Origin of the sequence: Kitasatospora sp. NPDC127035 (assembly GCF_042726075.1) — a bacterium.
In the GTDB taxonomy this organism is placed as follows: Bacteria; Actinomycetota; Actinomycetes; order Streptomycetales; family Streptomycetaceae; genus Kitasatospora.
Genome location: NZ_JBHXDN010000077.1, coordinates 1 through 43,832 on the forward strand (window position 1 = coordinate 1; position 43,832 = coordinate 43,832).

At 75.5% G+C, this 43,832-nt stretch carries 28 protein-coding genes; 16 read left to right on the top strand and 12 right to left on the bottom strand.

Translation table 11 applies throughout. From position 1 onward, the window contains the following. Nucleotides 1–26: 26 nt before the first annotated feature. Complete coding sequence (locus ACFWIC_RS34855; RefSeq protein WP_380520942.1) at nucleotides 27–803, bottom strand: SDR family NAD(P)-dependent oxidoreductase; 777 nt, start codon at nucleotides 801–803, stop codon at nucleotides 27–29. Between the two features lie 105 nt (nucleotides 804–908). On the opposite strand from ACFWIC_RS34855, the gene ACFWIC_RS34860 reads away from it, so the two are divergent. The 5 genes from ACFWIC_RS34860 to ACFWIC_RS34880 all read left to right on the top strand — a co-directional run bounded on the left by ACFWIC_RS34860 (nucleotide 909) and on the right by ACFWIC_RS34880 (nucleotide 5,166). After that, complete coding sequence (locus tag ACFWIC_RS34860; protein ID WP_329951364.1) at nucleotides 909–1,559, top strand: aldolase; 651 nt, start codon at nucleotides 909–911, stop codon at nucleotides 1,557–1,559. Nucleotides 1,560–1,573: 14 nt separating this feature from the next. Then, nucleotides 1,574–2,482 (top strand): sugar kinase, encoded by a 909-nt coding sequence (locus ACFWIC_RS34865; protein ID WP_380520965.1) that lies wholly within the window; start codon nucleotides 1,574–1,576, stop codon nucleotides 2,480–2,482. Beyond that, nucleotides 2,479–3,387: an SMP-30/gluconolactonase/LRE family protein gene (locus ACFWIC_RS34870; protein ID WP_380520944.1), complete on the top strand. Its 909-nt coding sequence runs from the start codon at nucleotides 2,479–2,481 to the stop codon at nucleotides 3,385–3,387. The genes ACFWIC_RS34865 and ACFWIC_RS34870 overlap by 4 nt, the downstream gene beginning before the upstream one ends. Before the next feature lie 161 nt (nucleotides 3,388–3,548). After that, a complete protein-coding gene (locus ACFWIC_RS34875; protein ID WP_380520946.1) occupies nucleotides 3,549–3,932 on the top strand; it encodes a hypothetical protein in 384 nt (127 codons plus the stop codon). 58 nt (nucleotides 3,933–3,990) lie between these two features. Then, nucleotides 3,991–5,166, top strand: a complete 1,176-nt coding sequence (locus ACFWIC_RS34880; RefSeq protein WP_380520948.1) for a mandelate racemase/muconate lactonizing enzyme family protein — start codon at nucleotides 3,991–3,993, stop codon at nucleotides 5,164–5,166. Between the two features lie 726 nt (nucleotides 5,167–5,892). Here ACFWIC_RS34880 and ACFWIC_RS34885 read toward each other — a convergent pair. From ACFWIC_RS34885 to ACFWIC_RS34905, 5 genes are all read right to left on the bottom strand, one after another. Then, entirely contained in the window at nucleotides 5,893–6,714 is an 822-nt protein-coding gene (locus tag ACFWIC_RS34885; RefSeq protein ID WP_355406704.1) for a carbohydrate ABC transporter permease, read from the bottom strand. Next, a complete protein-coding gene (locus tag ACFWIC_RS34890; RefSeq protein WP_355406702.1) occupies nucleotides 6,711–7,664 on the bottom strand; it encodes a sugar ABC transporter permease in 954 nt (317 codons plus the stop codon). The genes ACFWIC_RS34885 and ACFWIC_RS34890 overlap by 4 nt, the downstream gene beginning before the upstream one ends. Before the next feature lie 10 nt (nucleotides 7,665–7,674). Beyond that, nucleotides 7,675–8,985 (bottom strand): ABC transporter substrate-binding protein, encoded by a 1,311-nt coding sequence (locus ACFWIC_RS34895; RefSeq protein WP_380520949.1) that lies wholly within the window; start codon nucleotides 8,983–8,985, stop codon nucleotides 7,675–7,677. A gap of 410 nt (nucleotides 8,986–9,395) precedes the next feature. Beyond that, on the bottom strand, nucleotides 9,396–12,242 hold the full coding sequence (locus tag ACFWIC_RS34900; protein ID WP_380520951.1) for an AAA family ATPase: 2,847 nt from the start codon (nucleotides 12,240–12,242) through the stop codon (nucleotides 9,396–9,398). Between the two features lie 151 nt (nucleotides 12,243–12,393). Beyond that, complete coding sequence (locus ACFWIC_RS34905; protein WP_380520953.1) at nucleotides 12,394–13,092, bottom strand: FadR/GntR family transcriptional regulator; 699 nt, start codon at nucleotides 13,090–13,092, stop codon at nucleotides 12,394–12,396. Between the two features lie 818 nt (nucleotides 13,093–13,910). Between ACFWIC_RS34905 and ACFWIC_RS34910 the strand changes: the two genes are divergently transcribed. After that, nucleotides 13,911–14,678, top strand: coding sequence for a sugar phosphate isomerase/epimerase family protein (locus ACFWIC_RS34910; protein ID WP_380520954.1), 768 nt, complete (start codon nucleotides 13,911–13,913; stop codon nucleotides 14,676–14,678). Between the two features lie 144 nt (nucleotides 14,679–14,822). Here the strand turns inward: ACFWIC_RS34910 and ACFWIC_RS34915 are convergent, their stop codons facing one another. Then, nucleotides 14,823–15,893: a LacI family DNA-binding transcriptional regulator gene (locus ACFWIC_RS34915; RefSeq protein ID WP_329880765.1), complete on the bottom strand. Its 1,071-nt coding sequence runs from the start codon at nucleotides 15,891–15,893 to the stop codon at nucleotides 14,823–14,825. A 79-nt stretch (nucleotides 15,894–15,972) separates the two neighbouring features. Here ACFWIC_RS34915 and ACFWIC_RS34920 point away from each other — a divergent pair, with 79 nt between their 5' ends. The 4 genes from ACFWIC_RS34920 to ACFWIC_RS34935 all read left to right on the top strand — a co-directional run bounded on the left by ACFWIC_RS34920 (nucleotide 15,973) and on the right by ACFWIC_RS34935 (nucleotide 20,400). After that, complete coding sequence (locus ACFWIC_RS34920) at nucleotides 15,973–17,124, top strand: Gfo/Idh/MocA family protein (RefSeq protein WP_380520956.1); 1,152 nt, start codon at nucleotides 15,973–15,975, stop codon at nucleotides 17,122–17,124. Further along, nucleotides 17,124–18,275, top strand: coding sequence for a dihydrodipicolinate synthase family protein (locus ACFWIC_RS34925; RefSeq protein ID WP_380361274.1), 1,152 nt, complete (start codon nucleotides 17,124–17,126; stop codon nucleotides 18,273–18,275). Before ACFWIC_RS34920 ends, ACFWIC_RS34925 begins: the two co-directional genes overlap by 1 nt. A gap of 158 nt (nucleotides 18,276–18,433) precedes the next feature. Beyond that, nucleotides 18,434–19,315, top strand: coding sequence for a sugar phosphate isomerase/epimerase family protein (locus ACFWIC_RS34930; protein WP_329952329.1), 882 nt, complete (start codon nucleotides 18,434–18,436; stop codon nucleotides 19,313–19,315). Next, a complete protein-coding gene (locus ACFWIC_RS34935) occupies nucleotides 19,312–20,400 on the top strand; it encodes a glycerate kinase (protein WP_380520958.1) in 1,089 nt (362 codons plus the stop codon). Before ACFWIC_RS34930 ends, ACFWIC_RS34935 begins: the two co-directional genes overlap by 4 nt. A gap of 524 nt (nucleotides 20,401–20,924) precedes the next feature. On the opposite strand, the gene ACFWIC_RS34940 is transcribed toward ACFWIC_RS34935, so the two are convergent. Then, on the bottom strand, nucleotides 20,925–21,233 hold the full coding sequence (locus tag ACFWIC_RS34940; RefSeq protein ID WP_329880772.1) for a DUF4193 domain-containing protein: 309 nt from the start codon (nucleotides 21,231–21,233) through the stop codon (nucleotides 20,925–20,927). A gap of 457 nt (nucleotides 21,234–21,690) precedes the next feature. Between ACFWIC_RS34940 and ACFWIC_RS34945 the strand changes: the two genes are divergently transcribed. Together ACFWIC_RS34945 and ACFWIC_RS34950 are read left to right on the top strand one after the other, a co-directional pair. Continuing rightward, nucleotides 21,691–22,764: a phosphotriesterase gene (locus ACFWIC_RS34945; RefSeq protein ID WP_380361276.1), complete on the top strand. Its 1,074-nt coding sequence runs from the start codon at nucleotides 21,691–21,693 to the stop codon at nucleotides 22,762–22,764. Beyond that, entirely contained in the window at nucleotides 22,761–23,831 is a 1,071-nt protein-coding gene (locus tag ACFWIC_RS34950) for an aryldialkylphosphatase (RefSeq protein ID WP_329952326.1), read from the top strand. Before ACFWIC_RS34945 ends, ACFWIC_RS34950 begins: the two co-directional genes overlap by 4 nt. A 99-nt stretch (nucleotides 23,832–23,930) precedes the next feature. On the opposite strand, the gene ACFWIC_RS34955 is transcribed toward ACFWIC_RS34950, so the two are convergent. The 4 genes from ACFWIC_RS34955 to ACFWIC_RS34970 form a co-directional block, all read right to left on the bottom strand. Next, nucleotides 23,931–24,722 (bottom strand): shikimate dehydrogenase family protein, encoded by a 792-nt coding sequence (locus tag ACFWIC_RS34955; protein WP_380520960.1) that lies wholly within the window; start codon nucleotides 24,720–24,722, stop codon nucleotides 23,931–23,933. A gap of 1 nt (nucleotide 24,723) precedes the next feature. Next, nucleotides 24,724–25,740 carry a 3-dehydroquinate synthase family protein gene (locus ACFWIC_RS34960; protein WP_380520966.1) on the bottom strand — a complete coding sequence of 339 codons (1,017 nt, stop codon included), beginning with the start codon at nucleotides 25,738–25,740 and terminating at the stop codon, nucleotides 24,724–24,726. Between the two features lie 140 nt (nucleotides 25,741–25,880). After that, on the bottom strand, nucleotides 25,881–26,816 hold the full coding sequence (locus tag ACFWIC_RS34965; RefSeq protein WP_329952324.1) for an ROK family protein: 936 nt from the start codon (nucleotides 26,814–26,816) through the stop codon (nucleotides 25,881–25,883). Beyond that, the gene (locus ACFWIC_RS34970; RefSeq protein ID WP_355407192.1) at nucleotides 26,816–27,253 is read right to left on the bottom strand and encodes a type II 3-dehydroquinate dehydratase; all 438 of its coding nucleotides are present in this window, start codon (nucleotides 27,251–27,253) and stop codon (nucleotides 26,816–26,818) included. Before ACFWIC_RS34970 ends, ACFWIC_RS34965 begins: the two co-directional genes overlap by 1 nt. A gap of 164 nt (nucleotides 27,254–27,417) precedes the next feature. Between ACFWIC_RS34970 and ACFWIC_RS34975 the strand changes: the two genes are divergently transcribed. The 4 genes from ACFWIC_RS34975 to ACFWIC_RS34990 form a co-directional block, all read left to right on the top strand. Next, entirely contained in the window at nucleotides 27,418–28,584 is a 1,167-nt protein-coding gene (locus tag ACFWIC_RS34975; protein WP_329880784.1) for a DegT/DnrJ/EryC1/StrS family aminotransferase, read from the top strand. Between the two features lie 29 nt (nucleotides 28,585–28,613). Next, entirely contained in the window at nucleotides 28,614–29,687 is a 1,074-nt protein-coding gene (locus tag ACFWIC_RS34980; RefSeq protein ID WP_329952323.1) for a Gfo/Idh/MocA family oxidoreductase, read from the top strand. Between the two features lie 199 nt (nucleotides 29,688–29,886). Then, on the top strand, nucleotides 29,887–30,591 hold the full coding sequence (locus ACFWIC_RS34985; RefSeq protein WP_329880788.1) for an HAD-IA family hydrolase: 705 nt from the start codon (nucleotides 29,887–29,889) through the stop codon (nucleotides 30,589–30,591). A gap of 746 nt (nucleotides 30,592–31,337) precedes the next feature. Further along, nucleotides 31,338–43,832: SDR family NAD(P)-dependent oxidoreductase (locus ACFWIC_RS34990; RefSeq protein WP_380520963.1), on the top strand; the 12,495-nt coding region annotated here is incomplete at its 3' end.

Below are 43,832 nucleotides of genomic sequence, written 5' to 3' on the forward strand. Positions count from 1 at the left end.
GAACCGCCAGTCACTCGAGCACCCGGTCAGTTGTTTACGATCGGCGGCAGCCCCATCCGCTCGCGGTGGGAGTCGCGCAGGAGGCTGGCCGGGCTGACCACCGAGGCGCCCGCGTCCAGCACCAGCTCGGAGCCGGTGATCATCCCGGCGGCCGGGGACGAGGCGAAGGCCACCGCCTCGGCGATGTCTCCGGCGTCCACCAGCGTGCGCATCGGATTGCTCTCCCGTAGCCGCACCAGGTCCTCCTCGCCGGGCGCCAGGCGGGCCTCGGTCGCCGGGGTGCGCACCCAGCCCGGCGCGAGGGTGACGAAGCTGATGCCGAACCGTCCGTAGTCCACCGCGAGTTGGCGTGTGAGCGCGGCGATCGCGCCCTTCGCGGCGGCGTACGCGGGCAGACCGGGCGCGCCGGTGCGGTGCAGCACCGATCCCACGGTGACCACGGCTCCGGACCCGGCCGCCATCATCGTGGGCAGCACCTCGCGGACGCACAGGAACACCGAGCCGAGGTTGGCCGACAGGACGCGCTGCCACTCCTCGTCGGTGGTCAGGTGCAGGGGGCCGCCCTCGGTGATGCCGGCGCAGGTCACCAGCACGTCGATGCCGCCGAGTTCCTCGACGGCCCGTCCGACCGCGGCGGCGACCTGCGCCGGATCGGTGACGTCGGCCCGGTGGAACGTGACGCCGGGCAGCCGGGGGTCGGTGAGGTCGAGGCCGGCCACGCGCAGGCCGTCGGCCACCAGACGGGCGGCGACGGCGCGGCCGATGCCGCCGGCCGCGCCGGTGATCAGGGCGGTACGGGTCATCGAGGGGCGCCTTTCGTCGGGGGCGGAACTTGTGGACGGTGCACGGGGCTCCGACTGGAAAGTATACGATATCCTAAAGTCCTCACCTGAGCTCCGGAGGCATCCGTGCAACCAGACGACCTTCTCTCCGCCCTGCGCGACCGCAGGATCCTGGCCATCGTCCGGGGCAACGACCCCGACGCCGCCCTGGATGCGGTCCTCGCGCTGTTCCGTGCCGGCGTCGACCTGGTCGAGGTCTCGCTGACCACCACGGGCGCGCTCGCGGTCCTGGAGCGCGCCCGCGCGGTCCTCGGCCCGTACGCGGCGCTCGGCGCCGGCACCCTGCTCACCGCCGCCGACGCCAGGGCCGCCGCGCGGGCCGGCGCCGCCTTCGCGGTGACCCCCGGACTGACCGAGGCCGTCGGCGAGGCGCAGTCCCTCGGCATGCCGGTCCTCGCCGGCGCGGTCACCCCGACCGAGGTCGCCCTCGCCCGGGCCGAGGGCGCGACCGCGATCAAGCTCTTCCCGGGCAGCCTCGGTGGCCCCGGCTACCTGCGGGCCCTGCGCGACCCCTTCCCCGACGTGCCCTTCGTGCCCGTCGGCGGGGTGGACGCCGAGGCCGCCCGGGGCTTCCTGGCCGCCGGCGCCCTGGCCGTCGGCGTCGGGGGACCGCTGGTCGGCACCGCCGCCCGCGCCGGCGGTGACGTCGCCGGCCTCCCCGCCCGCATCGCCGCCTTCCGCACACTCGCCGAGGAGTTCCCGTGCCCGACGTCCTGACGCTCGGCGAGGCCATGGCGGCCCTGCGCGCCGACCGTCCGCTGCACCTCGGCGGGACCCTCGCCCTCTCGGTGGCCGGCGCCGAGGCCAACGTCTCCATCGGCCTGGCCCGGCTCGGCCACACGGCGCGCTGGGTCGGGGTCAACGGCGACGACGAGTTCGGCCGACTGGTGCTGCGCACCCTGCGGGCCGAGGGCGTGGACGTCTCGCAGGCCGCCGTCGACGCCACCGCGCCGACCGGCCTGGTGGTCTTCGAGCCGCGGGCGGCCGACCTGACCCGGGTCTCCTACTACCGTGACGGCTCGGCCGGCTCCCGGCTCACCCCCGCCCACGTCACCGCCGCCCTCGCCGAGGGGGCCCGGATCGTCCACCTCACCGGCGTCACCGCGGCCCTCGGCCCCGGCCCCCGGGCCGCCGTCGAGGCCGCCGCCCGCTCCGCGTCGGGCGCCGTGTGCCTGGACGTCAACTACCGGGCGAAGCTCTGGTCCAGGGAGGAGGCCGCCGCCGCGCTGCGGCCCCTGGTCCCGCTGCTGGACATCCTGGTGGCCTCCGACGACGAGCTCGCCCTGGTCGCGCCGCCCGGTGTGGAGCACGAGGTCGAGTGCGTCGAGGCGCTGCTCGCCCAGGGGGTCGGCGAGGTGGTGGTCAAGCGCGGCGCCGCCGGTGCCGAGGTCTTCACCGAGGACGGGTCCGTCGCCAGGCCCGCCGTCCGGGTCCCCGTCCGGGACACCGTCGGGGCCGGGGACGCCTTCGTCGCCGGCTACCTCTCGGGGCTGCTCGACGGCCTGCCGGTGGACGGCCGGCTCGACCGCGCGGTGACCACCGGGGCGTTCGCGGTGGCCGCGGCGGGAGACTGGGAGGGCCTGCCCTTCCGGGACGAACTGACCCTGCTGGACGCCGCGCCCGGTACCGCCCTGCGATGACGGCCTCCGGAGGAGAGGAGGTGGTGCGGATGTCCGCCGACGCCTGGCGGCCGTGTTCCGCCGAGCGCTACCGGCTGGGCGAGGGGGCGCGCTGGCACGAGGGTCGGCTGTACTTCGTCGACCTCCTCGGGGGCACCCTGTACAGCTGCGACCCCGGCGGCCCCGGCGACGACGTGCGGCGCGAGGCCGCCCTCGGGATGCCGCTCGGCGCGGTCGCCCCGGTGGCCGGGAGGCCGGGGGAGTGGATCGCCGCCGCCGGACCGGGCGTCGCCCTGCTGCGCCCGGCCCGCGAACCGCACTGGATCGCGCGGCCGGAGGCGGACGCGCCGCGGCCGATGCGGATGAACGACGCCGCGTGCGACCCGGCCGGCCGGTTCTGGGCCACCAGCATGGCCACGGAGGCGACCGAGGGCGCCGGCTCGCTCCACCGGGTCGACCCGGACGGCTCGGCGCACCGCGTGCTGACCGGTCTGACCGTCCCCAACGGGCCGGTCTTCGACGGGTCCGGCCGCACGCTCTACCTGGCCGACAGCGCCCGGGGCGTGATCGAGGCGTACCCGGTCGATCCAGGCACCGGACGGCTGGGCGCGCCACGGCCGCTCGTGCACCTCGGCAGGAACGAGGGCCGGCCGGACGGCATGGCGGTGGACGACCGCGGCTACCTCTGGGTCGCCCTGTGGGGTGCCGGCCGGGTGCACTGCTACGACCCGGCGGGCGGGCTCCGGGAGAGCGTCGCGGTACCCACCGCGCACGTGAGCAGCATCGCCTTCGGCGGCGGGCGGATGTACGTGACCACCGCGCTGCACCGGCTCACCGCCCCGGGCCCCTACGCGGGAGCGGTCCTGGCCCGGCCGTCCGCGGTCACCGGACCCCCGGCCGCGCCCTACCGGCCCCTGCCGCCGTGACCGGCGGGCGGGGCGGGCCGGGGCGGGGTGCGGGCGACCCCGGTGAGGGCGGGCGGCCGGTGTCCCTCGGGAAACGATTCGGCGACACCTCTGGCAGTTTTTTCGTATATCGCATACGTTTTAGCCATCCGCGGCACCTCTCCCCCCCAAGTGGAGCCCCGATGACCACGCCTCCCCCCACCACCCCGCCGGAGCGCACCACCGCCCGGCACCGCACCACCGCACCGACCGAGGGCACCCCCGTGCACGACACCTCCGGCGTCACCACGACCCGCCGCACGATGCTGGCCGGCACCGTCGGCACCGTCATGGAGTGGTACGACTTCAGCCTCTACGGCCTCGCCTCCGCACTGGCCTTCGGACCGCTCTTCTTCGGGTCCTCCGGCACCGGCGCCACCCTGGCCTCCTTCGCCACCGCCCTCGTCGCGGCCGGCGGCTCCGTCACCCCCGTCGTCCTCTACGTCATCGCCGGCTGCGCCGTCACCGCACTCGCCGTCCTCAGTGGCCGCGAGACCGCCCGCGGCGAGATCAGAACCGGCGGCTGAACCGCTCCACCACCCTCCCCGCTCGGCGGGGAGGGCCCAGCACCCAGGAGAAGAACCCGTGAGTACCCAGCCACTGCGCATCACCAAGGTCGAGGCCGTAGCCCTGTCCGCCAGCTTCGACGACCTGTACGACTCGCCCGAGGACGTGCCGGACTGGCTGCGGTACCCGGCCTCCAGCCACCTGGTGCTGCCCCGCCGGGGCCAGTACGCGACCCTCGTCAAGGTCCACACCGAGGACGGCTCGGTCGGCATCGGCGAGGCGTACGGCCTGCCGAGCCCGCAGGTCACCGCCACCGTCGTCGCGACCGTCCTGGCGCCGCTGCTGATCGGCCAGGACGCGCTGGCCACCGGCGCGATCTGGGAGCGGCTGTTCAAGGGCCAGGCCGCCGGCGGCCACAACCGCGGCTTCTACCTCGAAGCGATGGCCGGCGTCGACCTCGCCCTGTGGGACCTCCGCGGCAAGCTCGCCGGCGTCCCCGTCCACCGCCTCCTCGGCGGCCCCGTCCGCGAGACCGTCGACTGCTACGCCAGCCCGGTCGCCCTGCACGCCGACCCCGAGGACTCCGCCCGGCAGGCCCTCGGCTTCGTCGACGACGGCTTCAAGGCCCTCAAGGTCAAGATCGGCCGCGGCGAGCGCACCGACCGCGCCCACCTCACCGCCGTCCGCGCCGCCGTCGGCGACGACATCGAGATCCTCACCGACGTCAACTGCGCCTACGACCTCGACGAGGCCACCCGGGTCGGCGCCGTCCTCGCCGACCTCGGCATCTCCTGGTACGAGGAGCCGCTCCAGGTGGACGACCTCGCCAACCTCGCCGAGCTGCGCCGCCGGACCGGCCTGACGGTCGTCAACGGCGAGACCCACTTCACCCGCTTCGACCTGCGGGACTCGCTGCTGCACCGCGCGATCGACGTCTTCATGCCGAACGTGGCCCGCTGCGGCGGCATCACCGAGGCCATGCGGCTGTCCGCGCTCGCCTCCGCGTTCCACGTGGACATCGCCCCGCACGGGGTCGGCTCCGGCGTCAGCCTCTGCGCGGCCCTGCAGCTCTGCGCGGCCACCCCGAACCTGCGCACCTACGAGTACAACCGGCTGCCCAACCCGATCCGGGAGAACATCCTGGTCAACCCGCCGAAGTTCACCGACGGCGCGCTGGTCGTCCCGACCGGGCCCGGCCTGGGCTTCGAGCTCGACGAGGACACCGTCGACCGGTACGTGATCGCCCGGTTCTGACGACCGGCCGGACCGCACTCCCCGAACGCCGGGCCGCCGGACTCCCCGGCCGGCCCGGCCCCCGAACGCGGTGGCGGGCAGCTCTGCCCTGACACTGTCCGCCACCGCCCCCGGCTCCCCACCGCTGACGCTCGGGCCGACGTCAGCGGCGGGGAGCCCCGTCGTCGCGGGGCCGCTCCACCCCGTCAGGGCCTGCGTCGCCGTCGGCGCCGCAGCCGACCGTGTCCTGGAGCCGCGTCTCCCGGCCCGACACACCCCCCGTGACCCCTGGGCCGCGGAACGGCACCGTCAGCCGTTCCGCGGCTCAGGTCTTCGGCGTTTCGGGGCAGGGCCGAGCCCGTGCCCCGCACCCCCGTTCCGGCGCCGGAGCCCCGGTCTGCCCCGGCCGGGCCGGGCGCCGTACCACTCACCGGGCTCCGTGCCGCCGGGCCGGCCGCACCGCTGCCCCGCCGCACCCGTGCGCCGGGGCCGTTCCGGACCGCGGACCGTCCGTACCCGGGCCCCGGGCCCCGACCGTCCGTACCCGGCCCCCGCTGCTCCGCCGCGCCACGGCCGGGCACGACGGGCGCCGTCTGCCGGGGCACGGCGGGCCCGCGGGCGGGACAACGGGCAGGGCCCGGGAACGGCTCCGGACATGCCGCAGGCCCGGTCGTCGCCTCCCTCCGGCAACGACCGGGCCTGCGGTTCTCCCCGGGTCTCCCGACCTGGAACCGGGGGGTTCTCGTCCTACTCCTTCACCGCACCACCGGTGAGTCCGCGGACGAAGGTCCGCTGGAGGAGGACGAAGGCGAGGACCACCGGGATCGCGGCCAGCACGGAGCCGGCCATCAGGAGATCCCAGCGGGGGGCGAACTGGTTCTGGAACTGGGCCAGTCCGACGGGCAGCGTGCGCAGCATCTCGTTGTTGGTGACCAGCGAGGGCCAGGCGAACTCGCCCCAGGTCCACATGAACTTCAGCACCGCGACGGTGCCCAGCGCCGCCCAGGAGTTGGGGAGCAGGATGCTCACCAGGGTGCGCAGCCGGCCGGCGCCGTCGATGGCGGCGGCCTCGTCGAGCTGGACGGGCAGCGTCACGAAGTGCTGGCGCAGCAGGAAGATGCCGGTGGGGCTGGCCAGGAAGGGGATGATCAGCGCCCAGTAGGTGTCGATCCAGCCGAGGTCGCGCATCACCAGGTACAGCGGGACGAGGATGACCTGGGTGGGGATCATCAGCGTCGCGAGGATCAGGGTGAGGACGGCCTGCCGGCCGCGGAAGGGGATCCGGGCCAGGCCGTAGGCGGCGAGGGTGTCGAACACCAGGTTGCCGGCCACGACGGCGCCGGCCACCAGCACGGAGTTGACGAACCACTGGCCGAACGGGAAGGCCGAGAGGACCTCCCGGTAGGCGCCCAGGGTCAGGCTCCCGGGGATCAGGTGCCGCCCGTTGCCGACCAGTTCCTCCAGGGGCTGGAAGGAGGTCAGCAGCATCCAGAGCACCGGGAGTCCGGCGAAGACGCCGGCGACGGTCAGCCACAGCGTCGGGGCGAGACGCTTCGGGGACTTGCTCACGACTCCTCCCGGGAGGTCAGCTTCAGCCGGACGAGGGTGATCGTCAGGAGGATCACGAACAGGACCACCGAGGCGGCGGAGGCGACGCCCACGTCGGTCAGCAGGCGGGTGTAGATGAACGTGACGACGGTCAGCGTCGCGGTTCCCGGACCGCCTTCGGTCATCACCCACACCTGGTCGAACACCTTGAAGGAGTTGAACAGGAGCAGGAGGAAGACGGCGGCGGTGGCCGGCTTGAGCATCGGCAGGGTGATCGAGCGGAACTGCCGCCAGGGGCCGGCGCGGTCGATGGTGGCGGCCTCGTAGATCTCGTCCGGGATGCGCTGGAGTCCGCCGAGGAGGATCAGCGCGTAGATGCCGAACTCCTTCCAGATGCTCACCACGGCGACGGCGGGCAGGGCGAGGTCGTTGTCGAAGAGCCAGCGGGCGCCGTCGACGCCGAACAGGCCGATCAGCGTGTTGATCAGTCCGTGGTCGGGCTCGTACAGCCACTTCCAGACGAGGCCGGCGACCACCATCGGGATGACGGCGGGCAGCACGGTCACCGTGCGGACGAGGCGGGCGGAGGCGAGTTCACGGTTGGCGGCCGTCGCGGTGGCCAGCGCCAGCACGTAGGTGCCGACGATGGTGATCGCGGTGAACACCAGCGTGTTGACGATGCTGGTGCGGAAGGTGCCGGCGCCGAGGATGGTCCGGTAGTTCTCCGCGCCGACGAAGGTGCGCGGGCCCAGCAGGTTCCAGTGGTCGGTGCTCAGGAGCATCGACTGGACCATCGGGTAGAACGTGAAGCCCAGGATCACCAGCAGCGCGGGCGCCACCGAGAGCCAGCCGGCCAGGGCTCCGGTCGAACGCCGCCGGGACTTCGAGGTCTGCCCGGCGCGGTCCGGGCCGCTCCCGGCGGCGGTGCCGCCGGGAGGGTGCTTCGCGGGGAGGTCGGTCATGGTCGTCATCGGCTTTCCGTCACTCCTTGCCGAGCGCCTGGCCGACCAGGTCGTCGACGGTCTTCAGCGCCTTGTCGACGGACGCCTGGCCGTTGACGCCGGCCACGATGTTGGCCTTCTGGGCGTCCCAGCGGGCCTGGAAGGCGTGCCGGTCCTGGAGGACCAGGTCGGGGGTGTTGCGGGCGAGCTGCTCGAAGATGGGCGCCCAGTTGGGGTCGGCCTTGACCTTGCCGTCCACGGTGGCCTTCACGGCCGGGTCCACCTTGCCGAGGTCGTACGGGAAGATCGCGTGGAAGTCCATGTACTGGGCGCTGCGCTCGGGGGAGGCCAGCCAGCGCATGAAGGTTCCGGCGCCCTGCAGGTTCTTGCTCGCGGAGCCTGCGACCAGGCTGTGGCCGCCGACCATGGAGCAGCCGCTCTTGGGGCCGGTGGGCATCGGGGCGACGGCCCACTTGCCCTCGGTCTTCGCGCCGCCGGTCTGGACGTTGGCGATGACCGACTGGAAGAACGGGAACATCGCGACGTCGCCGCTGATGAAGCCGTTGAGGGCGCTGGTGCCGACCGGGGAGATCTTCTCGGTGTAGAAGGACTTCATGTACTCCATCGCGGTGCGCCCGGCCTCGGTGTTCTGCGTGGAGGCCTTGAAGTCGGGCGAGGTGAGGGTGCCGCCGGCCTGGCAGAGGAAGCTCTCCCAGGTGGAGTTGATGGCGTTGAGGTGGTCGTCCATGCCCTTGAACTGCCAGCCGGCCACCTTCTTCCCGGCCTCGGCGGACTTGGCGGTGATGGTGGCCGCGGTGGACTTCAGCTCGTCCCAGGTCTTGGGCGGGGCGGCGATGCCGTACTGCTGGAGGATGTCGGTGCGGTAGAGCATGACGTCCACGTCGAAGTAGAGCGGGACGCCGTGCATCTTGCCGTCGTACTCGTCGACCTCGGCCAGCGGCAGGAACTTCTCGGTGTCGGCGGCGGTGTAGCCGAGCTTGTCGAGCGGGGCGAGGGCGCCGGCCTTGAGGTAGTCGAGCTCCAGGCCGTTGTTCATCAGCCAGACGTCGGGGCCCTTGCCGGCGGCGACGGCCTGCTTGATCTTGTCCCGGCCGTCCTTCCACTCCAGGAGCGTGAGTTCGACCTTCACCTTGCCCTGGGAGGCGTTGAACTCGTCCACCAGGGCCTTGACCTTGGTGTCCTGGCCGATCCAGTAGGGCATCGACCAGAACGTGACGGTGGTGGGCCCGGCGGACTCCGACGACCCGCCGCCGGAGGCGCAGGCCGAGGCGGCGAGGGCGAACGCGGACGCCAGGGAGAGGGCGGCGAGTCTGCGGCGGAGTGGTGCCATGGGTGGGTCTCCTTGTGCTGCGCGGGCTACGGCTCGGTGCGGCCGCCCCGGTGGGTGCGGGGGCAGGGGCTGGGGGTCCGGTACGGCGTGGTGCGGCGTTGGAGCGCCGCAGGGATCACCGACCTGACGCGTAACGTATGCGATATACGAAATGAACGCCAGTGTCTGTTGCCGTTTCGTTCTCATGACGAGACCGGACCTCCGCCGGCCCCCGGCCGCGGTCCGGGACAGCCGCGACCGCCCCGGAGAGGGCGGCCCGGCATGATCAGCTCATCCGCGCGATCGGTAGGTAATCAATCAGGGGCGGTACCTGCATGTGGGCCGGCGCCGGGCAGCGCCCGGCCCGTCACCGCACCCGGTCGGCTCGGCACACCGCGGCGGGAAGGGCCGTCGGGCCGGGCCGCAGGCCGTCAGGCCGGGCCGTTGCGCAGCGCCTCGCGCGTGGTCCGGAGCTTGCGCAGCACCTTGGCGACGTGCTGCTCCACGGTCCGGGGCGACAGGAAGAGCGCGGCGGCGATGTCCTTGTTGGTGGCGCCGTCGCCCAGCAGCCGGGCGACCTGCTGCTCGCGCGGGGACAACTCGTCGCCGTAGCCCGCCCTGCCCCGGGACTGCGGGCGGGACTGGCCCAGGGCGAGCAGCAGGTGCCGGCAGCGGGCGGAGTCGGTGGTCGCGCCGAGCCGGTCGTGGACGCCGGCGGCCCGCGTCAGCCGCTGCACGGCCTCGGCGGGGTGGAGGCCGGCCAGGGCCTGCGCGGCCTGCTCGTCGGCCAGCGCCGCGTGGTACGGCCGTCCGATGCCGGACCACTGCAGCCGGGCCCGGTCGAAGTGCTGCGCGGCCTGCGTCCGATCCTCGCGGGCGGCGAGCAGGCCGCGGCACAGGTACTGCTCGGCGACCGCCCCGGGGGCGTCCAGGCCCTCGACGCCCGCCCCGTGGTCCTCGACGAGCGCCGCGGCCGTGCGGTCGTCGCCCCGCTGCAGGGCGGTCTCCACGGCCACCGGCACCAGGCCCAGCGCGTAGACCCACTCCTCCTTGCGCGGCAGCAGCGGCAGGTAGGCGCCCACCGTGCTCCAGGCCGCGTCCGCGTCCCCCCGGGCCAGCTGGATCCGGGCCAGGCCGGCCGCGGCGCCGAGCGCGTTGACGTTCGTCCGCGCACCGTCCCGGGTCAGTACGCGGTCGAAGCGCTCGACCGCCCGCGAGACCCGCCCGCGGGCCGCGGCCATGACGCCCTCCGCGGTGGCGAGCAGGTCGTCGACCGCGAGCGGCTCGTCGACGTACTCCGCGAGGAAGGCCGCGTACCGCTCGTCCCAGTGCGCCCACTCGCCGGCCAGCCAGGACAGCAGCAGCCGGTAGGAGCGGCAGTGCACGATCAGCGCGTGCGCGTGGTGGTGGCGGGAGAGCGCGAGCGCCTCCTCGGTGCAGTCCGCGGCGCGGGCGTCCTGACCGAGGCAGATCCCGACCTCGGCGGCGTTGACCAGGGCCCGCGCGGTGTGCCGGACCACCTCCGGGTCGTCGTCGGTCCGGGGCAGCCCGGACAGCAGCCCGGCCGCCTCGGGGCGGCCCTGCGCGGCCAGGACGGTGACCCGGTTCGCGGCCACCGAGGCGTGGACGGCCCGGTCGGGACTGTCCGCGATGGTGGCGACGGCGCGGTCCAGCCAGGCCCGCTGCTCGGCGGCGGAGAACCGGCTGGTCTCCCACATGGCGAGCAGCGACATGGCGCGCGCGGCCTGCTCCGGCCGGCGCCCCTCCAACTCCTCGACGGCCCGCTCGATCTCCGCCTCGCCCGAGGGGTCCGCCGCCTGGTTGAGCAGCATCAGTCCGAGGTCGAGCCGGATCTCACCACGGGCCGCCACCGGGAGGCCCGGACCGGCCACGATCCGGCGCAGCGTGGCGATCGTCCGGGTGTACTCGACGGTGTCCCAGGCGGTCCGGGCCAGGGCGAGCGCGGCGCGGGCGTGCAGGGCGGACGGCAGCCGGGGCTCGTCCAGCACCTGGTGCAGCAGGGCCGCCGCGGTTCCCTGGTCGCCGAGCGCCACGGCCCGGTCCGCCGCCGCCATCGCGCGGTCCAGCCAGACCGCGGTGTCCCCGAGGGCGCGGGCGTGATGGGAGATCTGGACCAGTGGCGGCTCAGGCAGCGCCTCCAGGACGTCCAGGACCCGCCGGTGGAGCTGGTGCCGCACCGGGCCGGGGAGGTTGTCGTACTGGGCCTGCCGGCCGAGCACGTGGGCGAAGCCGTAGCTGTCCGGGCCGTACTCGCGCAGCACCGAGGCCGCCAGCGCCGCGAGCAGCGCCTCGCCGGCGGCCCCCGGCGGCAGCCCGGCGCAGTCCGCCAGCAGCTGCTCGCCGGCCGGGACGGCGAGCACGGCGGAGACGTTCACCAGCGCCACGGCCTCCGGCGAAAGCCGGTCGATGCGTTCCGCGAACACCTCGCGCAGGCTGCGGGGCACCCCGAGCGCGCCGTCCCCGAGCCGCGCACCGAGGGTGATGAGGTCCTCCTCGATGACCAGCGGCAGACCCTCGCTGCGCTCCACCAGGGTGTGGAGGAGCCCGGGGGTGGCCGCCTCGGCCAGGACGGAACGCGCCATCGCCCGCAGGTCGTCCGGGGACAGGCGGGGGAGGGTGAGCTCGGCGCCCCCGGTGCCCGGCGGGCGCCGGAACGCCGCACCGAGCACCGGACCGCGTCCGGGGACGTCCCTGGCCCGGTAGGTGAGCACGAGTGCGGTGTCGGCGGGCAGGTCCCGGCCCAGCAGCAGGAGCAGTTCCCGGGTGGCCTCGTCGGCCCAGTGCACGTCCTCGACCACCAGCACCACCGGGGCGATCGCGGCCAGTACGACCCGCACCCCCCGGGCCACCAGGTCGCGCGGGGCGCTCTGTCCGGACGGCCACGGCTGGGCGGGCGGCAGCCGGTCGGCGAGTTCGGGCAGCAGCACCGCGAGCACCCCGGCGGGGGCGTCCAGCCGGCCCGCCCCCGGCATCCAGGGACCGGACCGGCGCAGCGCCTCCACCACCGGACCGAAGGCCAGCGGCTCGCGCAGCGGGTGGCAGCTGCCGGTCACCACGCGCACGCCCTCGCCGCGCAGTTCGTCGACGGCCTCGGCGACCAGCCGCGACTTCCCGATGCCGGCCTCGCCCTCGACCAGGACCACCGACGGCCGCGAGCGTGCGGCGCCCAGCAGGGCCCCCAGCTCGCGCTCCCGCCCGACGAAGGGGGGTGCCTTCCTCCGGGACGCGTCGCCTGCCGCGCCGGTCTGCGTCGTCATCCGCTGGGTTCCCTCCTGCGCCGTTCCCGGTTCGGGGCCGCGCCGATTCCAAACTAGTGCCGTCGCCCGGGGGCGCCGCCGGGCGGCGCGGCACCGGAGGGCGCAGGGTCCCCCCGGGTCGGTCGGCCGGCGGCGGGCGCGCCCGCCGGGGTCAGCGGTCCTCGCCGGAGCCGGTCCGCAGGTGGGCGCGCAGCCAGTTCTCCGTGGTGGTGACGTGGATCAGGGCGGCGGCCTGGGCGAGCGGTGCCTCCCGGGCGGCCAGGGCCCGGTGGATCGCCTCGTGTTCGGCGATGGCCTGATCCGCCGCGTCCTCGTCGACCAGGCCGCGCCAGACACGGGCGCGCAGCGTGCGGCCGGAGATCCCCTCCAGCACGGTCGTGAGGGTCTCGTTGCCGGTGGCGGTGACGACCGTGCGGTGGAAGGCGGCGTCGTGCAGGTTCAGACGCTCGGGGTCGCTGCGAAACTGCCGCATTGCGTCGAGGTGGCCGGCCAGTTCGGCGAGGGCCGCGTCGTCGATCCGGGTCGCGGCGAGCGCGGTGGCGGCGGGTTCGAGGAGGCGGCGGGTCTCGATGAGCTCCAACAGCGTTTCACCGCTCAGCAGTTCAACGGCGCTGGAGAGGTTCTCCAGGAGCACGCCGGGAGCCAGACTGGTCACGTAGGTGCCGTCGCCGCGCCGGATGTCGAGCACCCTCGACACGGCGAGGGCCTTGACGGCCTCGCGCATGAGGTTGCGGGACAGGCCGAGTTCGGCGGCGAGCTGCTGTTCGGGCGGCAGCTTGGCCCCGGGGGGCAGCGCGCCGGAGCGGATCAGCTCGCGGATCCGGGCGATGGCCATGTCGGTCAGTGACACGTGCGGGCTCCTGGGCGACGGGGTTTCGCATGCTGGGCGGACGGGGGCGCTACTGGTCCGCCCCGGCTATCAGAGCACACCACCGGGGCCGGCCCTCCGCCGGCCGCCGCTCGCCGGTCGACGCCCCGCGCGTGTGACCCAGCCTAGTAGACATCCCATCAATCCTGTCCACCTTTGGATATCTCCTCCGATCGTCACCCGCCAAGTGGCCGGATGGACAGTGTGGTTGTGGTGTCTTCGGCGAGAGTCTGGACAGGCAGGGCGCCTTTGCCCACCAGTCCATCCCATGTCCAGGCCGCTCCGGCGCGGCTGATCGGACGAAACTCCGCAGGGCACCAGTGCGGGAGCACCGAGGACCGGGTCATCGAGTACGTCGACCACCTCCACGAGCACGTCACCGTCCCGCATCGACGCCGTCCGCACCGCGCTCGACCTCGGCGTCGACGACTTCCACGGCGTCCCCTACCACGGCGCCACCCGGGGCTGATCGCAGCTCGGCCGGGATCAGCCGCCCCGGACGCCGTTCCGCCGGCCGGCATCCCCCGCACCGCCCCACCCCCGCACCGCCCCACCCCCGAATCCCGAACCGAGCGGAGCAGCCATGACCGACACCGACTTACCGCACCACCCGGTGCTGGACGACCGCCTCGCCACAGGCACCGGCCGGCGGGACTTCCTCGGCGGACGGGTGTGACGGCGCCGCTCGGGTCGGCTGCGCTAGGCTGTGCCGGTAACCGCTTTCCTGCACCGGGCCGACCGGCCCGCACACAGCCGGCGGGCGCCTCCGAGGACAGCCCCCACCGCCCCGAGAGGTCGAGATGCGACTGGCACTGAGCACCCTGGGCACCCCCGGTCTGTCGCCGGCCGACTCGGTCGGCCTGGCCCGGAGGTTCGGCCTGGACGGGCTGGAACTGCGGCTGCACCCGGACACCGGCGTGCACGCCGGCCTCGGCGCCGCCGAACGGGCTGCCGTCGTCCGGACCCTGGGAACCCTCACCCCGTTCTGCCTGTCCGGGTACGTCCGGATCTGCGAGCCGGGGGACGACGGGCCCGTGATCGAGGCGCTGCGGGCCGACCTGCGCCTCGCGCGGGACCTCGGGGCGGACTTCGTCCGGGTGTTCCCCGGCGGCGGGGACCTCGACGCCGGGGCGCGCAGACTGTCCGCGGTCGCGGACGAGGGGCCGCGCGTGCTGGTCGAGACGCACGACGCGCTGCCCACCGGCGCCGCCGTCGCGGCGCTCCTGGCGCGTGCGCCGCACGCCGGCGCGATCTGGGACCTGCTGCACCCCTGGCGGCACGGCGAGGAGCCCGCGGAGACCCTGCGGCGGCTCGGGGACAAGCTGGCGTGCGTCCAGATCAAGGACGCCGCCTCGGCCGGCGACACGACGCCCGTCCCCCTCGGGGAGGGGTTCGTCCCGCTGGCCGCCGCTCGCGGGTTGCTCGACGGGTTCGGGGGCTGGGTGTCGCTGGAGTGGGAGCGGACCTGGTACCCGGGGATCCCCCCGGTCGAGGACATCCTGCCCGGGGCGCTGGACTGGGTCGCGGGCCGGGGCCCGGGCGCCGGGGGTTCCCGCCGCGTGCGGTGAGCCCGCCGGGCGCGTGGGGCACGACGCGCGCCCGGGCACCGGGCGGGCGCCGTCCTTTGCGGCACCGTCCGTCGCGGGGCCGTCCGGACCTCGGCGGCGCCGTGCCGTCCCCGCCGTGCCGTTCCCGCCGCGCCGCCGGGGGCCTCACTCCGGGGCCGCGTCGCCTGCCGGTCCGGTGCTGTCGCGTGCCACCAGTGCCACGCCGAGAGGTGCCTGCCGTGCCGGTGAGGCCCCGTCCGCGATCAGCTGGACGGCGCGCTCCCCGGCCTGTTCCAGCGGCAGCCGGACCGTGGTCAGTGACGGCCGGAGGTCCACCGCGAACGGCACGTCGTCGAAGCCGATGACGGAGACCTCGCTCGGGACGGCCCTGCCGAGGTCGTCCTGGAGCGCCGTGAGCACCCCGGCCGCCATGACGTCGTTGAGGGCGAGGACCGCCGTGACGTCGGGTTCGGCGGCGAACAGTCCGAGTGTCGCGTCCCGCCCGCCCGACCGGGTGAAGTCGGTGAACACCACCCTGGTGTCCGGGAGTTCGCCGCCGAGCCGGGACCATGCCGCCCTGATCCCGGCCAGTCGCCGGTGGACGGTCACCAGGTTCGCGGGCCCGGCGACCACGCCGATCCGGCGGTGGCCGAGCCGCCACAGTTCGGTCGCCGCACGTTCGGCTCCGCCGCCGTGGTCGAGCGGGACGAACGGTTCGATGCCCCGTTCCCCGATGCAGGCGACCCGTCCGCCGTCCGCCCGGAACGCGTCCAGCTCCGCCGTGAACCGCTCCGTGAGTCCGGGGTCGACGACGCCGCTCCCCGCGATCAGCAGGGCCCGGGCCCGTTGGGCCCGCAGGTTCCGCACGTACTCGATCTCCAGCTCCGGGTCGCCGAACGTCGCGGCGATCATGACCATCAGCCGGTGCCGCTTGGCGCCGCGCATCGCACCGGCGGCGATGGCCCCGAAGTACGGGTCCGCGATGTCGTGCACGAGCAGGCCGACCACGGAGGTCGAGGACCGGGCGAGGGCCTGGGCCGGGGCGTTGGACACGTAGCCGAGGTCGCGGGCGGCGCCCTCCACCTTGCGGCGGAGCTCCTCGCCCACCGTCCGGGGGCCGCCGTGGAGCACCCGCGAGGCCGTGGCGATCGAGACCCCGGCGTGCTCGGCGACGCGCTGGAGGGTCACGGCTCCGGTGGAGCGCTTGGCGCGGGTGGTTGACCTCGGGTTCGGCATGCTCGTAACGTACAGCGCGGTAAGCGCTTACCAGGAAATCCCCGCTCCCGCTCCCGCCCCCAGGCCGAAGGAACCCGCCATGCCCCGCAGAGTCATCGGAATCGTCATGAACGGCGTCACCGGCCGGATGGGCTACCGCCAGCACCTGGTCCGTTCGATCCTCGCCATCCGCGACCAGGGCGGCCTGCCGCTCGGCGACGGCGAGGTGCTCTGGCCCGAGCCGATCCTGGTCGGCCGCCGCGCCCACAAGCTCAAGGAGCTCGCCGACCGCCACGGCCTCGACCACTGGACCACCTCGCTCGACGAGGCACTCGCCCACCCGCTCGCCGAGATCTACTTCGACGCCCAGGTCACCACCGCCCGCGAGAGCGCGCTGCGCGCGGCGATCGCCGCCGGCAAGCACGTCTACACCGAGAAGCCCACCGCCGAGTCCCTCGACGCGGCCCTCGAACTGGCCGCCCTCGCCCGCACCGCCGGCGTGTGCAACGGCGCCGTGCAGGACAAGCTCTTCCTCCCCGGCCTGCTCAAGCTCAAGCGCCTGCTGGACGGCGGCTTCTTCGGCCGGGTCCTCTCCGTGCGCGGCGAGTTCGGCTACTGGGTCTTCGAGGGCGACTGGCAGGACGCTCAGCGCCCGTCCTGGAACTACCGCGCCGAGGACGGCGGCGGCATGGTCCTCGACATGTTCCCGCACTGGCGCTACGTGCTGGACAACCTCGTCGCCCCCGTCCGCTCCGTCTACGCGCACACCGCCACCCACGTCCCGCAGCGCGTCGACGAGCAGGGCCGGCCGTACCGGGCGACCGCGGACGACGCCGCGTACGGCATCTTCGAACTGGAGGGCGGCATCACCGCCCAGATCAACTCCTCCTGGGCGGTGCGGGTCGACCGCGACGAACTGGTCGAGTTCCAGATCGACGGCACCGAGGGCAGCGCGGTGGCGGGCCTGCGCAACTGCCGCTTCCAGCACCGCGCCGCCACCCCCAAGCCGGTCTGGAACCCGGACCTGCCGGCCACCGAGCCGTTCCGCGACCAGTGGCAGCAGGTCCCGGACAACGGCGAGTTCGACAACGGCTTCAAGATCCAGTGGGAGCTGTTCCTGCGCCACGTGGTCACCGGTTCGGAGTACCGGTGGGACCTCCTGGAGGGCGCCAAGGGCGTCCAGCTCGCCGAACTCGGCCTGCGCTCCGCCCGCGAAGGCCGCCGCCTCGACGTCCCCGCCCTGGAGATCTGATGCCCACCCACCTCGACCTGCCCGGCCTCGGCCGCCACCGGATGTCCGAGCCCGCCCCGCTGCCCGCCGCCACGACGCCCGTGACCTCCCGCGTCGTGTACGCCGCCGCCCACGTCGTCGCCGACCCGCTCGGCCCCAACGCCCCCGGTGCACCCGCCGCCGTCGACTGGGACACCACCCTCGCCTTCCGCCGCCACCTGTGGTCCCTGGGCCTCGGCGTCGCCGACGCCATGGACACCGCCCAGCGCGGCATGGGCCTCGACTGGCCGGCCACCCGCGAGCTGATCACCCGCTCCGGCGCCGAGGCCCGCGCCACCGGCGGACGGCTCGCCTGCGGCGTCGGCACCGACCAGCTCGCCCCCGGCACCCACACCCTCGACACGATCACCGCGGCCTACGAGGAACAGCTCGCCGTCGTCGAGGACGCCGGCGCCCGGCCGATCCTCATGGCCAGTCGCGCCCTCGCCCGCACCGCCCGGGGCGCCGACGACTACCTCCGGCTCTACGGGGACCTGATAGCCCGGTCCGCCCGCCCGGTGATCCTGCACTGGCTGGGCGAGATGTTCGACCCGGCCCTGACCGGCTACTGGGGCTCACCCGACCTCGACACCGCCACCGGCACCGTCCTGACCCTGATCGCGAGCGCCCCCGACCGGATCGACGGCATCAAGGTCTCCCTGCTGGACGCCGACCGCGAGATCGCGCTGCGCCGCGCCCTTCCCGCCGGTGTGCGCCTCTACACCGGCGACGACTTCAACTACCCGGCCCTGATCCGCGGCGACGAACTCGGCCACAGCGACGCCCTGCTGGGCGTCTTCGACCCCATCGCCCCGGTCGCCGCGGCCGCGCTGCGCGCCCTGGACGCCGGCGATCTCGACCGCTACGACGCCCTGTTCGCGCCGACCCTGCCGCTCGCCCGGCACCTGTTCGCCGCGCCGACCTACCACTACAAGACCGGCATCGTCCTCCTCGCCTGGCTCGCCGGCCACCAGGACCACTTCACCATGGTCGGCGGCGCCCAGGCGGCCCGGTCGGTGCCGCACCTCGTGGAACTGTTCCGGCTCGCCGACACCGCGGGCGTCCTGCCCGATCCGGAGCTCGCCGCCGACCGCATGCGGCGCTTCCTCTCCGTGGCGGTCGGCGCCCGCTGACCGGCACCCGCTGACCGGCCCCGCTGACCGGCGTCCGCACCCCCGGGACCGGGCCCGGCACTTCCCCGGAAGGCCGTCCCGCGCCCGAACGGCCGTCCCTCGCCCCGAGGGGCGGCCACCCGCCCTCCCCGCCCCCCGCACGGAAGGATCCCGGCACCGTGACCGGACCCTCGCCCCTGTCGCACGACCCGCGCGTCTCCCGCGACCCGCGCCTGTCGCGGCTCTCGCTCAACCAGATCACCACCAAGCAGTGGACCCTCCCCGAGGCCGTCCGGGGCTGCGTGGACGCCGGCATCCCGGCGATCGGCCTCTGGCGGGACAAGGTCGCCGACACCGGCGTCGCCCGCTCCGCGAAACTCTGCCGGGACGCCGGCCTCGCCGTCAGCAGCCTCTGCCGCGGCGGCTTCCTCACCGCCACCGACCCCCACGAGCGGCGCGCCGCCCTCGCCGACAACCTCCAGGCCGTCGAGGAAGCCGCCGAACTCGGCACCGACACCCTGGTCATGGTCGTCGGCGGCCTGCCCGCCGGCAGCCGCGACCTCGCCGGCGCCCGCACCGCCGTCGCCGACATGATCGCCGAACTCGCTCCCCACGCAGGGGACTTCGGTGTCCGGCTCGCCCTCGAACCGCTGCACCCGATGTTCTGCGCCGACCGGGCCGTCCTCTCCACCCTCGGCCAGGCCCTCGACCTCGCCGAACCGCACCCCGCGACCCAGGTCGGCGTGGTCGTCGACAGCTACCACGTCTGGTGGGACCCCCAGCTCCCCGCCCAGATCGAACGCGCCGGCCGGACCGGGCGGATCGCCTCCTACCAGGTCTGCGACTGGACCCTGCCGCTCCCCGCCGACGCCCTGCTCGGCCGCGGCCACGTCGGCGACGGCCACATCGACTTCCGCACCCTCACCGACCAGGTCACCGCCGCCGGCCACACCGGCTGGATCGAGGTCGAGATCTTCAACCAGCAGATCTGGGACACCCCCGGCGAGCAGACCCTGCAGACCCTCGTCGAACGCCACCTCGCCCACGTGGCCCGACCGTGAGAGTCCTCCTCGCGCCCGACTCCTTCAAAGGCACCGTCACCGCCGCCGACGCCGCCCGGGCCCTGGCCGACGGCTGGCACTCCGTCCGCCCCGACGACGACCTCCTGCCCCTGCCGATGGCCGACGGCGGCGAAGGCACCCTCGACGCGGTGACCGCCGCCCACCCCGCCGCCACCGTTCACGACGTCCCCCGCTGCACCGGACCGGACGGCACGCCCGTCACCGGCCGCTACGCCCTCCTCCCGGACGGCACCGCCCTCGTCGAGCTCGCCACCGCCAGCGGCCTCCCCCTCCTCGGCGGGAGGCTCGCCCCCCTCACCGCCACCACCCGCGGAACCGGCGAGGCGATCGCCGCCGCCCTGGACGCCGGCGCCACCGCACTGACCGTGGCTCTCGGCGGCTCTGCCTCCACCGACGGCGGGGCCGGACTCCTCGCCGCCCTCGGGCTGCGCGTCACCGCCCGCTCCGGAGCCCGACTGCCCGACGGCGGCGGCGCCCTCGCCACCGCCGGACACCTCGACACCCGGCGACTGCGCCCCGCCCCGCCCGGTGGTGTCCGCCTGCTCACCGACGTCACCAACCCGCTGCTCGGCCCGCACGGGGCAGCAGCCGTCTACGGGCCGCAGAAAGGCGCCGGACCGGCCGAGACCGCCCTCCTGGAACGCGGCCTGAGCCGGTACGCCGACCTCCTCGGCGGCGACCCCGACCGGCCGGGGGCCGGCGCCGCAGGCGGCACCGCGTACGGGCTCGCCACCGTCTGGAACGCCCGCATCGAGCCCGGCGCGGCGGCTCTCGCGGACCTCCTCGGGCTCGACGCCGCCCTCGCCGCGGCCGACCTCGTCATCACCGGCGAGGGCCGCTTCGACGCCACCAGCCTGCTCGGCAAGGCGGTGGGGGAGGTGATCACCCGCGCCGATCGCGCCGCCGTCCCCGTCCGCGTGGTCGCCGGCGACTCCACCGACGCCCGCGCGCTCACCCTGGTCTCGCTCGCCGGCTCCACCACCGACGCCTGCCGCCGGGCTACCCACTGGCTGCACCGGGCCGGCGCGCACCTGGCCCGTTCCGCGGGCGCGGCAGGCGGTTGAAGCGGTCACCGCGCCGGCTGCGTACGTGCCCCGGGGGACCAGGACCGGAGCGCCGGGCCCGCGGCCCCTCCCGACACCGACCGCGCCGCCGGGGCGGTCGGTGTCGGGCCCACGCCCGCGCCCGGCCCGCCCTCGGAGAAACCGGCGACCCGGCCAACTGGCCTGCCCTCGAAGGGATCCGGCTCCACCGTCGCGCTCCGAGGCCCACGACCGCGTCGAGGCCGACACCCGCTCGCGCTCGCCGAAGGCCGCCACGTCGAGGCCGGGGAGCGGGGCCGAACAGCTCTCCGGCAGGCGTTCTCGGGCGACGGCTCGTCGGCGCAGGCGTCGTTGCCGGCCGTGGAGGGCTGTGGGCGACTGTGGGGGATTCCGACCCCGTCGGTCGCGAAGTTCCTTATCAATCAAGCCAGTTGATCGGTGGTGCACCGACGATCCCGGTGATGTCCTCCACCCGGACCGGGACCGTTCGGAGGTGCGGCGGATCGCTGACGGTCACTTCGTTCCGCAGGCTCGACGCCCCTCGGTCACTCGTCGGCGGGCGAGCAGTCCAGACAGACCGGCCGTCCGCCCTCCTCGCCCGCGAAGCGGCTTCGGTGGTGGACCATGAAGCACCGCGAACACGTGAACTCGTCCCCTTGTACGGGCACCACCCGGACCGTGAGCTCCTCCCCGGAGAGATCGGCCCCCGGCAGTTCCACGGACTCCGCCTCCTCCGACACGTCGACGTCGGACGCGTTGCTCGACCGGGCGGCACGCTGCCTCTTGAGCTCCTCGACGCTTTCCACCTCCTCCTCGTCACTGTTCGTACGCGGGGCGTCGTAGTCGGTTGCCACTGCTGCACCTTCCGTCACGTCGGGGCCGGCACACGCGGACACCGGTTCTGGGTTTGCGACGCCATCACTATGGACCCTCGTACGGATCTCAGCCACTGGAGTCCCGCGTGTTGGCCGCGAATGCGCTCTTTCGCGGCGTCCGGACCGCCGGCCGGCCGCCTTCGCCGGTTCCCCCGCCACGGCTTCGGGTCGACCGGGGGCCGGCGGGCCCGCAGCTCCGTGACGCGACGTGCAACTCGACTGTGGGGCGGCGTATTCGAGTTGGCCGTGTGGGATCCGGCGGGCGAGGTGGTGGCCGCGGGTGAGTCGGGCGCCGCCGAGCAGGGCTCTCCGGTGCCGCCGGGGGTGGGGTTGCCGGTGTGCCGCATCCGGTCGAGGGGGCCGATGATGCCGCTGTGGGGGACGATGCCCGCAAGAAGATATACGATGACCTATCTCATCCACTATGCTGCCCCGCGTGCCCAACTCCGAGCCCGTACACACGACGACGGCCGACCGAGCGCCGCAAGGAGTGGTCGTCACCGTCGCCGGTGAGATCGCACCGGATGCCCTCGGCGCGGTGCTCCCCCGCGAACACCTCCTGGGGGACTTCACCTCCCCGGCCGGCCGCGCGAGCCGCCGACCGCCCTACCGGACGCAGTTCTACCGGGCCCCGCTGACCATGGCCTCGCTCGGCGAGATCGCCCTGGGCGCCCCCAACCGGGACAACCTGCTGCTCGACGACCGGGACGTGGCGGTGGCCGAGGCCGCGGCCCTCCGCCGCGCCGGCGGCGGCACCCTGGTGGACGTCACCACCCCCGATCTCGGCCGCGACCCGGCCGGGCTCCGCCGCATCGCCGAGGCGGCGGGCCTGCACGTCGTCATGGGAGCCGGGCGCCACCACCCCGCGCGTACCGACGGGTCCCGCGACGCCGAGCCCCTCGTCGAGGAGATCGTCCGGGACCTCACCGAGGGCGTGGACGGCGTGCGGGCGGGCGTCATCGGCGCGTTGGCCGCGCTCGACCCCGCCGACGCCGCCGAGCGCGCCGTCCTGGTGGCGGCCGCGCGGGCGTCGGCGGCCACGGGCGCACCGGTCTCGCTCACCCGCTCCGCGGACCCCGTCGTCCAGCAGCGCGTGCTCGACCTGCTGGCCGAGGAGGGCGCGGACCTCGCACGGGTCGCGGTGGGCCACTGCGATCCGCTGTCGCCCCACCCCGACGACCTCGAACCGCTGCTCGCGCGCGGGGTGTTCGTCCAGTTCGACCGGCTCGGTCTGCTGCCCTCGGTGCACAGCGTGTCCGACGACCAGGACGTCGCCGCCGCGGTGCTCGACCTCGCCCGCCGGGGCCGGGCCGGGCAGGTGCTGCTGTCGCAGGGCGTCTGCGCCAAGGCACAGCTGCTCGCCCACGGGGGCGGCGGATACGGCTTCGTCCTGCGGCAGTTCGCGCCGTACCTGCGGATGGTCGGCGCCGACGACGCTCTCGTGGAGACCCTCACCGTGCGGAACCCCCGCCGCTTCCTCACCACCCCGGCCCGGAGGGCAGACTCGTGAGCCGCTACCCCTTCGAGATTCCCGACCTCGCCGGCCGGGTCCTCACCGTCGCCGGGCCCGTCGACCCGTCGGTGCTCGGCACCACGCTCATGCACGAACACCTCTTCGTGGACCTGCGGCGCCCGCCCGGCGCCCGGCGGCCGGGCGAGGACGCCCCGGAGGCCGCCGAGCCGCTCACCCTCGCCAACCTCGCCCGCACCCGGCACGGGGCGCCGAACGCCGACAACGACGTCCTGGACGACCCGGAGGAGATCCTCCCCGAGGTGCTGGCCTTCGCCGAGGCCGGCGGGTCCACCATCGTCGAGGTCTCCCCGATCGGCCTGGGGCGGGACCCGCTCGCGCTGCTGCGGCTGTCGCGCGCCGCCGGGCTCCACGTCGTCATGGGCGGTGGCTGGTACACCACGGCCTTCCACCCGGCCGACATGGCCGCTCGCACCGTCGACGAACTCGCCGACGTCCTCGTGCGGGACGTCGTGCTCGGGGCCGACGGCACCGGCGTCCGCTCGGGCGTCATCGGTGAGATCGGCGCGGAGAGCGTGCCGCTGACCGACGGCGAGCTCAAGAGCGTGCGCGCGAGCGGACGCGCCTCCAGGATCACCGGAGCCCCCGTGACCTTCCACGTCGGCGGTGTCGGCGAGGACAGGTTCCGGGTGCTCGACATCCTGGAGGAGGAGGGCGTGGCCCCGTCGAACGTGGTGCTGGGCCACGCGGCGGACGTCCTCGCGGACCCGGCCTTCGGTGAACGGCTGCTCGCCCGGGGCGTGTTCGTCGAGTTCGACTTCCTGGCCTCGCCCGGCAGCCCGTGGGGGCACCTCGTCCTGATGAGCGATCACAAGACCGCGCGCGGGATCGCCGGCCTCGTCGACCGGGGCCACGCGGGGCAGATCGTCCTCGGCCACGACGTGTGCCAGAAGATCCAGCTGAAGAAGTACGGCGGCAAGGGGTTCGACTACATCCCGCGCCACTTCCTGCCCGCGCTCCGCAGGCTGGGGGTGGGGGAGGAGGCCCTCCACGCGATCATGGTCGACAATCCGGCCCGCGCGCTCGCCTTCGCGAAACCGCAGTGAGCGGGGCCGGGCCCGGGGGCCGGACCGGGGGCCCGGGGTCGGCCACCGGCCCCGGGGAGTCCCCCGTCCCCCCGCCGTCGGGCGCCCCGGGCGGGCGGATCAGGCGGGGAGGCGGAAGAAGGTGCGGTAGAGGGGGAGTTGCTGGTCCAGCATGTGGATGCCCGGGTGGGTGGGACGGCCGAGAGCGGCGGCGGCCCGCAGGAGCGGCGTCTCGGCGGGGGTCATGATGATGTCGGCGACGAGCGCGGTCGGGGGGAGCAGCGCCGGGTCGAACGGGAGGGGGTCGGCCGGGTCGAGGCCGAGCGGGGTGGCGTTGACGGCGAGGTCCGTGGACGCGCCCACGGCGGCGGCCGCGGCGACGCGGTCGGGCCACCGGGCGCCGAGCCGCTGCAGGAGGGCGTCGAGGCGGCCCCGGTCCGGATCGGTGACGGTGAGCGAGGCCGCTCCCCCGGCGAGCAGGGCGGCGGCGATGGCGAGCCCCGCGCCTCCGGCGCCGGCCAGGGCGACGCGGAGCCCGGCGGGGTCGTGACCCCGGGCGGCGAGGCCGCGGACGAACCCCGCACCGTCGAAGTTGTCGCCGTACCAGCGGCCGTCCGGCTCCCGGCGCAGGGCGTTGGTGCTGCCCAGGAGGGTGGCGGTGTCGCTGAGTTCGTCGGCGTGCGCGCACATCGCCAGCTTGTGCGGGACGGTCACCAGCAGCCCGTCGAGGTTGGCCGTCGCCTTGAGCCCGCGCACGACGTCGTCGAGCCGGTCCGCCGGGGCGTGCACGGGGACGAGTACGGCGTCCACGCCGCTCTCGGCGAAGAGCGGGTTGAGCAGGGCGGGCGCCTTGGCCTGGGCGATCGGGTCGCCGAGGACGGCGAACAGCCGGGTGCGGCCGGAGATCGACACGTCAGACCCCCTCGGCGCGGGCGCGCGGCATGGCGTCCAGGGTGCGGGCGACGAGCGGTTCGGGGACGTCGCGGACGAGTTCGGCGCCGTGCGGGCCGTCGAGGACGAACGAGAGGCCGTCGACGGCCTTCTTGTCCAGCCGCATCAGGGCGATCAGTTCGCCGGTGACGACCTCCGGCGGCAGGGCGGTGGGCAGCCCGTAGTGGGCGACCACGTCGTGGTGCTCGGCGACCCGTTCGGGGCGGATCCGCCCGAGCGCGCCGGCCAGCCGGCCCGCGAAGACCGTGCCGACGGCGACCGCCTCGCCGTGCCGCAGCCGGAAGTCGGTGGCGCGTTCGAGGGCGTGGCCCAAGGTGTGGCCGTAGTTGAGGATGTGCCGCAGCCCGGCGTCGCGTTCGTCGGCGGCCACCACGGCGGCCTTCCGGGCGATGCTCGCGGCGATCTGTTCCTCCAGCGGCAGGTGGCGCAGGTCCCCGGCGCCGATGAAGTGGCACCGGGCGATCTCCCCGTAGCCGTTGATCCGTTCGCGCGGGGGCAGGGTGGCGAGGTAGTCAGTGTCGCAGAGGACGGCGGAGGGCTGCCAGTAGGCGCCCACGAGGTTCTTGCCCTCCGGGAGGTTGACGGCGGTCTTGCCGCCGACGCTGGCGTCGACCTGGGCCAGCAGCGACGTGGGCAGGTGCACCACGGGCACGCCCCGGTGGTAGAGCGCGGCGGCGAGCCCGACCGCGTCCGTCGTGGTGCCGCCGCCGCAGGAGACGACGGCGTCCGCCCGGCCCAGGCCGAACGCGGTGAAGCGGCTGCACAGTTCGGCGACCCAGGCGAGGGACTTGCCCTCCTCGCCGTCCTTCGCGGCGATCACCAGGGTGTCGAGACCGGTGTCGGGCAGCCACTCGGGGGGCCGGGCGCTCACCACGGCGACCCGGCGGGCGCCGATCCCCGCGAGGACGTCGGCCAGCCGGTGGCGGGCGCCGGGGCCGATGAGGACCGGGTAGCCGCGTTCGCCCAGCTCCACGTCGATGCGCCGGAGCCCGCCGTCCTCGCGGACCCGGCCGCCGTGGGTGCCGGGCGTGCCGTGGGCGCCGGGGGCGCCCGGGTCAGCCCCCGGGTCAGCCCCCGGGGCCGTGTCCGGATGCGGGCGGTCCGCCGTCCCTGTCGTGGTCAACTCGGCTCTCCCAGTGGTTGTCGGCGCGCCAGCGCGACGGCGCCGTGCAGTGAGGACAGCCCGCCGAGCGCGGCGGGGCGGATCGCGGGGGCGGGGCCGCCCGGGCGGGCCAGTGCGGCGGCGTGGGCCTCCACCCGCGCGGCGAAGCCGGGCAGTCCGTCGGCGAAACCGCCGCCCACCACGGTCAGTTCGGGGTGGAACAGCTCGGCGAGCGACACGGCCGCCGCCGCCAGTGCGGAGCACGTCTCCTCGACGGCCTCCTCCGCCCAGGGCTCGCCCCCGGCGAGCGCGGCCCGCAGCTCGGCGAACCCGACGGGCGCGCCGCGCAGCAGCGCCGCGCGCCGCAGGGTGGCGGGACCGGAGGCGGTGGCCTGGAGGCAGCCGTGGCGCCCGCAGTCGCAGCGCGGACCCCCGCGGTCGACGATCAGGTGCCCCGCCTCGCAGGATCCGCGCGACGGCCCGGGCAGGGGCGCGCCCCGGTGGACGACGCCGCCGCCGACGCCCGTCCCGACGCCCAGGTAGACGAGGTGGTCGCGCCCGGCGTGCACGGCCTCGGCGAGCGCGGCGAGGTCGCCGTCGTCCGCCCAGCCGACGGTGGCGGCGGGGAAGAGCTCCCGCAGGGCCGGGGCGAGGCCGAAGTCCTCCCAGCCGGGGCGTCCCGGCCAGGCGAGGACCCGGCCGTCCGGACCGACGGTGGCGGGCATCGCGACCCCGACCGCGGTGAAGTCGCCGCCCCACCGCTCGCGCAGCCGGGCGACCGCGTCGGCCAGCGCGGCCCAGTCGGCGGCAGCCCCCCGCGCCTCGGGCCAGGGCAGGACGGCCTCCTCCGTGCGGACCGGCCCGCCGGGCGCTCCGCCCTCGGCGCGCAGCGCCACCTTCGTCCCGCCGACGTCGATGCCGAGCAGGCCCCGGGCGGCGGTCGCGGCGCCCATCAGGACTCCGGCACCTTGGCCAGCAGCGCCTGGGCGGCGAGACGGTAGCCGAGCGAGCCGAGGCCGACGATCACGCCCGAGGCGAGCGGCGCCAGCACCGACTCGTGCCGGAAGCTCTCGCGCGCCCAGACGTTCGACAGGTGCACCTCGACGAAGGGCCGCGGGTAGGCGGCCAGCGCGTCGCGCAGGCTCCAGCCGGCGATCATCAGCGCGCCCGGGTTCACGATCGCCCCGACGGTGTCGTACGAGTCCTGCACCGCCTCGATCAGCTGTCCCTCGGACTCGCGCTGGACGGAGGTGACCTTCCAGCCCCGGCCGGCCACCTCGGCGGCCACGGCCGCCTCGATGTCCGCCAGGGTGTCGGTGCCGTAGACCTCCGGCTCGCGGCGGCCGAGAATCCCGAGATTGGGACCGTTCAGCAATAGCAGTTCGCTCATATTCCGGTTATAGCAGTGTGTGCCTCACCGGAACGCGGAACCCGGTCCCCGTGATGCAGGACAAGGGCTTTGTAGGGGGGTGTGTAGGGGAGGTGACGGGCTCGCTTTTCCTGGGTTAGCGTGCCGTTCCACGGTCCCCCCGAAACGAAAGGCTGCGCGGAATTATGAGCGCCAAAGGACGTCCGGCCCCGGAGTTCCCGGTCTGGCCGCAGTTTGACGAGGCCGAGCGCGAAGGACTGATCAGGGCCCTGGAGCAGGGCCAGTGGTGGCGCATGGGCGGCAAGGAGGTCGACACCTTCGAGCAGGAGTTCGCCGACTACCACGGTGCCGAGCGCGCGCTCGCCGTCACCAACGGCACCCACGCGCTGGAGGTCGCCCTCCAGGTGCTGGGCGTGGGCCCGGGCAGCGAGGTCATCGTGCCCGCCTTCACCTTCATCTCCTCCTCGCAGGCCGCCCAGCGGCTCGGCGCCGTCGCGGTGCCGGTCGACGTCGACCTCGACACCTACAACCTGAGCCCCGAGGCGGCGGCCGCCGCGATCACCCCGCGGACCCGGGCGATCATGCCCGTCCACATCGCCGGCCAGATCGCCGACATGGACGCCCTCGGCAAGCTGTCCGCCGACACCGGCGTGCCGATCGTGCAGGACGCCGCGCACGCCCACGGCGCCCGCTGGCAGGGCCGCCGGGTCGGCGAGCTCGGCTCCATCGCCGCGTTCAGCTTCCAGAACGGCAAGCTGATGACGGCCGGCGAGGGCGGCGCCGTCACCTTCCCCGAGACCGCGCAGTACGAGGAGGCGTTCCTGCGGCACAGCTGCGGCCGGCCCCCGACGGACCGGAAGTACTTCCACCAGACCTCCGGCTCCAACTTCCGGCTGAACGAGTTCTCCGCGAGCGTGCTGCGCGCCCAGCTCGCCCGCCTCGACGGCCAGATCGCCGTCCGGGAGGAGCGCTCCAAGCTGCTCAGGAGCCTGCTGGAGGAGATCCCCGGCGTGGTGCCGCAGGGCCGCGACGAGCGCGCCGACCGCGTCCCGCACTACATGGCGATGTTCCGGGTGCCCGGCCTGAGCGAGGAGCGGCGCGACGCGCTGGTGGACGACCTGATCGCCCGCGGCCTGCCCGCCTTCGTCGTCTTCCGCGCGATCTACCGCTCGGACGGCTTCTGGGAGACGGCCGCGCCCGACTTCACCGTCGACGAGCTGGCCCGGGCCTGCCCCAACAGCGAGGCGCTCACCACCGAGGGCATCTGGCTGCACCACCGCACCCTGCTCGCCGGGGAGCAGCAGATCGAGGACGCCGCCCAGATCATCTCCGACGCCCTGGCCGCGGTGTGAGCGCGGCACCGCGGGATCCGGGAGCGCCGGTGCGGGTGGCCGTCGTCGGCCTCGGCTGGGCGGGCCGCACGATCTGGCTGCCCCGCCTGGCGGCGCACCCGGCGTTCCGGGTCACCGCCGTCGTCGAGCCGGGCCCCGTCGCGGCGGAGCACGTCCCGGAGGGCGCCGAACTCCTCGCCGACGCCGACCTGCTCGGCCCGGACGTGGACCTCGCCGTCGTCGCGGTGCCCAACCACCTGCACACCCCGGTCGCCGAACGGCTGCTGGCCCGCGGCATCCCGGTGTTCCTGGAGAAGCCGGTCTGCCTCAGCGCCGCCGAGGCCGACCGGCTGGCTGCCGCCGAGCGGGCGGGCGGGGCCGTCCTGCTGGCGGGCAGCGCCGCCCGCTACCGGGAGGACGTCTCCGCCCTCATCGAGGTGGCGGCGGAGATCGGCCCGATCCGCCACGTGGACCTCGCGTGGGTCCGCGCCAGCGGCGTCCCCGACGCCGGCGGCTGGTTCACCAGCCGCCGGCACTCCGGGGGCGGCGCGCTGGTCGACCTCGGCTGGCACCTGCTCGACACCGCCGCGACCGTGCTCGGCGGCCCGGTCCGGTTCCTGGACGTGCTCGGCTCGGTCTCCGCCGACTTCGTCAACGACGGCGCGCGGAGCGCCGGCTGGCGCGGCACGGAGGGACCGGACGGCGAGGGCGACGTCGAGGACACCGCCCGGGGCTTCCTCACCACCGACACCGGTGTCTCGGTGGCGGTACGGGCGAGCTGGGCCTCGCACGAGCCCGTCGACACCACCCGGATCACCGTGGAGGGAGCCACCGGCTCCGCCACCCTGGTCTGCACCTTCGGTTTCAGCCCCAACCGCCGCGTCCCGCGGCTCACCCGGACCCGCGACGGCGTCACCACCGACGTCCCGCTGCACGGCGAGTCCGTCGGCGCCGAGTACGTGCGCCAGCTCGACGCCCTGCCCGCCCTGCTCGCCGACCCGGCCTCGCGCGGCGCGGCCGTGACCCAGGCCCACTACACGATCTCGGTCATCGAACGGCTCTACGCGGGGGCCCGCGCCCCGCGGCCGCGGCTCGCCGACGAGGCCACCGCGCTCGCCGTCTGACCGGCGCCGAGCGGCCGGCACCGGTCCGCCGACACCGAGCGGCCGACACCGAGCCGTCGGCACCGGTCCGCCGGCACCGACCCACCGGAGCCGCCCCACGCCCCGGCCCCCGGGGGCCGTGCCCACCCCGCCGGTCCGCGCGGGCCGGGGCGTCAGGCCCGGTCACCCGTCCGGGCCGCCCACTTCCCATGGAGACCCCATGCCGAGCAACCAGCCCGCAGCCACCGCCCCCGACGCCCGCGCGCTCGCCGCGTTCTCCCCGGTCCGCGCGGTGGTCTTCGACCTCGACGGCGTCATCGTCGACAGCTTCGACGTGATGCGCCGGGCGTTCCTGACCGCCTACGACGAGGTGGTCGGCGACGGCCGGCCGCCGTTCGAGGAGTACTGCCGCCACCTGGGCCGCTACTTCCCCGACATCATGCGCATCATGGGGCTGCCCCTCGAACTGGAGGAGCCCTTCGTCCGGGAGAGTTATCGCCTCGCCCACCAGGTCACCGTGCACGAGGGAGTGCGCGAGCTGCTCGCCGAACTCAACCGGCGCGGCATCCGGCTGGCGGTGGCCACCGGGAAGAGCGGCCCCCGGGCCCGCTCGCTGCTCGACCAGCTCGGCCTGCTGCACCACTTCGACCACGTGCTCGGCTCCGACGAGGTCGCCCGGGCCAAGCCCGCCCCCGACATCGTGCTGCGCGCCCTGGAGCTGCTGCGCCTCCCGGCCGGGCAGGCCGTCATGATCGGTGACGCCGTGACCGACCTGGCGAGCGCCCGGGGCGCCGGGGTCGGCGCGATAGCCGCCCTGTGGGGGGAGACCGACGAGCCGGCGCTCCTCGCGGAGCGGCCCGACGCCGTGCTGCGCCGCCCCGACGAACTGCTCGCCCTACTGCCCGAACCCGCCCCGGCCCACTGACACCCGCCCGCTGGCACCCGCCCGCTGGCACCCGCCCAATGGCCTCGGCCCACCGACCCCGGCCCGACGGGGCGGGTCCCCGGTGAGCAGGCCCGCAGAACAGACCCCGCCGAGCCCGTCCGCCGGACTCGGCCGCCGGACCCGGCGCCCGCCGAGCGCCGGACCCGCCGGACCCGGAACCCCTCCGGGTCCGGTCCGCCGACCGGCGGTCCGTCCACCGGTCCCGGCGGGGCCCGGCCGACGGTGGCCCGTCCTCGTCCCCGTCCCCGGCCGGGCCCCGCCGAGGCTCCCTCCCGGCCCGGACCGCCCACCCGCCCCGCCGAGCGCAGGCTCGGCGGGGCGGCGTCGTTCCCGGCCACCCGGCCACCCGGCCACCCGGCCACCCGCGGCCCCGCGGCCCGCCTCCGCCGCCGCCGCCCGGTGCCCCCCGCCGTCCCCCGGCGCCCGCCTCCGCCCGCCCGCCGCCCGCGTGGCCGCTGCGAATAGGGACCGTATAGGGGGTCGGATAGGGGCGGCCCGAGGCCCCCGCCGGACGAGACTGTGACGGGCGGGAATTCGCGTACGGCCTCCCAGGACCGGCCGCGCGGCAATTCACCGCCCCCTTTTCCGAGAAGTAATCCGGCTTTCGTCAGCCCGCCCGTTCCGCCCGGCGGAAAACGGAAATCCCCGCACCATTCCCGGCCCCGTCCGGCCGGAACACACCGGGGTACCCGCACCCGACCGACCCGACGTAAGGAAGTGACGGCATGTTGCGCACCGAGCTGATCCGGCCGCTGCCCGAACTGCTGGCCGAGCACGCCCGCGACAGCTCGGACAAGACCGCGTTCCGCGACGCGGTCCGAGGCGTGACCTACGCCGAGCTCCACGACCGCACCGGCCGGATCGCCGGACACCTCGCCGACCTGCGCCTCCAACCGGGCGACCGGGCGGCGATCCTGCTCGGCAACAGCGTCGAGGTCGTGGAGAGCTACTTCGGCGTGCTCCGGGCCGGTGCCATCGCCGTCCCGCTCAACCCGCACGCCACCGAGACCGAGCTCGCCCACCTCCTCGACGACAGCGGCGCCCGCGTGGTGATCACCGACGCGGCCCGGGCCGGCGCCCTGGAGGCCCTCGCGCGCGGCCGGGCCGACCTGCGGGTGATCGTGACCGGCGACGGCCCCGTCCCGGCCGGCGCCCTCTCCTTCGAGACCCTCGCCACCACCGCGCCCGCCACCCCCGCGCGCGACGACCTCGGGTTGGACGACCCCGCCTGGATGCTCTACACCTCCGGCACCACCGGCCGCCCCAAGGGCGTCCTCTCCACCCAGCGCAACTGCCTCTGGTCGGTCGCCGCCTGCTACGTGCCCGTGCCCGGCCTCAGCGCCGAGGACCGGGTGGTGTGGCCGCTGCCGCTCTTCCACAGCCTCTCCCACATCGCGTGCGTGCTGAGCGTCACCGCGGTCGGCGCCACCGCCCGCATCCTCGACGGGTTCGCCGCGCAGGACGTCCTGGAGGCCGTGCGCGAGGAGTCCGCGACCTTCCTGGCGGGCGTGCCCACCATGTACCAGCAACTGGTGCGCGCCGCCCGCGAGGACGGCTTCTCCGCGCCGGCCCTGCGGATGTGCCTGGTCGGCGGCGCCATGACGACCGCCGCGCTGCGCCGCTCCTTCGAGGAGGCGTTCGGCGCGCCGCTCATCGACGCCTACGGGTCCACCGAGACCTGCGGCTCGATCACCGTCAACTGGCCCACCGGCGCCCGGGTCGAGGGCTCCTGCGGCCTGCCCGTGCCCGGCCTCGGCGTGCGGCTCGTCGACGTCGAGACCGGCCTCGACGCCGCCGACGGCGAGGAGGGCGAGGTCTGGGTGCGCGGCCCGAGCGTCATGCTCGGCTACCACAACCAGCCCGAGGCCACCGAGCAGGCGCTGCGCGGCGGTTGGTACCACACCGGGGACCTCGCCCGGCGCGACGAATCCGGCTACTTCACCATCACCGGCCGGATCAAGGAACTCATCATCCGCGGCGGGGAGAACATCCACCCGGCCGAGGTCGAGGAGGTGCTGCGCGGCGTCGCCGGTGTCGCGGACGTCGCCGTCGTCGGCAAGCCCCACGAGGTACTGGGCGAGGTCCCGGTGGCCTTCCTGGTGCCCGGTCCCGGCGGCCTCGACCCGGAGGCCCTGCTGGCCGCCTGCCGGGAACGGCTCTCGTACTTCAAGGTCCCCGAGGAGCTGTACGAGACCGACCGCATCCCGCGGACCGCCTCCGGCAAGATCACCCGTCACGTCCTGCTCGACGCGCCCGCCCGGCTCCGGGCCGCCGGCGGCAGCCACTACGAGCACCTGTTCCGCGTCGACTGGCTGCCGCTCTCCTCCGTCCCCGGTGCCCGCCCGGCCACCAGCACCTGGGCCGTGCTCGGCACGGACGGCTTCGGCCTGGGTGACGCCCTCGGCGCCGGCGCCGCGCACCGCGACCCCGCCTCGCTGGCCGCCGCCGACCCGCTCCCCGACGTCGCCCTGCTCGGCTGCGGCGCGGGCCTGCGCAAGCCCGGTCCGCTCGCCGCCGACGTCGAGGACGCCGTGCGGCGGCTCGACCGGCAGCTCGAAGCCTGGCTCGCCGAGGAGCGGCTGTCCGACACCCGGCTCGTCGTCGTCACCCGCGGCGCCGTCGCCGACGGCGCCACCGACCTCGTCCAGGCCCCGCTCTGGGGCGTGGTCCGCGCCGCCCAGGCCGAGCACCCCGGCCGGTTCGTCCTCGTCGACCTCGACGCCGAGGAGACCGCCGCCGCCGCGCTGGCCGACGCCGTCGCCTCCGGCGAGCCGCAACTCGTCATCCGCTCCGGAGTCCCGCTGAGGCCGCGCGCCGCCCGGGTGTCGGCCGCGCTCGCCCACGGCGAGCCCCCGGCCCGCTTCGACCCGCGCCGCGCCGTGCTGGTCACCGGTGCCGACGGGGCGACCGCCGCCGCCGTCGCCCGCCACCTCGTCTCCGGGCGGGGCGTGCGCCGCGTCCTGCTGACCAGCACCCACGGCCCCGACGACCGGGCCGCCGCCGAACTCGCCGCCCGGCTCACCGAATCGGGCGCCGACGTCACCCTCACCGCCGTCGACCCCGCCGACCGCGACGCCCTCGCCGCCTACGTCGCGGCCCCCGGCGTCCGCTTCAACGCCGTCGTCCACACCCCCGGCGCCGCGTTCCCCGGGCTCGCGGCCACCCTCGCCGCGGCGATCAACCTGCACGACCTGACCGCCGCCGCGGACCTCTCCGCCTTCGTGGTGTACACGCCCGCCGCCGGCCTGCTCGGCGCGCCCGGCGCCGACGGGGAGGCCGCCGCGGCGGCGTTCCTCGACGCGCTCGTCCGCCACCGGGTCCAGCGCGGCCTGCCCGGCCTCGCCCTCGGCACCGGTCCCGCCGACGGCGACGGGCGGACCGTGCCGCCGGGCCTCGGCCGGCTCACCGCCCAGGAGAGCGCGGCGGCGTTCGACGCCGCCCACCTGGCCGACCACACCTCGCTCCTGCTGCTCCGGCTCGACGCGGAGGGGCTGGACGCCCTCGCCCCGCCGGACGTTCCGGCGCTGCTGCGCGACCTCATCGACGCCCCGGCCGGTCCGCGCACCCCCGACAGCGCGACCGCCGCCGCACTGCGCCGCCGCCTGTCCGGCCGGTCCGCCGCCGACCGGCAGCGGGACCTGCTCGACCTCGTTCTCGCGGAGACCGCCCAGCTCGCCTCCGACCGCCCGGACGCGATCCGGCCCGACGGCCCGTTCAAGGACCTCGGTTTCACCTCCGCCACCGCCGTCGACCTGCGCGGGCGTCTCACCGCGGCCACCGGCCTGCGGCTCCCCGCCACCCTCGCCTTCGACCACCCCACCCCGACCGCCGTCGCGGCCTTCCTCCTCACCGTGCTGACCGGCAAGCCCGCCGCCGCCCGGCCCGTCCCCGTGCCGCGCACCGCGCCGCCGGCCGACGACCCCGTCGTCATCGTCGGGGCGGCCTGCCGGCTGCCCGGCGGCGTCGGCTCCCCGGCCGACCTGTGGCGGCTGGTCAGCGAGGGCACCGACGCGATCACCCCGTTCCCCCGTGACCGGGGGTGGGACCTCGACGCCCTCTACGACCCGGACCCGACCGTCCCCGGCACCTCCTACGCGCGCCACGGCGGCTTCCTGCACGACGCCGGCGAGTTCGACGCCGCCTTCTTCGGGATCTCGCCGCGTGAGGCGCTGGCGACGGATCCGCAGCAGCGGTTGCTGCTGGAGACGTCCTGGGAGCTGCTGGAGCGGGCGGGCATCGACCCGACGTCGCTGAAGGGGCAGCCGGTCGGCGTGTACGCCGGTCTGATGTACCACGACTACGCGACCGACCTCGCCGAGGTCCCCGACGGGCTGGAGGGCTACCTCGGCACGGGCAACGCCGGTTCGGTGGCGTCGGGCCGCATCTCCTACACCCTCGGGCTGGAGGGTCCGTCGGTGACGGTGGACACCGCCTGCTCGTCCTCGCTGGTGGCGCTGCACCTGGCGGCGCAGGCGCTGCGTGACGGGGAGTGCACGCTGGCGCTGGCCGGCGGTGTCGCCGTCATGGCCCGGCCCACCTCCTTCGTCGAGTTCTCCCGCCAGCGTGCGCTGTCGGCCGACGGCCGGGCCAGGGCCTACGCGGACGCGGCCGACGGCACCGCCTGGGCCGAGGGCGTGGGCCTGGTGCTGCTGGAGCGGCTGTCGGACGCGCGGCGGCTCAGCCACGAGGTGCTGGCCGTGGTGCGGGGCTCGGCGGTCAACCAGGACGGTGCGTCGAACGGCCTGACGGCGCCGAACGGTCCCTCGCAGGAGCGGGTGATCCTCGCGGCGCTCGCCGACGCCCGGCTGGGCGTGGCGGACGTGGACGCGGTGGAGGGTCACGGGACGGGGACGTCGCTGGGTGATCCGATCGAGGCGCAGGCGGTGCTGGCCACGTACGGGCAGGGTCGTCCGGCGGAGCAGCCGGTGTGGCTGGGTTCGTTGAAGTCGAACATCGGGCATGCGCAGGCGGCGGCGGGTGTCGCGGGTGTGATCAAGATGGTGGAGGCGTTGCGGCACGGTGTGCTGCCGAAGAGTCTGCACATCGACGCGCCGAGTTCGAAGGTGGACTGGGAGTCGGGTGCGGTCGCGCTGTTGACGGAGGAGCGGGAGTGGCCGGAGGTGGACCGGCCGCGCCGGGCCGCCGTGTCGTCCTTCGGCGTGAGCGGGACCAACGCCCACGTCATCCTCGAACAGGCCCCCGTCCAGGAGGCCCCCGCCGAGTTCGACGCCGGGTCCGTCACACCGGTGCCCTGGCTGCTCTCCGCCCGGACCACCGAGGCGCTGAGCGAACAGGCCGGGCGGCTCGCGGAGTTCGCGGATTCCCGGACCGCCGCCGAGGCGCCGGCCGTCGCCCGCACGCTCGCCTCCTCCCGTGCCGCGCTGGAGCGGCGGGCCGTCGTGGTCGCCGCCGATCAGGCGCAGGCGCTGACCGGACTGCGGGCGCTGTCCTCCGGCGAGGCTGTGCCCGGGTTGGTGGCGGGCCGTGCGGAGGTGGCGGGCCGGTCGGTGTTCGTGTTCCCGGGTCAGGGTTCGCAGTGGGTGGGGATGGGCCGGCGGTTGCTGGCGGAGTCTCCGGTGTTCGCGCGGGCTCTGGCGGAGGTGGAGGGTGCGCTGAAGCCTTATGTGGACTGGTCGTTGGTGGATGTGGTGAATCAGGTGCCGGGTGCCGCCTCGTTGGAGCGGGTGGATGTGGTGCAGCCGGTGTCGTTCGCCGTGATGGTGGGTCTGGCGCGGGTGTGGGGTTCGCTGGGTGTGGTGCCGGACGCGGTGGTGGGGCATTCGCAGGGTGAGATCGCGGCGGCGCATGTCGCGGGGATCCTGTCGCTGGACGACGCGGCGGCGATCGTCGCCCTGCGTTCGCAGGCGATCGCGCGGGGTCTGGCGGGTCGTGGCGGCATGGTGTCCGTCGCGCTGCCGGCCGCCGAGGTGGCCGACGGTCTGCCGGCCGGTGTGGAGGTGGCGGCGGTGAACGGGCCGTCGTCGGTGGTGGTGGCCGGTGACCCGGTGGGGCTGGACACGCTGGTGGCCGGCTTCGAGGAGCAGGGTGTGCGGGTGCGCCGGGTGCCGGTGGACTACGCCTCGCACACCGCGCACGTGGAGTCGATCGAGGAGGAACTGGCCGGGTTGCTGGCCGCGGTGAAGCCGCAGGCGGCGAGGGTGCCGTTCCTGTCGACGGTGGAGGGCCGGTGGCTGGAGGGTCCTGAGCTGGACGGTGGGTACTGGTACCGCAACCTGCGGCAGACCGTGCGCTTCGCCGAGGCGGTGGACACGCTCGCCGCGGAGGGGTTCCGGGCGTTCGTGGAGGTGAGTGCGCACCCGGTGCTGGCGCACAGTCTGGTGGAGGCGCTGGAGGAGGCGGTCCAGGCTCCGACGGTGGTCACGGGGACGTTGCGGCGTGAGGACGGTGCGTGGGACCGGGTCCTGCTCTCGGCCGCCGAGCTGTACGTCCGCGGGGTCGGGGTGGACTGGTCGGCGGCGTTCGCCGACGCCGGCACCCTGCGGCCCTCCGACCTCCCCACCTACCCCTTCCAGCACGAGCACTACTGGCTCCGGCCCGGCCGCGCCGCGGGCGACCTCGCGGCCGTCGGCCTGGACAAGGCAGGCCACCCGCTGCTGGAGGCCGGGCTGCTGCTCGGCTCCGAGGAGGGCGCCGTCTTCACCGGCCGGATCACCGAACGCACCCTGCCCTGGCTGGTCGACCACCGGGTCGGCGGCGCGACCCTGCTGCCCGGCACCGCGCTGCTGGACGCACTGGTGCACGTCGGGCACCGGCTCGGCGCGCCCACGGTCGAGGAACTGACCATATCCGCCCCGATCGTCGTCCCCGAGGGCGGCGGCATCGACCTCCAGGTCCACGTCGGCGAGGCCGAGGACGGCCGCCGCGCCGTCCGGCTGCTCACCCGGACCGGCCCCGGCCTGCCGTGGAGCGGGAACGCCACCGGCACGCTCGCCCCCGAGGGCCCGGAGCCCGCCGCCGCCGAGGAACTGACGGCCTGGCCGCCCGCCGGGGCCCGCCCGCTCGACCTCGACGGCCTCTACGACCGGCTCACCGTCGCCTACGGCCCCGCGTTCCACGCGGTCGAGGCCGCCTGGCTCGCCGACGGGCGCCTCTACGCCCAGCTCCGCCTCCCCGAGGCCGTGACCGACGCGGCCGCGTACGGGCTGCACCCGGCCCTGCTGGACGCCGCCCTGCACCCGCTCGGCGAGGCCGGCTTCTTCCCCGGCGCCGCCGTGCCGCGGCTCGCCTTCTCCTGGGCCGGGGTGCGCCTGCACGCCGCCGGGGCCGAGGTCCTGCGGGTCGTCGTCGCCGCCTCCGGGCCCGACACCCTCTCCATCCGGGCCGCCGACGAGACCGGCGCACCCGTCGTCGACGTCGAGGCCCTCACCGTGCGGCCGGTGGACCCGAGCAGCCTGGGCGCCGCCTCCGACGCGGCCCTGTTCGAGGTCGACTGGGTCCCGGCACCCGAAGCGGCACCCGAAGCGACACCCGAAGCGGAACCTGAAACGACATCCGGAGCGGCTGACGGGACGGCCGCCGAGGCGACCCCCGCCGGCACGGCCTGGGTGCTCCACGACGAGCTGCCCGCCGACGGACCGCTGCCGCCCCTCGTCGTGCTGCCCGCCGGCCTCGGCGTGCCGACCGACGGTGTCCCCGAGCGCGCCCACGCCGTCGGCCACGACGTCCTGCGGGCCCTCCAGTCCTGGCTGGCGGACGAACGGACGGCCGACTCCCGGCTCGTCGTCGTCACCCGGCGCGGGGAACTCGCCCAGGAGCCCGTCCGGGGCCTGGTGCGGACCGCGCAGTCGGAGAACCCGGGCCGCTTCGTCCTCGTGGAGGGCGACGACCCGGCAGCCGCCGCCGAGGCGGTGGCCGCCACGGCGGACGAGCCGCAGATCGCGGTGCGCGACGGGCGGCGACTCGTCGCCCGGCTGCGCCGCGCGGCGCAGCCGGCCCCCGAGGTCCCGTCCCCGCTGGCGGGCGGCACCGTCCTGGTCACCGGCGTCACCGGTGGCCTCGGCCGCCTGGTGGCCCGCCACCTCGCGGCGGTCCACCGCGTCGCCGAGCTGGTCCTGGTCTCCCGCTCCGCCGTCCCCGCCGACCTGCTCGCCGAACTCGCGGCGGACGGCACCCGCGTCCGGTCCGAGACGGTGGACGCCGCCGACCGCGAGGCGCTGGCGGCGGTCGTCGACTCCGTCGCGGACCGCCTCACCGGCGTCGTCCACGTCGCCGGGATCGTGGACGACGGCGTCATCGAGGCGCTGGACGGCGCCAAGTGGCACAGCGTGCTGCGCCCCAAGGTCGACGCCGCCTGGCACCTCCACGAACTCACCGCCGGGCTCGGCCTCGCCGTCTTCGCGCTCTACTCCTCCGCCTCCGGCGTCCTCGGCGGCTCCGGCCAGGGCAACTACGCGGCCGGCAACGCCTTCCTGGACGGTCTGGCCGTCCACCGGCACGCCCTCGGACTGCCCGCCGTGTCACTCGCCTGGGGCCTGTGGGCCGAGGCCGGCGGCATGGGCGGCCGTCTGAGCGACACCGACCTCGCCCGGATGGCCCGGGGCGGCACCCGTCCGCTCTCCGCCGAGCAGGGCCTGGCCCTCTTCGACGCCGCGATCACCGGCGACCGGGCGGCCGTGGTGCCGATCCGGCTCGACGTCACCGGCGTCCGCGGCGACGACCTCCCGCCGCTCCTGCGCGGGCTGGCGCCGGCCGCCCGCGCGCCCCGCGCCCTGCGACGGGCCGCCGCCCGGTCCGCCGGGGCCGGTGCCGACACCCTCGCCCGGCGGCTGGCGGGCCTCGCCGCCGCCGAGCGCGACGAGGTGCTGCTCGCCCTCGTCCGCGACACCGCCGCCACCGTGCTCGGTCACGGCTCGGCCGGGTCCCTGGACGTCGAGAAGCCGTTCAAGGACCTGGGCATCGACTCGCTGACCGCCGTCGAGCTGCGCAACGGGCTCGGCGCCGCCACCGGGCTGCGGCTGCCCGCCACGCTGGTGTTCAACTACCCGACGCCGAAGGCCCTCGCCGCCCACCTCACCACCGAGCTGGTCGGCGAGGAGACCGCCGCACCGGCCGCCGCGCCCGTCCCGGCGGTGCGCGCCGCCGAGGCCGACGACGAACTCGTCGCGATCGTCGCCATGGGCTGCCGCTTCCCCGGCGGCCTCGACTCCGCCGAGGACCTCTGGCGCTTCGTCGCCGCCGGAGGAGACGCCGTCTCGGGACTGCCCACCGACCGCGGGTGGGACCTCGACGGCAGCTACGATCCCGACCCCGACGTGCCCGGCCGCACCTACGTGCGCGGCGGCGGGTTCCTGCCCGGCATCGCCGACTTCGACGCCGCCTTCTTCGGGATCAACCCCCGCGAGGCGCTGGCGATGGACCCGCAGCAGCGGCTGCTGCTGGAGGTCGCCTGGGAGACCCTGGAGCGGGCCGGTCTCGACCCGACCGCCCTGCGGGCCACCCCCACCGGCGTCTTCATCGGCACCCACGGCCAGGACTACGGCACCCAGGGCACCGGCGGCCAGGCCGACGAGGGCTACCTCGTCACCGGCAACGCGGGCAGCGTGCTGTCCGGCCGGCTCTCCTACGCCCTCGGCCTGGAGGGGCCCGCGATCACCGTCGACACCGCCTGCTCCTCCTCGCTGGTCGCACTCCACCTGGCCGCCCAGGCCCTGCGCAGCGGCGAGTGCACGCTGGCGCTGGCCGGCGGCGCCTCGGTGATGTCCACCCTGGAGGGCCTGGTCGGCTTCTCCCGGCAGCGCGGCCTGGCCACCGACGGCCGGAGCAAGGCGTTCGCGGACGCCGCCGACGGGTTCGGGATGTCCGAGGGCGTGGGTCTGCTCCTGCTGGAGCGGCTGTCGGACGCGCGGCGGCTCGGCCACGAGGTCCTGGCCGTCGTCCGGGGCTCGGCCGTCAACCAGGACGGTGCGTCGAACGGCCTGACCGCGCCCAACGGCCCCTCGCAGGAGCGGGTCATCCGGGCCGCGCTCGCCAACGCCGGACTGGCCGCCGGCGACGTCGACGCCGTCGAGGCGCACGGCACCGGCACGCCGCTCGGCGACCCGATCGAGGCGCACGCCCTGCTCGCCACCTACGGCAGGGGCCGCCCGGCCGAACAGCCGCTCTGGCTGGGCTCGGTGAAGTCCAACATCGGGCACACCCAGGCCGCGGCCGGTGCGGCCGGTGTGATCAAGATGGTCGAGGCGCTGCGCCACGGCGTACTGCCGAAGACCCTCCACATCGACGCGCCCTCCTCGCACATCGACTGGTCCTCGGGCGGCATCGCCCTGCTCACCGAGGACCGGGAGTGGCCCGAGGGCGACCGCCCGCGCCGGGCCGCGGTCTCGGCCTTCGGCGTGAGCGGCACCAACGCCCACGTCATCCTGGAGCAGGCCGAGCCGGCCGAGCAGGCCGCCGCGCAGCCCGCCCCCGAGGCCGCAGCCGGCGCGAACGAGGACGAGAACGCCGACGCGGCCGGGGACGGCGCGGCCCCCTGGGTGCTCTCCGGTGCCTCGGAGGCCGCCCTGCGGGCACAGGCCGCCCGGCTGGCGGCGTACGCGGACGAGCGCCCCGACGTGGACCGCGCGGCGACCGCCCGTGCCCTCGTCACGGCCCGCTCCCGCTTCCCCGAGCGAGCGGTCGCCGTCGGCGCCGACCCGGCCGGACTCGCCGACGCCCTGCGGGCGCTGTCCTCCGGAGAGGCTGCGCCCGGGTTGGTGGCGGGCCGTGCGGAGGTGGCGGGCCGGTCGGTGTTCGTGTTCCCGGGTCAGGGTTCGCAGTGGGTGGGGATGGGCCGGCGTCTGTCGGCCGAGTCCCCGGTGTTCGCCCAGGCCCTGGCGGAGGTGGAGGGTGCGCTGAAGCCGTATGTGGACTGGTCGTTGGTGGATGTGGTGAATCAGGTGCCGGGTGCCGCCTCGCTGGAGCGGGTGGATGTGGTGCAGCCGGTGTCGTTCGCCGTGATGGTGGGTCTGGCGCGGGTGTGGGGTTCGCTGGGTGTGGTGCCGGACGCGGTGGTGGGGCATTCGCAGGGTGAGATCGCGGCGGCGCATGTCGCGGGGATCCTGTCGCTGGAGGACGCCGCTGCCGTGGTGGCGCTGCGTTCGCAGGCGATCGCGCGGGGTCTGGCGGGTCGTGGCGGCATGGTGTCGGTGGGCCTGCCCTTCGGGCGGGTGGCCGACGGTCTGCCGGCCGGTGTGGAGGTGGCGGCGGTGAACGGGCCGTCGTCGGTGGTGGTGGCCGGTGACCCGGACGGGCTGGACACGCTGGTGGCGGGCTTCGAGGAGCAGGGTGTGCGGGTGCGGCGCGTCCCGGTGGACTACGCCTCCCACACGTCCCATGTGGAGTCGATCGAGGGCGAGTTGGCGGATCTGCTGGCCGCGGTGAGGCCCCGGCCCGCCGCGATCCCGTTCCTGTCGACGGTGGAGGGCCGGTGGTTGGAGGGTCCTGAGCTGGACGGCGGGTACTGGTACCGCAACCTGCGGCAGACCGTCCGCTTCGCCGAGGCGGTGGACACGCTCGCCGCCGAGGGGTTCCGGGCCTTCGTCGAGGTGAGCGCGCACCCGGTGCTCGTCCACAGCATCGCGGAGGCGCTGGAGGAGACGGTCCCGGCCCCGACCGTCGCCACGGGGACGCTGCGGCGTGAGGACGGTGCGTGGGACCGCGTCCTGCTCTCGGCCGCCGAGCTGTACGTCCGCGGGGTCGAGGTGGACTGGTCGACGGCGTTCGCCGGCGCCGGTACGCTCCGGCCCTCCGAACTCCCCACGTACGCCTTCCAGCACCAGCGCTTCTGGCTGGAGCCCGTCGCCGGGACCGGCGACGTGACCGCCTTCGGCGTCGCCGCGGCCGGGCACCCGCTGCTCGGCACCCTGGTGGAACTGCCCGACGGGGACGCGGTGTTCACCGGCCGGCTGTCGACCCGCTCGCACCCGTGGCTGGCCGGCCACGCCGTCTCCGGGAACATCCTGCTGCCCGGTGCGGCCTTCCTCGAACTCGCCCTGCGGGCCGGCGAGCAGACCGGGCTCGGCCGCCTGGAGGAACTCGTCGTGGAGGCCCCCGCGATCCTGCCCGAGCGCGGTGGCGTCCAGATCCGCGTCACGGTCGATCCGGCCGCCGACGACGACCGCAGGGCCGTCCACGTGCACTCGCGTGACGAGGACGGCGAGGGCACCTGGACCCGGCACGCCACCGGCTTCCTGGCGGCCGAGGCCGCACCGGAGTTCGGCTACGAGGCGTGGCCGCCGGCCGGCGCGGAGCCGGTCGCACTGGACGGCTTCTACGAGCGCCTGGCGGAGGCCGGGTACGAGTACGGTGACGCCTTCCGGGGCCTGCGGGCCGCCTGGCGCTCGGGCGAGGAGGTGTTCGCCGAGGTCGCCCTGCCGGAGGAACTGACCGAGTCCGCCGGGCGGTTCGGCCTGCACCCGGCGCTGCTGGACGCGGCGCTGCAGTCCGCCAACCTGGGCGCGGCCCCGGTGGCCCGCCCGGGCGAGGTCCTGCTGCCGTTCGCCTGGAACGACGTGGCCCTGTTCGCGTCGGGGGCCACCGCCCTGCGGGTGCACGCCCGCCGGGAGGGCCCGGACAGCGTGTCCTTCGCGCTCACCGACCCGGTCGGCCGACCGGTCGGCGCCGTCGGGGCGCTGGTCCTGCGGCCGGTGGCGCCCGAGCGGCTGTCCGCCGTCCAGGATCCGGCCGCCGACCACCTGTACCGCCTCGACTGGACGCCGGCCGAACTGCCGCGCGCCGAGGCCGGGGCGGCGGCGGGGGAGGTGCTCGACCTGACCGCTCCCAGCGGGCTGCCGGCGCCGCAGGCGGGCCGGGAGCTCGTCGGGGCCGCGCTCACCCGGATCCAGGAGCACCTGGCCGGCGACTCCGACCGTCCGCTCGCCGTCCTGACCGCGAACGCGGCCGACGACCCGGCGGCCTCCGCCGTGTGGGGCCTCGTGCGCACCGCGCAGCTCGAACACGCGGGCCGCATCGTCCTGGTGGACACCGACGGCTCGGCGGCGCCCGCCGCGCTGGTCGCCGACGCGCTGGCGTCGGGCGAGCCCCAGGTGGCGTGGCGAGACGGCCGCGCGGTGGTGCCGCGCCTGGCGCGGGCCGGTGCGCCGGCCGAGGCCGGAGCGGGCGGTGGCCGGGTGTTGGATCCGGCGGGGACGGTGTTGGTGACGGGTGGGACGGGGACGTTGGGCGGGTTGGTGGCTCGGCGTCTGGTGGAGTCGCACGGGGTG

What these genes read in the sequence shown, in the direction of transcription:
- ACFWIC_RS34855 (WP_380520942.1), bottom strand. Translation starts at nt 803, where the DNA reads ATGACCCGTACCGCCCTGATCACCGGCGCGGCCGGCGGCATCGGCCGC.
- ACFWIC_RS34865 (WP_380520965.1), top strand. Translation starts at nt 1,574, where the DNA reads ATGGCGGCCCTGCGCGCCGACCGTCCGCTGCACCTCGGCGGGACCCTC.
- ACFWIC_RS34870 (WP_380520944.1), top strand. Translation starts at nt 2,479, where the DNA reads ATGACGGCCTCCGGAGGAGAGGAGGTGGTGCGGATGTCCGCCGACGCC.
- ACFWIC_RS34875 (WP_380520946.1), top strand. Translation starts at nt 3,549, where the DNA reads ATGACCACGCCTCCCCCCACCACCCCGCCGGAGCGCACCACCGCCCGG.
- ACFWIC_RS34890 (WP_355406702.1), bottom strand. Translation starts at nt 7,664, where the DNA reads ATGACGACCATGACCGACCTCCCCGCGAAGCACCCTCCCGGCGGCACC.
- ACFWIC_RS34895 (WP_380520949.1), bottom strand. Translation starts at nt 8,985, where the DNA reads ATGGCACCACTCCGCCGCAGACTCGCCGCCCTCTCCCTGGCGTCCGCG.
- ACFWIC_RS34900 (WP_380520951.1), bottom strand. Translation starts at nt 12,242, where the DNA reads ATGACGACGCAGACCGGCGCGGCAGGCGACGCGTCCCGGAGGAAGGCA.
- ACFWIC_RS34910 (WP_380520954.1), top strand. Translation starts at nt 13,911, where the DNA reads ATGCGACTGGCACTGAGCACCCTGGGCACCCCCGGTCTGTCGCCGGCC.
- ACFWIC_RS34915 (WP_329880765.1), bottom strand. Translation starts at nt 15,893, where the DNA reads ATGCCGAACCCGAGGTCAACCACCCGCGCCAAGCGCTCCACCGGAGCC.
- ACFWIC_RS34920 (WP_380520956.1), top strand. Translation starts at nt 15,973, where the DNA reads ATGCCCCGCAGAGTCATCGGAATCGTCATGAACGGCGTCACCGGCCGG.
- ACFWIC_RS34925 (WP_380361274.1), top strand. Translation starts at nt 17,124, where the DNA reads ATGCCCACCCACCTCGACCTGCCCGGCCTCGGCCGCCACCGGATGTCC.
- ACFWIC_RS34965 (WP_329952324.1), bottom strand. Translation starts at nt 26,816, where the DNA reads ATGGGCGCCGCGACCGCCGCCCGGGGCCTGCTCGGCATCGACGTCGGC.
- ACFWIC_RS34970 (WP_355407192.1), bottom strand. Translation starts at nt 27,253, where the DNA reads ATGAGCGAACTGCTATTGCTGAACGGTCCCAATCTCGGGATTCTCGGC.
- ACFWIC_RS34975 (WP_329880784.1), top strand. Translation starts at nt 27,418, where the DNA reads ATGAGCGCCAAAGGACGTCCGGCCCCGGAGTTCCCGGTCTGGCCGCAG.
- ACFWIC_RS34985 (WP_329880788.1), top strand. Translation starts at nt 29,887, where the DNA reads ATGCCGAGCAACCAGCCCGCAGCCACCGCCCCCGACGCCCGCGCGCTC.